Origin of the sequence: Streptomyces corchorusii (assembly GCF_001514055.1) — a bacterium.
Classification (GTDB): domain Bacteria; phylum Actinomycetota; class Actinomycetes; order Streptomycetales; family Streptomycetaceae; genus Streptomyces; species Streptomyces olivaceoviridis.
This window is the reverse complement of sequence record NZ_KQ948357.1, coordinates 208,677-266,347: the sequence shown is the minus strand read 5'-3', so window position 1 is coordinate 266,347 and position 57,671 is coordinate 208,677. Positions and strand designations below refer to the sequence as shown.

Below are 57,671 nucleotides of genomic sequence, written 5' to 3'. Positions count from 1 at the left end.
TGATCTGCACCTGCCGCGCTGCCGGTTCCAGAACGGGATCCGGCTGACGGACGCGCACATCGGCACGGATCTGCTGCTCAACCAGGCGGTCGCCTACCGGGACCGCAGCGGGCGGTCGATCGCGGCCGACGGCCTGACCGTCGGCCAGGACCTCCAGGCGGAGATGCTGGAGTCGCACGGCGAGTTCAGCCTGCGCGGCGCCCAGATCGGCGCCTCGCTCAGCCTGCGCGGCGCCAAGCTCGCCAACCCCTACGCCCGGTTCGCCCTGAACGCCCCCCAGCTGACGGTCGAGCGCACCCTGTACCTGACCCCGGCCGGCGTGGGCAACCCGCTGCTGAGCGGCACGACGCCCGCGCGCGGCACGCGCGTCCAGCGCTTCGAGGCCCGGGGCGGGGTGCGCCTGGACGACGGGCGGTTCGGGGACGCCGTCGACCTGGAGCGGGCCGGGTTCACCCTCACCGACGACCAGGAGCTGTCGCTGCGCCGGGTGCAGACGCCGGAGCTGCGTTTCCTCGGGGACAAGCCGGGGCGCGGCAAGGTGGTGCTGTCCGGGGCGCGGATCGTGAACCTGGTGGACCGGGCGAGCAGCTGGCCGGACGCGGGCAGTCTGCACATGGGCGGGTTCACCTACGAGAACCTGGTGCCGCAGGGCCCGTTCCCGCTGGCCCAGCGCCTGGACTGGGTGTCGGCGGCCACCGCCGAGTACGCCCCGGAGCCGTACGAGCGGCTGGCGGCGGTGCTGCGCGCGGCCGGGGAGGACGAGGACGCGCGCGAGGTGCTGCTCGCCAAGCAGCGCCGGCGGCGGGAGACGCTGCCGCTGGCCGGCCAGTTCTGGGGCTACCTCCAGGACTGGACGGTCGCCTACGGCTACCGTCCCGGCCGGGCCGCGGTGTGGATGGCGGTGCTGTGGGCGGCGGGCACGCTCGCCTTCGCGCGCGCGGACCACCCGCCGGTCAGCTCCGGCGGCCATCCGGTCTGGAGCCCGGCGCTGTTCACGCTGGACCTGCTGCTGCCGGTGATCGACCTGGGTCAGGCCGGCCAGTGGCAGCTGCGCGGCGGCTGGCAGTGGCTGGCGGCGGCGCTGATCCTGATCGGCTGGGTGCTGGCGACGACGGTGGCCGCGGGCGCGACCCGGCTGCTGCGGCGGAGCTGACGGCACCCTGCGGCACCGGCGGAACGCGGCGCGGGGCCGGCGCCGCCCCTCAGGATTGCCGGAACCCACCCTTCACGCACACACCTCGCACAAAACACACATTCACCCTTTACCGGACCTTGACTCTCGACCGTACAACTTTCCCTGACTTGCCCAGGCCCTCTGGCGCCGCCCCGACCTGCGGACTTTCAATGGTCGAACCATGGCTCTGCTGCCCTCGTTCATCCGCCCCACCCGGATGACCAAACGCTCCGCACGTCCGGCCGACCGCCCGCCGGCCGGGGACGAGGCCGTGCTCGACGCGCCCGACGACCGCCTCTCGCCCGCGCTGGTCGCGGCCGGCCGGGGCGAGTACACCGCCGCGGCCGGCCTGCTCGCCGCCACCCGCGCCGCGGCCGACTGGGAGAACCGGGACCGGTACGTACGGCGCCTGACCGCCTTCGCCCGCTCGCGCCCCGAGTGGTACGAGGAGTGGCGCGCCGCCACCCCGGACGACCCCGACGTGCTGCTGCTCGGGGCCCAGCTGGCGGTCGACCGCGTCTGGTCCTCGCCCGCCCGGGCCGAGCTGCTGCGCGAGGTGAGCCCGCTCATCACCGCCGCCGCCCGCGCCGACGTACGCGACCCGGTGCCGTGGCGGATCGCGCTCGACCACGCGCGCGGCTCGCGCACCGGGCACCGTTACTTCGAGGAGCTGTGGGAGGCGGCCGTCCGGCGCGCCCCGCACCACTACGGCTGCCACGTGGCCGCCCTGCGCTACCTGGCCGCCTTCTGCTGCGCCCGGTGGGGAGACACGCCCCACACCCCCCACGGCTCGCACCGCGCGTGCTTCGACTTCGCCGATCGGGCCGCGCAGGACGCCCCGGCCGACTCGCTCGTCCAGGCGCTGCCCGCCCGCGCGGCCTACGGCTGCCTGACCGACGACCGCGGCTCCGACGTGCCGCGCGCCCGGCTGGACGCGGCGGCCGACCGCGCCATCGAGTTGTCCGGACGCTTCCCGGCGGCCGACCCGTGGCCCGCCGAGGTCCGCAACAAACTGCTGTACGTCCTGCTGCGGCTGGACCGCCGGGAGGACGCCCGCACCCAGCTGCGCCTGATCGGCCCCTACGCCACCTCCTTCCCCTGGGACCGGATCTCCGACGACCCGCTCGCCCACTTCCTGCGGGTGCGCGAGCACCTTCAGACGGCGGCCCCGCGGCCCGCCCCGGCCGGGCTGCTGACGGCGTCCCGGGACCCTCTCGGCGAGCACGGCGGACACGCCCGCGCCGCCGACCACTAGGCTGGGGCGCCGTGACCACCGTCCGTCTTCCGCTCTTTCCGCTGAACTCGGTGCTGTTCCCGGGGCTCGTGCTGCCGCTGAACGTCTTCGAGGAGCGCTATCGCGCCATGATGCGCGCGCTGTCGAAGACCCCCGAGGAGGAGCCGCGCCGCTTCGCCGTCGTCGCCATCCGCGACGGCCACGAGGTCGCGCCGAGCGCCCCGGGCATGCCGAACCCCACGGCCCAGCCCGACCGGGGCCCGGCCGCCGGCTTCGGCCCCGACCCGCTCAAGGCCTTCCACGGGGTGGGCTGTGTGGCGGACGCGGCGACCGTCCGGGAGCGGTCCGACGGCACCTTCGAGGTCCTGGCGACGGGCACGACGCGTGTCCGCCTGCTGTCCGTGGACGCGTCCGGTCCGTTCCTGACCGCCGAGCTGGAGGAGCTGCCGGAGGAGCCCGGGGACGAGGCCGGCGCGCTGGCGGAGGGCGTCCTGCGCTCCTTCCGCCAGTACCAGAAGCGTCTTGCGGGCGCCCGCGAGCGCTCGCTGTCCACCGGTGCCGACCTGCCGGACGACCCGGGCGTGGTGTCGTACCTGGTGGCCGCCGCGATGGTGCACGACACGCCGACCAAGCAGCGTCTGCTCCAGGCCCCGGACACCGCCTCCCGGCTCCGGGACGAGCTGAAACTCCTTCGCGCGGAGACGTCCATCATCCGTAGTCTGCCGTCGTTGCCCGCGTTCGAGCTGACGCGGACGCCGACCAGTCTGAACTGAGGGAAGCACGACACCCTGATGGCGAAGAAGCCGAAGAAGCAGCAGCAGTCCGGGGGGACGCCCGCGACGGTGGCCCTGACGGCGGCGGGCGTGGACTTCACGGTCCACGCCTACGACCACGACCCGTCCCACCCCTCCTACGGCGAGGAGGCGGCGGAGGCGATGGGCGTCTCCCCCGAGCGCGTCTTCAAGACGCTGGTGGCCGACGTGGACGGCTCCCTGGTGGTCGGTGTGGTCCCGGTGGCCGGCTCGCTGGACCTGAAGGCCCTGGCGGCGGCGGTGGGCGGCAAGCGGGCGGCCATGGCCGACCCGGCCCTCGCCGAACGCACCACGGGCTACGTCCGCGGCGGCATCTCCCCGCTCGGCCAGCGCAAGAAGCTCCCGACGGTCATCGACGACTCGGCGGAGTCCCACGCGACGATCTGCGTGTCGGCGGGCCGCCGGGGCCTGGAGGTCGAGCTGGCGCCGGGGGACCTGGCGAAGCTGACGGAGGCGGTGCTGGCGCCGATCGGGCGCGGCTGACGCGGCGCCCCCCAGGTCACGGCACCTCGGGGTCCCGGGGCCCGAACAGCGCGGTCAGTCCGAGGTGCACCAGCAGCCCCGCCAACGGCCACGCCAGCAACGCCCCCTTCGCCGACAGCTTCAGCGGCGCCGAGAACGTCACCCCCTTGCCCACGGCCTGCGCGTGCGCGAGCACGTTCGACTCGGGCCCCAGCCACACCCCGAGCCGCCAGGCCAGCAGCGACCCGAGCAGCCCGCCGAGGCCGAGGGCCACCGCGAGCGGCACACCGCCGCGCCGCCGCAGCAGGAACACCACCACGGCGCTGACCAGCCCGAAGGCAAGTCCCAGCAGGGTGAACGTTCCGTCCACCCCGACCGCCTGCTCGCCCTCGCTGTCCTTGAGGTAGACGACCCAGTTCTTGTCGACCTCGTCACCGATCAGCGGCACGTGCGGCGCCAGCCACCACCACAGCAGCCCCAGCAGCACCCCGCCGAGCGCCACCGCCACCGTGATCACGGCGGCCTCCCGCAGTTCCGTCTTCATCCCGGGGCCGTCCTGTTCGTACGTGCCCGCGCCCGGCGCCCCGGCGGGCGGCGGCGCCTGCCAGACCTGGTGCGGGGAGTTCTCGTGCGGCGGAGGAGGCGGAGTCAGCGGTGCGGTCACCCGACCATCGTGCCAGGTCGTGCTGTGGGCCGCGTCACCGGACGGCGGCCCTGCGGTACGCCCAGGTCGCCACGGCCAGCGAGACCACCCCGACGCCCGCGCACACCCCCAGGTCAGCGAGGACGACGGCCCAGTCGGGGTCCGCCTGGAAGGTCCGCGCGTACGCCTCCACGCCGTAGGTCGACGGCAGCAGATCGCGGGCCAGCCGTACGACCTCCGGCATCCGGTCGGCCGGCAGCACGCCCAGCAGCAGCGCGGCCGACATGCCGAGCTGCCCGAGCAGCGTGGCCAGCTCCGGCCGGGGCGCGAGCAGCCCGCAGGCGGCGCCCAGCCCGGCCAGCGCGGCCCCGGCGAGCGGGATGACGGCCACCAGGATCCACAGATTGGACAGCGGCAGCCCGAAGAGCGCGCAGCCGAAGACGGCCGTCACCAGGGTCCCCGGCACGGTGAAGGAGGCGTACGCCGCCGCCGCGCCCAGCACCACGGCCGCCGGCGGCACCGGCAGCGTGGCGTAGTGGTCGAGCCCGCCGCTGGCCCGCAGCTGACCGAAGTACTGCGACAGCAGGTTCAGCGCCACGTACGCGACGACCAGCACGGAGGACCCGGCCACCACGGACTGGGCCTCATGGCCGCTGTCGACGACCCCGCGCATCATCACGGCGATGCCGATGGACTGGAAGGTCGCCACGAACAGCAGCGGGATGCGCGCCACCCGGGCCCGGGACAGCTGCGCCCGGTAGACGGCCACCAGCGACGGCCACAGCCGCGCGGACGGCCCGAGCTTGGCCGCGCCGGCCGCCGTGTCCGGCACGGCCCGGGCACCGCCCGGCAGAACCTCGGCGGGTACGACACTCACGACCGGCTGCTCCTCTTCCCTACGGCAGTCGCCACGGCGGGCCTTCCCACCCCGGCGGTCGCGCGGACCCGTACGCATTCCATGGCCGGTGCGCTCATGTCCTCACCAGCCCCTGCCGGGCCGCGCCGCCCAGCGCCAGGTAGACGTCCTCCAGGCTGGGCGTGGCGAGCGTGAAGTCGTCCAGGGCGGCGAAGGCGGCGCCGCCGGTCACCGTGGCGACGACGGCGCGGGCCTCCTCGGGCGCGAGCCGGAGCGTCCAGCGCCGGCCGGACTCCGCGGCCCGCTCGCGCAGCACGGCGACCTCGGGCACCTCCAGCGGCGCCCGCTCCCGCCACACCAGCTCCACCCGTACCTCCCCGGCGACCTGCTCCTTGAGTCCGGCGGGGGTGTCGCAGGCGATGACCCGGCCCTGGTCGAGCACGGCGACCCGGTCCAGGACCGTCTCGGCCTCGATGACGTTGTGGGTGACCAGCAGCACGGTCGTGCCGCGCTCGGCCCGCCGCCGGTCCACGGCCGCCCAGACCGCGCGCCGGGCCACCGGGTCCATGCCGGTGGTCGGCTCGTCCAGCACGAGCAGCGGCCGTTCCCCGACGAGGGCGGCGGCGAAGCAGGCGAGCCGCCGCTGCCCGCCGGACAGCTTCTTCAGCGCCCGTCCGGCGATCGGGGTCAGCCCCAGTTCCTCCAGGACGGCGTCCCGCTCGGCCCGCGCCCGCCGGACGTCCAGGCCGCGCAGGCGTCCGGTGGTCTCGGCGGCGAGGGAGACGGTCAGCTCGTCCAGTGCGGTGGACTCCTGGCCCAGGTAGGCGAGGAGCCGCGCGGCCCGCTCGGGATGGCGCACGATGTCGTGGCCGAGTATCTCGACGCTGCCCGTGTCCGGCCGCAGCAGCCCGCAGAGCTGCCGTACGAGGGTGGACTTGCCGGCGCCGTTCGGGCCGAGCAGCCCGAAGACCTCGCCGCGCCGCACGTCCAGTTCCACCCCGTCGGTGGCCCGCACCTCGGGGGCGCCCGGGGCGCCCCGCCGGCCCTTCACGGCCGGGTAGGTCTTGCCGAGCCCGCGCACGCGTACGACCTCGTCGTACCGAAGTGCCTGTCCCGCGCGCGTACTCACAAGGGACGAGCCTACGGGGTCGGGGGCCTTTACTCGCCTTTGGGGGCGGCTCCGGGCATTCAGTCGGCGGCGGGCGCGTGCTGTTCGGCCGCCGCCGGGACGTCGATCTCCCGCCAGAACCCCGCCCGAATGGCGTAACGGTCGTGCTCGTCGATCTGGTCGTCCTTGTGCGCGAGCAGTCCGAACCGCGCCGCGTACCGCAGCAGTTCCCCGTCGATCCGGTGCGGGATCCGCGGGTACATCTGCGACAGCCGCTGGAGGTGGCTCTGGTCGCCGAGCCGGGACATCCAGCGGCGGGCGAAGACCTGCCCGACCTCGTACGGGTCGCCGCCGACGGTGGTGATGTCCTCCTCCCGGTCGGCCCACCGCTGCTCGGCCGTGGTGAGCTGGGCCAGCGTCGGCATGGAGGCGACCTCGGGGGGCTCGGCGACCGCTCCCGGCCGGTCGACCCAGCCCTTGTCGGAGGACCAGCGCAGGGTCGCGGTCGCCGGGTGCTGCACGGGCTGGGCGCCGGGTGCGCGCAGCGCGGCCAGGTCCTTGGGGGTGGGGACGCCCTTGGAGGCGGTCACCCGCTCCTGGGCGCCGTTCTCGGCCGCGGCGGCGGCCGGCGGGTGGGCGGGCTGTTCGGCGGGCCGCTCGCTGGCCGTGCCGAGCGCGGACTCGGGCAGCGGCGCGGAGAGGATGGCGGCGATCTCGGGGCGGGGCGCGGGCGGCGGGGCGCAGACGCCGGTCAGCTCCTTGGCGCGGACAGCCTGGGTGATCCAGGCGCGGTCCAGCACGCGCCGCTCGTCGGCCTCGGCGACCAGGTCCTCGGACTGGTTGTAGTCGCCGTCGGCGGCCTGGACGGCCCACAGGTGGACGGCGACGCCGTGCTCCTTGGCGGCCATCATGCCCGGCAGCAGATCACCGTCGCCGGTGACGAGGACGACGTCGGAGCAGGCGCGGTTGCGGGCCAGCTCGGTCAGTTCCGCGTGCATGGCGGCGTCGACGCCCTTCTGGGCCCAGCGTCCGTCGCTGCGGGTGAGGGCGCCGAGGCGGACGGTGACCCGGGGCATCACGCGCAGCCGGCGGTGCTCCGGCTGGGGGACCCGGTCGGGGGCGCCGTCGAACCAGTAGATGCGCAGCAGGGGGCGCTCGGTGTCGGACTCCGCGCGTTCCCGCAGCGCCTGGATCAGCGCGGCGTGGTCGACGGTGATCCGGGACCGCGAGGGCTCGCCGGCGAGGAGGCTGGCGGCGGCTCCCAGCAGATACCCGGCGTCCACCAGGACGATGCAGCGGTCCACGCGACTCACCCTCTTCCCGGGAGGTTTTGCTTCGGACTTCCTTCGAGTCTGCCCGACCTCGCGGGGGTTAACGGCCCGAACTCGATCTTCGGCGTGGCGTTTGCGGTTCCGGTGCGCCCACCACCCCTGTCACAGACGGTAATTATCCGACATGCGCTTGATGTCAGCGTATGTGAATCTGGTCCCGGCCCTGGCCCCTAGATCCCCCACAGGAGGCAGATCACCATGGCCAAGAACAAGAACCGCAAGCAGTCCGGCCCGCAGAACCGCGCTCCGCAGTCCGAGCACGCGCAGCGTCCGCAGGCGGAGGAGCACGAGCCGCCCATGGCGCACACCCCGGGCAGCCCTTCGGAGGCCGCGCGCAAGAAGCAGAAGAGCTTCGGCCACAACTAAAGGGCAGTTGACGCCCGGGCACAGGTGAGGGGCGCACCCGTCAAGGGTGCGCCCCTTCGCGTCGGCGCCTTCCGCCGGGCCTCAGCCGGCCAGGCAGGACGGGCCGAGCAGCACCTTCAGGTCGCCGAACAGCGCCGGGTCGGGCTTGACCCGGTGCCGGTCCAGGCGGAGCACGGTGGTCTTGCGCGGGCCCTGGAGCTTGATCCGGACCTCGCTGTCGCCCCTGTGGTGGCTGAGGATCTCGCCGAGGCGGCTGACCATCGGCGGGGTCACCTTCACGGCCGGGATGGTGAGCACCACGGGCGCGTTGGTGCCCGCGTTGGACAGGTCCGGGACCATCAGCTCCATGGCGACGAGCCGGGGCACGTCCTCGCGCTTGTCGAGGCGGCCCTTGACGAACACCACGGCGTCCTCGACGAGTTGGGTGGACACCAGCTGGTAGGTGGCCGGGAAGAACATGCACTCGATGGAGCCCGCCAGGTCCTCGACGGTGGCGATGGCCCAGGCGTTGCCCTGCTTGGTCATCTTGCGCTGGAGGCCGGAGATGATGCCGCCGATGGTCACCACCGAGCCGTCCGCGTAGTCACCGCCGGTGAGCTGGGCGATGCCCGCGTCCGCCTTGTCGGAGAGCACGTGCTCCAGGCCGAAGAGCGGGTGGTCGGAGACGTACAGACCGAGCATCTCCCGCTCCTGGGCGAGCAGATAGGTCTTGTCCCACTCGTCGTCGGTGAACTCCACGTCGAGGCCGAAGCCGGGCTGGTCGCTGGTCTCCTCGCCCATCCCGCCGAAGAGGTCGAACTGGCCCTCGGCCTCCTTGCGCTTGACCGCGACCACGTTGTCGATCATCGGCTCGTACTGGGCCATGAGGCCCTTGCGGGTGTGGCCCATCGAGTCGAAGGCGCCGGCCTTGATCAGCGATTCGGTGGTGCGCTTGTTGCAGACCACCGCGTCGACCTTGTCGAGGTAGTCGGGGAAGGAGCCGTACTTCCCCTTCGCCTTGCGGCACTTGATGATCGACTCGACGACGTTGGTGCCGACGTTGCGGACGGCGGACAGGCCGAAGAGGATCACGTCGTCGCCCTGGGCGGCGAAGTTGGCCTCGGACTCGTTGACGTTCGGCGGGAGCACCCGGATGCCCATGCGGCGGCATTCGTTGAGGTAGACCGCGGACTTGTCCTTGTCGTCCTTGACCGAGGTGAGCAGGGCGGCCATGTACTCGGCGGGGTGGTTCGCCTTCAGGTACGCCGTCCAGTACGACACCAGGCCGTACGCGGCGGAGTGCGCCTTGTTGAACGCGTAGCCGGCGAAGGGGACCAGCACGTCCCAGAGCGCCTGGATGGCCTCGTCGCTGTAGCCGTTCTTGCGGGCGCCGGCCTGGAAGATGACGAAGTTCTTCTCCAGCTCCTCCGGCTTCTTCTTGCCCATCACGCGGCGGAGGATGTCGGCCTCGCCGAGCGAGTAGCCCGCGATGATCTGGGCGGCCTTCTGCACCTGCTCCTGGTAGACGATCAGGCCGTAGGTGACGTCCAGGACCTCCTTGAGCGGCGCCTCCAGCTCGGGGTGGATCGGCGTGATCTCCTGCTGCCCGTTCTTGCGCAGCGCGTAGTTCGTGTGGGAGTTCATGCCCATCGGGCCCGGCCGGTACAGGGCCGACACGGCGGAGATGTCTTCGAAGTTGTCCGGCTTCATCAGCCGCAGCAGGGACCGCATGGGGCCGCCGTCGAACTGGAAGACGCCGAGGGTGTCGCCGCGCTGGAGCAGTTCGAAGGTCGTGGGGTCGTCGAGCGGGAGGCTCAGGAGGTCGATGTCGATCCCCTTGTTGGCCTTCACCATCTTGACGGCGTCGTCCATGATCGTGAGGTTGCGCAGGCCCAGGAAGTCCATCTTCAGCAGGCCGAGCGACTCACAGCTCGGGTAGTCCCACTGGGTGATGGTCACGCCGTCGGTGTGCCTCACCCAGACCGGGACGTGCTCGGTGATGGTCTCGCTGGACATGATCACACCGGCGGCGTGCACGCCCATCTGCCGGACCAGGCCCTCCACACCGCGCGCGGTGTCGATGACCTTCTTCACGTCCGGCTCGTTCTCGTACATCCCCCGGACCTCGCCGGCCTCCGAGTAGCGGGGGTGGCTGGGGTCGGTGATGCCGGACAGCGGGATGCCCTTGCCGAGGACGTCGGCGGGCATGGCCTTGGTGATGCGGTCGCCCATCGCGTACGGGTAGCCCAGCACGCGCGCGGAGTCCTTGATCGCGTTCTTGGCCTTGATGGTGCCGTAGGTGCCGATCATGGCGACCTTGTCGGCGCCGTACTTCTCCGTCACGTACCGGATCACCTCGACGCGCCGGCGCTCGTCGAAGTCGATGTCGACATCGGGCATCGAGATGCGCTCGGGGTTGAGGAACCGCTCGAAGATCAGGCCGTGCGGGATCGGGTCGAGGTCGGTGATGCCGAGCGCGTAGGCGACGATCGAGCCGGCCGCGGAGCCTCGGCCGGGGCCGACCGCGATGCCCTGGCGCTTGGCCCACATGATGAAGTCGGCGACCACGAGGAAGTAGCCCGGGAACCCCATCTGGATGATGACGTCCATCTCGTACTCGGCCTGCTTCTGGCGGTCCTCGGGGACGCCGCCCGGGAAGCGGCGCTCCATGCCGCGGCGGACCTCCTCCTGGAACCAGGTGACCTCGGTGTAGCCCTCGGGGATGTCGAACTTGGGCATGAGGTCGCGCTTCTCGAACATGCCGGTGGTGTCCACCATCTCGGCGACGAGGAGCGTGTTGGCGCAGCCCTCCTGCCAGGCGTCCGAGGAGTCGATGGCGTACATCTCGTCCGTGGACTTCAGGTAGTAGCCGGTGCCGTCGAACTTGAAGCGGTCGGGGTCGGAGAGGTTCTTGCCGGTCTGGATGCACAGCAGGGCGTCGTGGGCGCCCGCCTCGTGCGCGTACGTGTAGTGCGAGTCGTTGGTGACCAGCGGCGGGATGCCGAGCTTCTTGCCGATCTCCAGCAGGCCGTCGCGGACCCGGCGCTCGATCTCGATGCCGTGGTCCATCAGCTCCAGGAAGTACCTGTCCTTGCCGAAGATGTCCTGGTAGTCGGCGGCGGCCTTGAGGGCCTCGTCGAAGTGGCCGAGGCGCAGCCGGGTCTGCACCTCGCCGGAGGGGCAGCCGGTGGAGGCGACGATGCCCTCGGACCACTGGGCGATGGTCTCCTTGTCCATCCGGGGCCACTTCTGGAGCCAGCCCTCGGCGTAGGCGTCGGAGGAGAGCCGGAAGAGGTTGTGCAGGCCGGTCTTGTTCACGGCCCACATCGTCTTGTGGGTGTAACCACCCGAACCGGAGATGTCGTCCCGCTTCTGGTGCGGCTGGCCCCAGAGGATCTTGCGCTTGTTCCGCCGGGACTCGGGGGCGACGTACGCCTCGATCCCGATGATCGGGGTGATCCCGGCCTTCTTCGCGGAGTGGAAGAAGTCGTACGCCCCGTGGAGGTTGCCGTGGTCGGACATGGCGATGTGCGTCATGCCCATCTCGTTGCACGCGTTGAACATGTCCTTCAGCCGCGCGGCACCGTCCAGCAGCGAGTACTGGGTGTGGACGTGCAGGTGCGTGAAGGGCGGCTTTGACACGGTGAGTCCTCCGGGGGAAACACTCGGCGACGGGCGGGCGGACAGTTCTGGGGTCAGCGTCGAAGTCTATGCCGCGGCACTGACAACGCGATGAAGACGTGGCGCGAAGGACCTCGATGGGGGGGCGCTGGCCGGACGGCGAGATGAAATCTTGGCGCGAAGCGCCTCGATGAGGGGTGGTGGTCGGGCGACGAGATGAAATCTTGGCGCGAAGCGCCTCGATCAGGGGTGGTGGTCGGGCGACGGGCGGGCACTCCCGCGTACCTTCGTGCGTTGGGTACGGCAGAAACGCTGTCGTACAGGTAACGCACCAGGAGGCACCCCGCGATGTCGGTCCCCCAGCTCGACGAGGAGCAGCGCGGCGAGGAGATCCTCGCCGTCTTCGACACCGCCTTCGGCCGGCTCCTGGCCGCCGACCCGGCCGCGTTCCGGGTGAAGTTCCGGAAGATGGCGGCCTCGGCCTTCGCGTTCTACCGGGGCACGGCGGCCCTCTTCTACCACGATCTGGATGCCGAGAAGCGCGGCGGCCCGTACCTGGACGAGCGCACCTCGCGCGTGTGGATCCACGGCGATCTGCACGCCGAGAACTTCGGCACGTACATGGACTCCAACGGCCGCCTGGTCTTCAACGTCAACGACTTCGACGAGGCCTACGTCGGCCCGTTCACCTGGGACCTGAAGCGCTTCTCGGCGTCGGTCGCGCTCATCGGGTACGCGAAGGCCCTCAGCGACGCGCAGATCACCGAGCTGGTGACGGTCTACGCCGCCGCCTACCGCGAGCGCGTCCACGCCCTGGCCACGGGCGCCAAGCGGGACGAGGTGCCGCCGTTCACGCTGGACACCGCGCAGGGTCCGCTGCTGGACGCGCTGCGTGACGCCCGCTCGCTGACCCGCTTCGGCCTGCTGGACTCGATGACCGAGATCCGCGACTTCGAGCGCCGTTTCGCACCGGGCGGCGGCTCCATCGAGCTGGACGCGGCCACCCGCTACAAGGTCCTGGCGGCCTTCGACGGCTATCTGGAGACGCTGCCGGACTCCTCGCTGGCGCGCCCGGACTCGTACCGGGTGAAGGACGTCGTGGGCCGCCGGGGCATCGGCATCGGCTCCGCGGGCCTGCCGTCCTACAACATCCTCCTGGAGGGCCACAGCGACGCCCTGGAGAACGATGTCGTGATCTACATCAAGCAGGCCCAGACCCCGGCCGTGTCCCGGCACATCACGGATCCGGCCATCGCGGAGTACTTCCTGCACGAGGGCCACCGCACGGTGATCTCCCAGCGCGCCCTCCAGGCGCACGCCGACCCGTGGCTCGGCTGGACCGAGCTGGACGGCGCCGGCCAGCTGGTCGCCGAGGTCTCGCCGTACGCCGTGGACCTGGACTGGGACGACATCGACGACCCGGAGGAGATCGCGGCCGTCGTCGCCGACCTGGGCCGGGCCACCGCGACCATGCACGCGGCGGCGGACGACACCTCCGGCGAGTCCCTGGTGCCGTTCTCCACCGAGCGGGCCATCGACGCGGCGCTCGCGGCCGACGAGGAGGGCTTCGCACCCCTGCTGGTGGACTTCGCGCACAGCTACGGCGCACGCGCGCGTGCCGACCACCAGATCTTCGTCGACCTGTTCCGCAACGGCCGGATTCCGGGGCTGTAACCTTCCCGGATTCACAGGCACCCTTTAGGGGTCCCTTACCCGTGTACGTGACAGACTCTCCTTTCGCTATGGACATATCCGGGATCCAGCTCAGAGCCGTGCGCGCGGCGCTGTTCACGGCCTTCGTCGTGACGCTCAGCACCGCGTCGCACGTGCTGCTGTCCCGTGCTCCGCTGCCGCTGGCGACCGTGGGCGCGGTCGCCGCCGGGGTGTTCGTCACCGCGTACGCGCTGGCGGGCCGTGAGCGCGGCTTCGGCCGGATCGCGGCCCTGCTGATCCCGCTGGAGCTGGCCGCCGACACGGTGTTCACCACGGGCCAGCACGCCTGCTACGGCCGGGCGGGCGGCCCGGTCGCCGGCCCGCTGCGCGCGGTCGGCCTGGACGTGCTGTGCGAGGGGCGGGTGGGCACCCCGCTGGCCCGGATGACCGGCGGTCCCGACCGCGCCGGGGCGCTGCTCGCCCACGCCAGCCCGGCCGCCGCCTGGCTGCTGCTCGCCGCGCACATCGGTGTGGGGCTGCTCGCCGCCGCCTGGCTGCGCCGGGGCGAGCGGGCGCTGACCCAGCTGCTGCGGGCGGTCGCCGCCACCACGTTCCGGCCGCTGCTGCTGGCGGTGGCCGCGGTCGCCGCACGGCCGCTGCCGGCCCGCCGGCTGCCCCGCCCGGCCCCGCGCCGCGCCGCCGCCCGCGACCGGCTCCTCACGCACTCCCTGGGACGGCGTGGACCGCCGTGCTCACCGGCGTTCGCCTGAGCACGACCAGTCCCCCACCCGTATTCCGCGTACGACGTGTGCGCGTCCCACATGGAGATCACCAATATGAGCAAGCGGAACAGCCAGGCGGCGAAGACGGCGGCCCGGGAGCGGCTGCGCCAGGAGCGCGAGCGGCAGGCCAAGCGCGACAAGGCCAGGCGGCAGCTCATCGTGGCCGCCTCGGTCGTGGCCGTCCTGGCCGCGGCCGGCGGCATAGGCTACGCCGTCGTGCAGAACAACAAGCCCGCCTACTGGGAGGCCGCGAAGGACGACAAGCTCGTCAAGCCGGCCAACACCACGGGCACGGACGGCACGACGATCGTCATCGGCAAGAGCAGCGCCAAGAAGACCCTCGTGATGTACGAGGACCCGCGCTGCCCGGTCTGCGCCGTTTTCGAGCAGACGGTCGGCCCGACCGTCAAGAAGGACCTCGACGCCGGCAAGTTCAAGATCCAGTACGTCGGTGCGACCTTCCTCGACAAGAACCTCACCGGCGAGGGCTCCAAGAACGCGCTCAGCGCCCTGGGTGCCGCGCTCAACGTCAGCCCCGAGGCCTTCCTGGAGTACAAGAGCGCGATGTACTCCAAGAAGTGGCACCCCGAGGAGACCACCGACAAGTTCAAGGACGACAGCTACCTGATCGAGATCGCTGACACGGTCCCCGCGCTGAAGGGCAACGCGGCGTTCCAGAAGGCCGTGAAGGACGGCACCTACGACAGGTGGGCGCTGGAGGAGTCCAAGATCTTCGACAAGGACGGCATCTCGGGCACCCCGACCCTGAAGATGGACGGCAAGACGCTGACGGGCTCCGACGGCAAGAACGCGCCCATGTCGGTCGCCGAGTTCAACACCGCGCTGGAGGCGGCCCTCAAGGGCTGAACCGACCATCAGTCAAAGAGCGGGCGAACTTTTCCGAGTTCGCCCGCTCTCGCGTGTACCGATCAGTAACCTGATCGTCCGTGACCAGTCGATACAGATCATCCGAGGCCTCCCAGGGCCTCGGTCCGTTTTCGCCCCGCCGCCGTACGGTCGTCAAGGCCGCGGCGGCGACCGCTGTCCTGGCCGGCCCGCTGGCCGCCGCGACGTCGGCCCGCGCCGCCACGGACGCCCCCGCCTTCCTGCACGGTGTCGCCTCCGGTGACCCGCTGCCCGACGGCGTGCTGCTGTGGACCCGGGTGACCCCGGCCCCGGAGGCGATACCGGGTTCGGGACTCGGCCCGGACACCGAGGTCAGCTGGGTCGTCGCCAGGGACAAGGCGTTCACCAGCATCGTCGCCAAGGGCTCCACCACCGCGACGGCCGCCTCCGACCACACCGTGAAGGCCGACATCCGCGGCCTGGAGCCGGCCACCGACTACTGGTTCCGCTTCTCGGCCGGCGGCACCGACTCCCCGGTGGCGCGCACCCGCACCGCGCCGGCGGCGGACGCGGACGTCTCCTCCTTGCGCTTCGGCGTGGTCTCCTGCGCCAACTGGGAGGCCGGCTACTTCTCCGCCTACCGCCACCTCGCGGCCCGGAACGACCTGGACGCCTGGCTGCACCTCGGCGACTACATCTACGAGTACGAGTCCGGCGAGTACGGGACCCGGGGCACGGTCGTCCGCCCGCATGCGCCTGCCCATGAGATCCTCACCCTCGCCGACTACCGGATCCGGCACGCCAGGTACAAGACCGACCCCGACCTCCAGGCCCTGCACCTGAAGGCACCGGTCGTCGCGATCTGGGACGACCACGAGTTCGCCGACAACGCCTGGTCCGGCGGCGCCGTCAACCACACCGAGGGCGCCGAGGGCAGCTGGACGGCCCGTCAGGCCGCCGCGAAACAGGCCTACTTCGAGTGGATGCCGGTCCGCCCTGCCGTCGCGGGCACCACCTACCGCCGGCTGCGCTTCGGCAAGCTCGCCGACCTCTCCCTGCTGGACCTGCGCTCCTTCCGCTCCCAGCAGGCGTCCACGGCCAGCGGCTCGGTGGACGACCCGGACCGCACGCTCACCGGGCGCGCCCAGCTCGACTGGCTGAAGGCCGGTCTGCAGGCCTCCGACACCAGGTGGCGGCTGGTCGGCAACTCGGTGATGATCTCGCCGTTCTCCTTCGGCTCCCTCTCCGCCGACCTGCTCAAGCCGCTCGCCAAGCTGCTCGGACTGCCGCAGGAGGGCATCGCCGCCAACACCGACCAGTGGGACGGCTACACCGACGACCGCCGCGAACTGCTGGCCCACCTGCGCTCCAACGCCATCGGCAACACCGTCTTCCTGACCGGTGACATCCACATGGCGTGGGCCAACGACGTCCCGGTGGACGCGGGCACCTACCCGCTGTCGGCGTCGGCGGCCACCGAGTTCGTGGTGACCTCGGTGACCTCCGACAACCTGGACGACATCGTGAAGGTGCCCGAGGGCACGGTCTCGGCGATCGCCGCGCCGGTCATCAAGGCCGCCAACCGGCACGTCCACTGGGTGGACACCGACCGGCACGGCTACGGCGTGCTCGACATCACCGCGGACCGCGCGCAGATGGACTACTACGCGCTGTCCGACCGCACCGACGCGAACGCCACCTCCAGCTGGGTGCGTTCCTACCGCACCCGCAGCGGCACGCAGAAGGTCGAGCGGACCTACGACCCGGTGTGACCGCCCGGACGTGAGCGCTCAGCCGAGCGATTCGAGGAAGCCGAGCGCCACCCGCCAGGTGGCCTCGGCGGCCTCCGCGTCGTAGTCCGGCAGCCCGGGGTCGGTGTAGAGGTGCCCGGCCCCCGCGTACCGGTAGACCTCCACATCGGCGCCCGCCCGGCCCATCTGCAAATACCAGGCGCTCAGCCAATCGTCCGTCTCGAACGGGTCCGGCTCGGCCACGTGCAGCTGCACCGGCAGCTCGTCCACGTGCGCGTTCGGCGCGATGTCCGAGGTGCCGTGCAGGAGCAGCAGCCCGCGCGCCTTGTCGTCGCCGAGGGCCAGGGTCTGGGCGACGGAGGCGCCGAGCGAGAACCCCGCGTACACCAGCCCCCGGTCCGAGTACGGCGCCGCAGCCAGCACGGCCCGCTTGAGCAGCTCCTCCTTGCCGGTCCGCTCCTTGAACTCCATGCCCTCCTCGACGGTGTCGAACGTACGCCCCTCGAAGAGGTCCGGCGTCCACACCTCGTGGCCCGCCGCGCGCAGCCGGTCCGCGGCCTCGCGCACCGCGGGCCTGAGCCCGTAGGTCGAGTGAAAGAGCATGATGTTCATGAGGCCATGGTGCCAGCCGGCTCCGGCAGTGCCGGTGCCGCCGTACCCAGGAACGCGCCGAACTCACATGTTCATGCCCTGCGCACTCCGGTTAGGAGCGGAGGCATGGAGAACGTACTCCGCCCACTGATCGTGCTCGGCGGCACGGTGCTGCTGACCCTGGCCATCGGCTGGGTCACCGACCGGCTGCTGTGCAAGGCCGACGAACGCGACCACGACACCCCCCTGTGGGGGCTGCTGCGCCGTGCCCGCATCCCCTACCAGCTCGTCCTGTGCACCGCTCTGCTGCGCGGGTCCTACGACCAGGCGAAGCTGCTGGAGCGCCACCAGGTCGGCATCGGCCGGACGCTGACACTGGTGCTGATCGGCTCGGCCGCCTGGCTGGTGATCCGGATCGCCGCGGCGATCGTCGAGACCACCTACACCCGCTACGCCCGCGTCAACCGCGATGCGGCCCGGGTGCGCCGGGTGCGCACGCAGGTGGAGCTGATCATGCGGGTGGTGTCCGCGATCGTCATCGTCGTGGCCGTCTCGTCGATGCTGCTGACGTTCCCGGCGATGCGCGCGGCGGGCGCCTCCCTGCTGGCTTCGGCGGGCATCATCGCCGCCATCGCCGGTGTCGCCGCCCAGTCGACGCTGTCGAACATGTTCGCCGGGCTCCAGATCGCCTTCGGCGACATGGTGCGCATAGGCGACACCGTCGTGGTCGACGGCGAGTGGGGCACGGTCGAGGAGATCACCCTGACATTTCTGACGGTACGGACCTGGGACGAGCGCCGGATCACCATGCCGGTGTCGTACTTCACCTCCAAACCCTTCGAGAACTGGTCCCGTGGCACTCCGCAGATGACCGGGATCGTCTACTGGCATCTCGACCACAGCGCGCCGATCGAGGCGATGCGCGAGAAACTGCGGGACATCCTGCGCGCGTGCCCGGCCTGGGACGGCCGCGCGTGCAACCTCCAGGTGACGGACACCACGCCGAACACCATCCAGGTACGCGCGCTGGTGACGGCGAAGGACGCCGACGACATCTGGTCGGTACGGGTCACGGTCCGCGAGCAGATGATCAGCTGGCTGTCGGCGGAGCACCCCTACGCGCTGCCCCGGGTGAACACCGCGGAGTCGGTGCTTCCACCGTCCCGTGTCCCGTCCCCCGACCGCGCGTCCCTGCGCAGGGCCTACGAGTTCCCGCGCACCGGCCGGGGCTGACCGGTCACCGGCAGGGGCCGGCCGGGACCGGCCGCGCCGCTCAACGGCCCCGTTCCGCGCCCCCGTTCACCTGGACGATCTGCGAGGTGACGTGCCCGGCGGCGGGCGAGGCCAGCCAGCGCAGGGTCTCGGCGACGTCCCCCGGTATGCCGGCGCGGCCGGTCGAGGTGTCCGCGATGAGCCTCTCCCGCCGGGCCTCGTCCATGGTGTCGCCGAAGAACTCGGTGTCCTCGACATACCCCGGGGCCACCACGTTCACGGTGATGCCGCGCGGACCCAGCTCCCGGGCCAGGTCGTGGGCGTACGGGTGCAGCCCGGCCTTGGCCGCCGCGTAGGCACCCGTGCCCGAGCCCCGGTAGGCGGCGATGGAGCTCAGGAACAGCACCCGTCCACCGGGCTCGGCGAGCCGGTCCTTCAGCGCCTCGGTGAGGAGCGCGGCGGTCAGGGTGTTCTGCCGGAAGTTGACGGTCCAGTTGTGGGCGACCCGGTCGAGGGGGTCGTCGCTGCCGGCCGGGGGCTCCAGGTATCCGGCTCCTCCGGCACTGTTCACGAGCACGTCCACGGTGCCCAGCTCGTCGGCGACGAACCGGGCGACACCGCGGACGTCACCCGGTTCGGCGAGGTCCGCCGCGTAGGTGAGCGCCCCGGGCACACCGGCCTTCTCCAGCACCTCCGCGCGCCGCCCGAGCAACAGCACCCGGTCCCCGTCCGCCGCGAACGCCCTCGCCGCCGCCAGTCCGATGCCCGTGCCGCCGCCACTGATCACGATGTTGCGAGTCATGATCCGAGAGTAGGAGCGTGGGGCGGACCGTGCCGGGAGTTATCCACAGGGTCGCCACATTCATATGACTGGCGGGGGCGGCTTCCACGGCTGGTGCCCGGCGCTCACCGCAGGCTCCGCACGTCGAGATGCCGGAGCACCCGGTCCACGATCTCCGGGTCCGCCCCCGGTTCGCTCCGCGCCGCCAGGACCTCGTGGCGCGCGGCGCTCAGCATCTCGTTCTGGATGCGCCGCACCCGCTTCAGCCGCCTGGCCCGCTGGTGGTGCGCCTCCCGCCGCTCCTCCTCGCCCATGTCCGGGCTGATCCGGATCCCGATGTCGAAGGCCCTCCGCAGCATCTGCTCGGAGAGCTCCTCGGGCAGCTCCTCCACCTGCTCGATCTCCCGCAGCCGCCGCTTCGCCGCCTTCGCCGCCCGCACCGCCAGCTCCTTCTCGAACTCCTTCTCCCGTTCGGAGTCCGCCCGCACCCCGAGCCGCTTCACCAGCCAGGGCAGCGTCAGCCCCTGCACCACCAGCGTGACGACGATCACCCCGAAGGCGATGAAGACGATCTCGTCCCGGTCGGGGAACGGCGCCCCGGCGTCCGTCTTGAGCGGCACGGCCAGCGCCAGCGCCACCGAGGCCACCCCGCGCATCCCGGACCACCACATCACGACGGTCTCCCGCCAGCTCACCGGGATCTCCTCGTCGTAGTCCCGGCGGGCGTGCAGCCGCTTGGTCAGCCAGGTCGCCGGCAGCAGCCACAGCAGCCGTACGACGACCACCACGCCCACGACGGCCGCCGCCCAGCCGAGCATCTCGCCCCACCGCCCCTGGGCCGTGCGGATGGCGTTGTGCAGCTCCAGTCCGATGAGTCCGAAGGCGACGCCGGTGACGAGCGTGTCGATGATGTCCCAGAAGGTGTGGCCGGCGAGCCGGGTCATCACGTCGTCGGCGTCGGTGGCGTACTCGGCGAGGAAGAGCGCCGTGGTCAGCACCGCGAGCACCCCGGAGCCGTGCAGCTTCTCGGCGAGCACATAGGAGGCGTACGGCACCAGCAGGGTCATGCCGATCTGGAGGGTCGGATCGCCGAGCAGGTCCATCAGCTTGTTCGCGCCCCAGCCCAGCGCCAGGCCCACGGCCACCGCGACGACGGCGGACAGCACCAGGTCCAGACCGGCCCGCCAGGGCGAGAACGCACCGCTCACGGCCGCGGCGATGGCCACGTGGTACAGCACGATGGCGGTGACGTCGTTGAAGAGGCCCTCGCCCTCCAGGATCGACACCAGGCGGCGCGGCAGCCCGAGCTGTCCGGCGACGCTGGTCGCGGCGACCGGGTCGGGCGGCGCGATCAGGGCACCCAGCGCGACGGCGGCGGCGATCGGCAGCCCCGGCACGATGGCGTTGGCGACGAACGCGACGCACACCGTCGTGACGAACACCAGGGCCACGGCCAGCAGGAGGATCGGCCGGAGGTTGGCCGCGAACTGCCGCCAGGAGGTCCGGCGGACGGCGGCGTAGAGCAGCGGTGGCAGCAGCCCGGGCAGGATCAGGTCCGGCGGGATGTCCACGTTGGGCACGAATTGGGCCACGGCCAGGACCCCGCCGAACAGGGTCATCAGCACCGGCGCCGGCACCCCGAACCGGTCCCCCACCGGGACGCTCACCAGGGCCCCGAGCAGAAGGACGAACAACAGAGCCAGCTGATCCACGGACGGCGCTCCGGGAGTCGACGATCACACGGCAGACCTCAAGCCTGCCACGACGCCCGCGACCCGGCGTACCGACGCCTTGGCGCCCGCGCACTCCGGCGCGGACTCGTGCGGCCGGCGGCGGCTCCCCCGGCTACAAGGTCCGGCGCATCGCCCGGTGCGGTATGCCCGCGTCCGGGAACTCGGGGCCGTACGCCTCGTAGCCGAGCCGCTCGTAGAAACCCAGGGCGTGGGTCTGCGCGTGCAGGTCCACCGCCGTGAGGCCACGCGCGCGGGCCGCGTCCTCGATGGCGCGCACCAAGGCCGCGCCGACGCCGAGCCCACGGGCCGCCCGGGAGACGGCGAGCCGGCCCAGCGAGCCCACCGCCGGGTCCCCGCCGGTCTTCGCGACCGCCGCCTCGCCGTGCAGCAGGCGCCCGGTGCCCAGCGGCACCCCGTCCTCGCGGACCGCGAGCACATGGACGGCCACGGCGTCGTAGGCGTCGTACTCGATGTCCTCGGCCACGCCCTGCTCGGCCACGAAGACCTCCTTGCGGACCGCGAAGCAGGCCTCGCGGTCGGCGGGGTCCTCGGCGACCCGGACGGTGTAGGCGGGGCTCACGCCCATGTCTCCTCCCGGACCTGGTCGAGGGCCTGCTGGAGGTCGTCGGGGTAGTCGCTCGCGAACTCCACCCAGGAGCCGTCGCCGGGGTGCTCGAAGCCGAGGCGTACGGCGTGCAGCCACTGGCGGGTCAGGCGCAGCCGCTTGGCGAGGGTGGGGTCGGCGCCGTAGGTGAGGTCGCCGACGCAGGGGTGGCGGTGGGCGGCCATGTGGACGCGGATCTGGTGGGTGCGGCCCGTCTCCAGCTTGACGTCCAGCAGGGAGGCGGCGCGGAAGGCCTCGATGAGGTCGTAGTGGGTCACCGAGGGCTTGCCGTCGGCCGTGACCGCCCACTTGTAGTCGTGGTTCGGGTGGCGGCCGATCGGGGCGTCGATGGTGCCGCTCGTCGGGTCCGGGTGGCCCTGGACCAGGGTGTGGTAGCGCTTGTCGACCGTGCGCTCCTTGAACTGGCGCTTGAGCGAGGTGTACGCGTACTCCGACTTGGCGACCACCATCAGGCCCGACGTGCCGACGTCCAGGCGGTGCACGATGCCCTGGCGCTCGGCGGCGCCGGAGGTGGAGATCCGGTACCCGGCGGCGGCGAGGCCGCCGATGACGGTCGGGCCGGACCAGCCCGGCGACGGGTGCGCGGCCACGCCGACCGGCTTGACGATCACGACCACGTCATCGTCGTCGTGCACGATCTCCATGCCCTCGACCGGCTCGGCGACCACCTGCACCGGCGCGGGCGCCTGCGGCATCTCGACCTCAAGCCAGGCGCCGCCGCGCACCCGCTCGGACTTGCCGACCACCGCGCCGTCGACCTGCACCTTGCCGGCCGCGGCCAGCTCGGCCGCCTTCGTGCGGGAGAAGCCGAACATGCGGGAGATGGCGGCGTCGACGCGCTCACCCTCCAGGCCGTCGGGCACGGGCAGGGTACGGATCTCGGGAATCGTGCTCACCCGTCGAGTATGCCGGACGGGCCGGACGGCTCCGCACGAGCCTGTGGAAAACCCGGACGGACCCCGGGATCAGTCCTTGTGGACCGTGCCGTCGGGGTCCAGGCCGCGGAAGGACAGCAGCACGATCAGGATGCCGCCGCACACGATGGCCGAGTCGGCGAGGTTGAACACCGCGAAGCCCTTGGGCGCGATGAAGTCCACCACCTCGCCCTCGAAGACGCCCGGCGCCCGGAAGATCCGGTCGGTGAGGTTGCCGAGCGCGCCGCCGAGCAGCAGGCCGAGCGCGACCGCCCACGGGAAGCTGTACAGCTTGCGGGCCAGGCGGATGATCACGACGATCACGGCCGCGGCGATCAGCGTGAAGATCACCGTGAAGGCCGCGCCGAACCCGAAGGCGGCACCCGGGTTGCGGATCGCGTGCAGCTCCAGCAGGTCACCGACGACCTGGATGGGCGCGTGCCCCTCCAGACGGGACACGACGAGCATCTTGCTGATCAGGTCGAGGGCGTACGCGAACACGGCCACCGCGAACAGCACGGCGATCCGGCGCCCCCGGCCGGCCCGCCCCGCCGTGGCTCCCTGCCCGCCCGCGCCGGACGCGCCGGCCTGCCCGGACGCACCGACCGCGCCGGTGCCGGCGGGTGCCCCGGCCGCCGCCGTGTGCTCGCCGCCGTCGTCCGGGGTGTCCGGCGTACCGATGATCCGCTCCGCCTCTGCCACGTGAGTCCCTCAACCTAGGTGCCTGACTGAGGACGAGACTACGGCACGCCCTGAGGGCCCCTCGCGCTCAGGAGCGGCGTTCCTGCTTCTGCTTGCACTCCACGCACAGCGTGGCCCTCGGGAACGCCTGCATCCGGGCCTTGCCGATGGCGTTGCCGCAGTTCTCGCACAGGCCGTAGGTACCCGCGTCGAGCCGTTCCAGGGCGCGCTCGGTCTGGACGAGCATCTCGCGCGCGTTGGCGGCCAGCGCCAGCTCGTGCTCGCGCGTGATGTTCTTGGTGCCGGTGTCGGCCTGGTCGTCGCCCGCGCCGTCCCCGGAGTCCCGCATCAGGCCGACCAGGGAGGCCTCGGACGAGCTGATCTCCTCCCGCAGCCGCTCCAGCTCGGACTGCAACTCCGCGCGGGCCTCGTCGACCTCTTCCGCGGTCCAGGGGTCCTCACCGGGGCGTACCGCCAGTTCGCCGGGCTCCACCGCGCCGAGCCGCGCCTTGGGAACGGCGGTCTGCTCCGCCGTGGCCGTGCCAGGAGTCTTCTTCGCAACCACCGTCGTGGCTCCCGTCTGCTTCGCGGCCCGCGCCGCGCCCGCGTCCTTGGTCGTGCTCTTGCCGGCCGTCTCCTTCACCGCGGCCGTCTCCTTCACCGCGGCCTTCCCGGGGGCGGCCTTCTTGACGATGGCCTTCCCGCCGACCGCTTCTTCGGCGGCCGTCTCCTTGGCGGCCGTTTGCTTCATCGCCGACTTCTCCGCCGCGGCCGTCCGCTGGGCGGCCGACCTCTTCGTGGCCGTCTTCTTCGCCGCGGACTTCTCCGCCACGGCGGTCCTCCTGGCCGCCGCGTCCTTCCCAGCCGCCTCCTTCACGGTCTCCTTCAGGGCCTCCTTCACGGCCTTCGCGGCCGGCTTCTTGCCGGTCGTCCTGCCGACGGCCGTCCGGTCGGCCGCCGTCGCCCTGACGGCCGGCCTCTTGGTGACCGCCTTGGCGCCCGCGTCCTCCTTCGCGGCCGTTCTGCCGGCAGTTTCCTTCACAGCCGCCTTCTTCGCAGCCGCCTTCTTCTCGGCAGTCTTCTTCTCAGCCGTCTTCTTCGCGACCTTCCCCGTAGCGGCCGATTTCCTGCCGACGACCGCCTTGGTGCCCACCGCTTTCGTGGCCACCGCCTTGGTGGCCACCGCCTTCGCGGCAGCCGTCTTCGTGGCAGCCGCCTTCGTGGCAGTCACCCTGCCGGGCGCCGCCTTCTCGGCCACCGCCTTCACGGCAGCCGTCTTCGTGGCGGCCGTCGTGCCCGGGGCCGTCTTCTTGGTGGCAGGCCTCGCGCCAGTCTTCCCGGTCGCCGGCTGCTGTACGGCGGTCTTCTTCGCCACCATGGCCGCGGCCCCTTCACATATTGTGATCTTGCTCGCGAATCGTGCTGGGACGATAAATCGACTTGAGTCCCGCGGCAACGGGGCACACCGCCCGATTCGCCCGCCCGCACCCCCCGAGCCACGGGCATGCATCCGTTGTGCCCAGCTCCCCGCCGGGTAATCCGCCGGGCCGGACCCGCGGCGACCCCGGCGCCCGCTCCCCTCGCCGTTCGGGTCATACGGCCCGGTCGGCGGGCCCCGCCGGCGCCGCGCGGAAAACCGGTCCGCCGCTGTCCGCGCGGCGCCGTACACTGGGCGGAGCGAGAAGCGTGGATGGGGACGAGTAGCGGCGTACGCAGCCCAGAGCGACCCGGGGACGGTGTGAGCCCGGGGGCGAGCGCGACGTGAAGATCACCCCGGAGCCGCCGGAAGAAAGCCGCAGCCGCAGGGCGGCGGCGAGTAGAACCGGCTTCGCGACCCCAATGAGGGGGCTCACCGACGCGTACGGCGTGGCGGAGGGCCAAGGAGGGTGGTACCGCGGGAGCGCGCCGCACACGGCGTAGACAGGAACGAAGGCTCTCGTCCCTCCGACGGAAGGCAGCAAGTCCGTTGGAGGATGCTCGCAGATGACAGCGCCGACGTACCGCCAGGTGCCCGCACAGGTCGACCTGCCCGCTCTTGAGCACGCCGTGCTCGACTTCTGGCGCGAGCAGAAGATCTTCGCCAAGAGCCTGGAGCAGTCCGAGGGCCGCCCGGAATGGGTGTTCTACGAGGGCCCGCCCACCGCGAACGGCATGCCCGGCGCCCACCACATCGAGGCCCGCGTCTTCAAGGACGTCTTCCCCCGCTTCCGCACCATGCGCGGCTACCACGTGGCCCGCAAGGCGGGCTGGGACTGCCACGGCCTGCCCGTCGAGCTGGCCGTCGAGAAGGAGCTGGGCTTCTCCGGCAAGCCGGACATCGAGGCGTACGGCATCGCCGAGTTCAACGCCAAGTGCCGCGAGTCCGTGACCCGGCACACCGACGCGTTCGCCGAGCTGACCACCCGCATGGGCTACTGGGTCGACCTGGACGACGCCTACCGGACCATGGACCCCGACTACGTGCAGTCGGTGTGGTGGTCGCTGAAGCAGATCTTCGACAAGGGACTCCTCACCCAGGACTACCGGGTCGCCCCCTGGTGCCCGCGCTGCGGCACCGGCCTGTCCGACCACGAGCTGGCGCAGGGGTACGAGACGGTCGTCGACCCGTCGGTGTACGTCCGTTTCCCGCTCACCTCCGGTCCGCTCGCCGGCCAGGCCGCCCTCCTGGTGTGGACGACGACCCCCTGGACCCTGGTGTCCAACACGGCGGTCGCCGCGCACCCGGAGGTGACCTACGTGGTCGCCACCGACGGCGAGGAGAAGCTCGTCGTCGCCGAGCCGCTGGTCGCCAAGGCGCTCGGCGAGGGCTGGGAGACCACGGGCCAGACCTTCACCGGCGCCGAGATGGAGCGCTGGACGTACCAACGTCCGTTCGAGCTGGTGGAGTTCCCGGCCCCGGCGCACTTCGTCGTGAACGCCGAGTACGTCACCACCGACGACGGTACGGGCCTGGTGCACCAGTCCCCGGCCTTCGGTGAGGACGACCTCAAGGTCTGCCGCTCCTACGGCCTGCCGGTCGTGAACCCGGTCCGCCCGGACGGCACCTTCGAGGAGGACGTCCCGCTGGTCGGCGGCGTCTTCTTCAAGAAGGCGGACGAACAGCTCACCGACGACCTGAACCAGCGCGGCCTGTTGTTCAAGCACCTGCCGTACGAGCACAGCTACCCGCACTGCTGGCGCTGCCACACCGCGCTGCTCTACTACGCGCAGCCCTCCTGGTACATCCGCACGACGGCCATCAAGGACCGGCTCATCCAGGAGAACGAGAAGACCAACTGGTTCCCGGAGACGGTCAAGCACGGCCGGTACGGCGACTGGCTGAACAACAACATCGACTGGGCGCTGTCCCGCAACCGCTACTGGGGCACCCCGCTGCCGATCTGGCGCTGCGAGGAGGACCACCTCACCTGCGTCGGCTCCCTCGCCGAGCTGAGCGAGCTGACCGGCACCGACCAGTCGGGCCTCGACCCGCACCGCCCGTACATCGACGAGGTCACCTTCGCCTGCCCGCACGAGGGCTGCGGCGCGACGGCCACGCGCGTGCCGGAGGTCATCGACGCCTGGTACGACTCGGGCTCGATGCCGTTCGCGCAGTGGGGCTACCCGTACAAGAACAAGGAGCTGTTCGAGAGCCGGTACCCGGCACAGTTCATCTCCGAGGCGATCGACCAGACCCGTGGCTGGTTCTACACGCTGATGGCCGTCGGCACGCTCGTCTTCGACAAGTCGTCGTACGAGAACGTCGTCTGCCTGGGCCACATCCTGGCCGAGGACGGCCGCAAGATGTCCAAGCACCTGGGCAACATCCTCCAGCCGATCCCGCTCATGGACCAGCACGGCGCCGACGCGGTGCGCTGGTTCATGGCCGCCGGCGGTTCCCCGTGGGCCGCGCGCCGGGTGGGCCACGGCACCATCCAGGAGGTCGTCCGCAAGACGCTGCTGACCTACTGGAACACCGTCGCCTTCCAGGCCCTGTACGCCCGTACGTCGAACTGGGCGCCGTCCGCGGCGGACCCGGCGCCGGCCGAGCGGCCGGTGCTGGACCGCTGGCTGCTGTCCGAGCTGCACGCGCTCACCGACCAGGTGACGCAGGCACTGGAGGCGTACGACACCCAGCGCGCCGGCAAGCTGCTGTCCGCGTTCGTCGACGACCTGTCGAACTGGTACGTCCGCCGTTCCCGCCGCCGCTTCTGGCAGGGCGACAAGGCCGCGCTGCGCACGCTGCACGAGGTGCTGGAGACGGTCACCAAGCTGATGGCGCCGATCACCCCGTTCATCACCGAGCGGGTGTGGCAGGACCTGGTCGTTCCGGTCACCCCGGGCGCGCCGGAGTCCGTGCACCTGGCCACCTGGCCGCAGGCGGACCTGTCGGCGATCGACCCGGAGCTGTCGAAGCAGATGGTCCTGGTCCGCCGGCTGGTGGAGCTGGGCCGTGCCACGCGCGCGGAATCCGGTGTCAAGACGCGTCAGCCGCTGTCGCGGGCGCTGATCGCGGCGACCGGGTTCGAGGCCCTGGACCGGGAGCTGCACGCGCAGATCACGGAGGAGCTGAACGTCGAGGGCCTGGCGTCGCTCAGCGAGGTCGGCGGCAGCCTGGTCGACACGACCGCGAAGGCCAACTTCCGGGCGCTCGGCAAGCGGTTCGGCAAGCGGGTGCAGGACGTGGCGAAGGCGATCGCCGCCGCCGACGCCGCCGCGCTGTCCCTCGCCCTGCGCGAGGGCACGGCCTCCGTGGAGGTCGACGGTGAGACGGTCGCCCTCGCTCCGGACGAGGTGATCATCACGGAGACCCCGCGCGAGGGCTGGTCGGTGGCCTCCGACTCCGGCGCCACGGTGGCGCTGGACCTGGAGATCACCGAGGAGCTGCGGCAGGCGGGCCTGGCCCGTGACGCGATCCGGCTGATCCAGGAGGCCCGCAAGAACAGCGGACTGGATGTCGCCGACCGGATCGCGCTGCGCTGGACCTCCACGGACCCGGCCGTGGTCGCGGCCCTCATCGAGCACGCGGGGCTGATCGCCGACGAGGTCCTGTCGACCGACTTCGGCCAGGGTGAGGCCGACGACAGCTTCGGTGAGCCGTTCACCGACGAGGGGCTGTCCCTCACGTTCCGGCTGCGCAAGGCGTAAGCGCCGAGCGGTTCGAAGAAGGGCCCGGTCTCCCCAGGGAGGCCGGGCCCTTCGCTCATGGTTCCGTCCGCGTGCAACGCGCGTAAAAAGGGCGGGCCCCCAGGACCGAAGTCCGGGGGGCCCGCCCTATCAGACGCTGCCGACGCCGTTGTCGTACTGGTGCCCGGTGCTCAGTTGTCGTCCTCGTCGATCAGGAACCCACGCATCGGCGAGGGAGCCTGACCCATCGGGGACGGGCCCTGCGGGCGGACCGGGGCCATGGGCTGGGTCATGGCCGGGGTCATCTGCTGCTGACCGCCGTAGGACGGGGCGGACGGCGAGGGGTTGCCGCCCATCGCCTGGTTGCCGCCGTAGGACGGTGCGCTCGCGCCGGCCGGGGCCATGGAGGGCGCCGGGGACGGCGGCAGGGACGCGGCGGCCGGAGTGCGCGGCGGGGCCAGCGAGTCGTCGGCCTGGGTCTCCAGCTGACGCAGCTGCGACTCCAGGTACGACTTCAGGCGCGTGCGGTACTCGCGCTCGAAGCCGCGCAGGTCCTCGACCTTGCGCTCCAGCGTGGCGCGGGCGGACTCCAGGGAGCCCATGGCGACGCGGTGCTTCTCCTGCGCGTCCCGCTCCAGGGCGTCGGCCTTGGCACGGGCGTCACGCTCCAGACCCTCGGCGCGGCTGCGGGCCTCGCCGACGATCTTGTTGGCCTCGGAGCGGGCCTCGGCGATCGCCTGGTCGGCGGTCTGCTGGGCCAGCGAGAGGACACGGGCGGCGCTGTCGCCACCGGGGCCCTGACCGGGGCCGCCCATCGGACCGCCCATGGGGCCACCCATGGGACCGCCCATCGGGCCGCCCATCTGCTGCTGCATGGGCGGCTGTCCGCCCATCGGGCCCTGACCCATCGGACCCTGGCCCATCGGGCCGGGACCCTGCGGGCCGCCCTGACCGCCGGGGCCGGCGGGCAGCTGCGGGGCACCGCTCGGCAGCTGGGGCGGACCACCCATGGGGCCACCCATCTGCTGCTGCGGCGGGCCCGATATCCCGGCGGGCACCGGAGCGCCGGGACCTCGCATGCCCTGCTGCTGCTGGTGCTGCTGCTGGTCCTGCTCCGGGGGCTTGCGCGCGTTCTGCTGGTTCTGCGCGGCGGCACGGGTGGCCGCGGCCAGCTTGGCGCGCAGGTCCTCGTTCTCGCGGAGCAGACGCGTCAGTTCGGCTTCGACCTCGTCGAGGAAGGCATCGACCTCGTCCTCGTCATAGCCTTCTCGGAGGCGGACGGTCGTGAACTGCTTGTTCCGCACGTCCTCGGGGGTCAACGGCATCTCTTCACCTCAACGTAGTCATCGGCAGTCGGCAAGACCGGATCGTCCCCCATCCTCATCTCACGAAGTTCCGCACGACGGCGATGAGAATGTAGACGATGATCATCAGTACGAAGAAGGACAGGTCGAGCGCCACGCCCCCGAGACGCAGCGGCGGGATGAACCGCCGCAGAAGCTTCAGCGGTGGATCGGTGACAGTGTAGGTGGCCTCCAGTACGACCACCATCGCCTTGCCGGGTTGCCACGAGCGGGCGAACTGGAAGACGTAGTCCATGACCAGCCGGAAGATGAGCACGACGAGGAACACCATCAGCGCGATGTAGATCACCTGCGCGAACACGCTCATGGCCTGTGGTTCCCTCTCCCCTGTTCCGTGCTCTTCCGTGCTTCGATCCGGTCATACGTCTCAGCTCTGGTTGAAGAACCCGCCCTCTGCGATGCGGGCCTTGTCCTCCGCCGTGACATCGACGTTAGCAGGAGACAACAGGAACACCTTCTGCGTCACCCGCTCGATGCTGCCGTGAAGACCAAACACCAAACCGGCCGCAAAGTCGACAAGTCGCTTGGCGTCTGTGTCATCCATCTCAGTCAGATTCATGATCACCGGGGTGCCCTCACGGAAGTGTTCCCCGATGGTACGGGCCTCGTTGTAGGTCCGCGGGTGAAGCGTGGTGATCCGGTAAGGCTCTCGTTCCGACACGACCTTGGGCATGATCACCGGCGCGTTCTTCTCCAGGGACTGACGTTCTTGTGTGATGGATGCCACGGGCGCGATCCGCGCCGGACGTCCGGATTCCGCGGCGAGCGAAGTCGAACGGGCCACCGGTTCGCGAGGCGCGGGCGGTTGTGCGATTCGCACCTCTTCGTCCCTTTGGGACTGGTGTGCACCGTGCGACTGGTGCGACGGCTCGTGCCGTCGGTGGTCCCGCTCGGGCTCCGGGTCCAACTCGGGCTCGAAGTCGTCGTCGGGGTCGAATCCGCGGCCGTCGTACCCATCGTCCTCCACGAGGCCGAGGTAGACCGCCATCTTGCGCATCGCGCCGGCCATGCTCTGAGTCCTCCGCTCTGTGGTGGATCGACTGACGACTGCCAAGTGCCCGCGATCCACGTGGTCGTTGTGCCCGCATTGGCGCGCACTGACCATATTTTCTGCTGTGGTCCGACTTCCTGGCGACGTTACCCGAGCCTGGGGCGGACTCCGAGTACCGCGGTGCCGACGCGCACATGTGTCGCCCCGGCGGCCACGGCCTGTTCGAGGTCCGCGCTCATCCCTGCCGACACCATGGTTGCAGCCGGATGAGCCCGGCGCAGGTCAGTCGACAAAACCACCAGGCGCTCGAACGCCGCCTGTTCGCGTCCCGCGTACTCCCCGGTGAGCGGAGCGACGGTCATCAGTCCGTCGAGCCGCAGTCCGGGTGCCTCGGCGACGAGGTCGGCCAACTCTTCGATTCCCTCCGGGCCCACGCCACCGCGGTCGCCCCGGCCGCTCGCTCCCGCGTCGAGCGCGACCTGGATCAGACAGCCCACCTCGCGCTCCGCCCGCACCGCCTCCTTCGACAGCGCGGCGACGAGCCGCGAACGGTCGACCGACTGCACGACATCGGCGTAACCGACCACGGAACGCACCTTGTTGGTCTGCAACTGACCCACAAAGTGCCACTTCAGGGGCAGATCCGCACAGGCGGCGGCCTTCGGGGCCGCGTCCTGGTCGCGGTTCTCGGCGACGTGGCGCACACCGAGTTCCGACAGGATCCGCACATCGCTCGCCGGGTAGGTCTTGGTGACCACGATCAGGGTCACCTCCTCCCGGGCGCGCCCGGCCGCCGCACACGCGGCGGCGATGCGCTCCTCCACCTTCGCCAGATTCGCGGCGAGTTCGGTCTTACGGTCCGTCATGCCCCATCAGTCCAGCCAGACATAGCCCGCGAGCCGCCCGGTGGTGCGGTCGCGGCGGTACGAGAAGTGGTCGCCCGACTCCAGCGTGCACACCGGCGCCTGCGCCCGGTCGCACACCCCGAGCCGGTCGAGCTGCGCGTGCACGCCGGCGCTCACATCGAGCGCCGGCGTGCCCCAGCTCGTCTCGGCGTGCGCCGCCGGCTCGACGGCGGCCACCTCGGCGCGCATCGCCTCCGGCACCTCGTAGCACCGGCCGCACACGGACGGGCCGCTGCGGGCGACGATCCGGCGGGTCTCGGCACCGAGTTCGACCATGGCGCGCACGGCGGCGGGGACGACCCCCTTGACCATGCCGGGCCGGCCGGCGTGGGCCGCCGCGACGATACCGGCGACGGGGTCGGCCAGCAGCACCGGCACGCAGTCGGCGGTGAGGACGGCGAGGGCGAGCCCGCGCCGGGCGGTGACGATCGCGTCGACCTCCGGCACCGGGTTCTCCGTGCCCCACGGCTCGTCCACCACGGCGACGTCGGCGCCGTGCACCTGGTTCATCCAGACGACCCGGCCGGGGTCCAGGCCGAGCGACTTGGCCGCCAGCTCCCGGTTGCCCCGTACCGCCTCGGGTGTGTCGCCGACCGCGCCGCCGAGGTTCAGCTCCTCATACGGAGCGGCGCTCACCCCGCCCCACCGGTCGGTGAAGGCGAAGTGCGCGCCGCTCACGCTCTCGCGCTGTCCTATCACTTGAGGAAGTCCGGGACGTCCAGCTCCTCGGCCGCGCTGTCCGAGTAGGTCCGGGGCGCCGGCGGCACCGGCGGGGCGACCGGGATCTCGGCCACCGGCTCGGGCGCCGGCTCCGGCTCCTCCTTCGGCTTGACGCTGCCCAGCGAGCCGAAGGACGGACGGCTCGGCTCGCTCGGCCGGGACGGAGCGGGCTCCTCGCGGCGGGCGGGGGCCGGTCCGGAGGCCGTGCCGAGGACGTTGTCGCGGCGGGCGGGCGGCTGACCGCCGTCGAAGCCGGCCGCGATCACGGTGACCCGGACCTCGTCGCCGAGGGCGTCGTCGATGACCGCGCCGAAGATGATGTTGGCCTCGGGGTGGGCGGCCTCGCTGACCAGCTGGGCGGCCTCGTTGATCTCGAACAGGCCGAGGTCCGAGCCGCCGGAGATGGAGAGCAGCACGCCGCGGGCGCCGTCGATGGACGCCTCCAGCAGCGGCGAGGAGATCGCCATCTCGGCCGCGGCCACCGCACGGTCGTCGCCGCGGGCCGAGCCGATGCCCATGAGGGCCGAACCGGCCTCGGACATGACCGACTTGACGTCGGCGAAGTCGAGGTTGATCAGGCCGGGGGTGGTGATGAGGTCGGTGATGCCCTGAACACCGGAGAGCAGGACCTGGTCGGCGGACTTGAAGGCGTCCAGGACCGAGACCTGGCGGTCCGAGATGGACAGCAGCCGGTCGTTCGGGATGACGATGAGGGTGTCGACCTCTTCGCGGAGTTCGGCGATGCCGTCCTCGGCCTGGTTCGCGCGACGCCGTCCCTCGAAGGTGAACGGGCGGGTGACCACGCCGATGGTGAGGGCGCCGAGCGAGCGCGCGATGTTGGCCACGACGGGCGCGCCGCCGGTGCCGGTGCCGCCGCCTTCACCGGCCGTCACGAAGACCATGTCGGCCCCCTTGAGGACCTCCTCGATCTCCTCGCGGTGGTCCTCGGCGGCCTTGCGGCCGACGGCCGGGTTGGCTCCGGCGCCGAGTCCGCGGGTGAGTTCGCGGCCGACGTCGAGCTTGACGTCGGCGTCGCTCATCAACAGCGCCTGTGCGTCGGTGTTGATGGCGATGAACTCGACGCCCTTGAGACCGACCTCGATCATCCGGTTGATGGCATTGACACCACCGCCGCCGACACCGATGACCTTGATGACTGCGAGGTAGTTCTGCGGTGCTGCCACGTCGAAGGCCTCTCGCCTCGAATTACGTTGTCGCCGCCGTGCGGTGCCCCGCGCCGGGACGACGGATGCCGAATGGGACGGTCCGTAACGCCGACCCGAACCCTAACCCTGAAGTTTAGGGTTACCAGTGTGTCTGTTCCCTGGAGTCTTCTGAACAGGACACTAAGTCGACAAGTGGCGCCCGTTCAACGAACACGCCGAACCTCCCGTTTTTCTTTTCACCCTATGTGATCAGCCGTAGCGGTGCCCAACCAGGGTGCTGGCCTGCGCGGATGTGCGTCAACTACCCGATGACGCAGGGGCGGTGGGGACGCTGACATCGAAGTGCCGCGCGCCGGGAGATGCTTTCATGAGAGCCGTGAGGGCCCGTGCCTTGGCGCGGCCCTGTTCGCCGCTGCCCCACTCGACGGTGCGGCCGCCGGCCAACTCCAGCGTGATGTCGTCGTAGGTGCGCACGTGGACGCTCCGGGCGGTCTTCGCCACGGCGGCCGGCAGGTCCCCCGCGACCCGGACCGCCTCGCGTACCAGCCGGTCGGTGCCGAAGCGCCGGAAGCTGGCGGCGCCCGGACCCGTCCGGGACGCGGACAGGCGCAGCATCGGAACGCCGTTCGGCGCCTGCGCGACCGTGGCGAAGCGCACCCCGTCGTCGTCGACTTCGACGAAGTTCGCGCCCTTTCGGATCAGCAGCACCGGAGTGCGCTCGATCACTTTCAGGCTGATTCCGTGCGGCCAGGAACGCGCCACATCAACGGTGTCAATTCGGGGCAATTTCCGACGAAGTCGGGCTTCGATGGCATCCATGTCGGCGGAAATCATCGGTTTTCCGACAGGCACGGCCGCCGCCCGGCGCACCTCGGCCGGCGTCAGCACGCGCGTGCCCGACACCGAGACGTGCTCGACGCGCAGCCACGACGAGCCGTACAGGACCCAGACGGAACCGGCGCCCAGGAGCACGAGGAGGGCGGCCAGGGCGGCGATCGCGCGAAGGCGCCGCCGGCCCGGCCCGCGGGCGGGCGGCGGGCCGGACGACTCCTGCTGGCGTTCACCGCGCTCGGCGGTGGAGGGTCCGGCCACGCTGCTCACTGCCCTTTCGTCATACGGTCCTATCGGCGCGAGGCGATCGCCTCGTACACCATGCCGACGAGCAGGTCGTCGGCGTCCCGGCGGCCGAACTCGCTCGCCGCGCGGGACATCTCGTACAGCCGGTGCGGGTCGGCGAGCACGGGCAGCACGTTCTGCTGCACCCACTCGGGGGTCAGGTCCGCGTCGTCGACGAGGAGTCCGCCGCCGGCCTTGACCACCGGCTGGGCGTTGAGCCGCTGTTCGCCGTTGCCGATGGGCAGCGGGACGTACGCGGCCGGGAGCCCGACGGCGGAGAGTTCGGCGACGGTCATCGCACCCGCGCGGCAGAGCATCATGTCGGCCGCCGCGTACGCGAGGTCCATCCGGTCCAGGTAACTTACCGGGATGTAGGGGGGCATTCCCGGCATCTGGTGCACCTGCGGCAGTTCGTTCTTCGGGCCGACCGCGTGCAGGATCTGGATGCCGGCCTGCTGGAGCCACGGGGCGACCGCCTGGGTCACCTCGTTCAGCCGCCGGGCGCCCTGCGAGCCGCCGGAGACGAGCAGCGTGGGCAGGTTGGGGTCGAGGCCGAAGCGGTGGCGGGCCTCGGGACGGACGGCGGCGCGGTCCAGCGTGGCGATGGAGCGGCGCAGCGGGATGCCGATGTAGCGGGCGTCACGCAGCTTGCTGTCCGGGGTGGAGACGGCGACCCGGGCCGCGTACCGCGAGCCGATCTTGTTGGCCAGGCCCGGACGGGCGTTGGCCTCGTGGATCACGATGGGCACGCCGAGGCGCTTGGCGGCCAGATAGCCGGGCAGGGCGACATAGCCGCCGAAGCCGACCACGCAGTCCGCCTTGGTGCGCTCCAGGATCTGCTCGGCCGCCTTGATCGTGCCGCGCAGCCGGCCCGGGACGGTGATCAGCTCGGGGGTGGGCTTGCGCGGCAGCGGCACCGCCGGGATCAGCGCCAGCTCGTAGCCGCGCTCCGGGACGAGCCGGGTCTCCAGGCCGCGCTCCGTGCCCAGGGCCGTGATCCCCACGGTCGGGTCCTGCCTGCGCAGGGCGTCCGCGAGGGCGAGCGCGGGCTCGATGTGGCCGGCGGTCCCTCCACCGGCGAGTACGACATGCACCGAAATTCACCGCTCTCCGGACGAACGCGCCGCCGAGGCACGCCGTCGCATCGTGTTCCATCTCCGAGGAGCCCCGGTCGGCCTTTTGACGGGCCCTGGGTCTCCCGCCCGCTTTCTACCAAAGCGAGGTTGCCGCATCGCAAGCGCTGCCCGCGCAGCGGGCTCGTCGCGCGCGAAGGCGATCAGCAGCCCGATGGCGAACATGGTCGGCAGCAGGGCGGACCCTCCGTAGGAGAACAGCGGGAGGGGGACACCGGCGATCGGCAGCAGACCGAGCACCGCACCGATGTTGATCACCGCCTGGGCGGTGATCCAGGTGGTCACGCCTCCCGCGGCATACCTCACGAAGGGGTCCTCCGTGCGTCCGGCCACGCGGATACCCGCATAGCCTAGAGCCGCGAACAGGGCGAGCACCGACAGCGTCCCCGCCAGGCCCAGTTCCTCACCGGTGACGGCGAAGATGAAGTCGGTGTGCGCTTCCGGGAGTTGGCCCCATTTTTCCACACTCGCGCCGAGTCCGGAGCCGAAGAGCCCGCCGGAGGCCAGGGCGTAGATGCCGTGCACGGCCTGCCAGCAGTCGGCGACCCCGGCCTTGGGCTCGGTGGCGCCGATGCAGGCGAGGCGGGCCATCCGGTTGGGGCTCGTCTTGATGAGCGTCACACCGATCAGGCCGGCGACGGACAGCACGCCCGCGAACAGCCGAGTCGGCGCGCCCGCCAGCCAGAGCAGGCCGAAGAGGATCGCCGTGAGGATGATCGCGGTGCCCATGTCGCCGCCGAGCATGATCAGCCCGAGCAGCAGGAACGCGACCGGGACCAGCGGCACCAGCATGTGCTTCCACTGGGTCAGCAGCTTCCTCTCCTGCTTGCGGGCGATCAGGTCCGCCCCCCACAGCACCAGGGCGAGCTTGCCGAACTCGCTGGGCTGGATCTGGAAAGAGCCGCCGAGGGAGATCCAGTTCTGGTTGCCGTTGACCGCCATCCCTATCCCGGGCACCTGCACCAGGGCCATCAGGAAGACGGCGCCGGCGAGGATCGGGTAGGCCAGCGCCCGGTGCAGCCTCACCGGCATGCGGGAGGCGGCGAACAGCAGTGCGCCGCCGATCAGCGCGGCGAGGAACTGCTTGCGGAAGAAGTACGACCCGGGCAGCGACAGCTGGAGCGCGGTGATCTGGGAGGCCGAGTAGACCATCACCAGGCCCAGCACGGTGATCAGCACACTGCCGCCGACGATCAGGTAGTAGGCGGTCAGCGGCCGGTCCCAGGCCCTGCGCGCGCGGGTGTAGAGCCGTTGTACGGGGTTCTCGCGCGGGTGCCGGGGAACGGCGGCGCGCGGGCGCCGGGACGCCCGCTGCACGGGTGGCCGGCCGGTACGGCTACTGGGCATCGGCGCCTCCGTTGAACGTCGACCGTCCCACGCGTCCCTCCCAAGATCCGCCCGGCAGGCGGCCGGGGTCAGGCGCCGAGTTCGCGGACCGCCGCCGCGAACGCGTCACCGCGCTGGTTGTAGTTGGTGAACATGTCCATGGAGGCACAGGCCGGGGCCAGCAGCACCGTGTCGCCGGGCTGCGCCAGCCGCTTCGCTTCCGTCACCGCCTGGAGCATCGCCCCAGTGTCGGTCCGGTCGAGGTCGACCACGGGTACTTCCGGCGCGTGTCGCGCGAGGGCGTCCCGGATCAGGGCCCGGTCGGCACCGATCAGGACGGCACCGCGAAGCCGCTTCGCCGACCTGGCGACCAGCTCGTCGAAGGTCGCGCCCTTCGCCAGACCGCCCGCGATCCACACGATCGGTTCATAGGACGCCAACGATGCTTCCGCGGCGTGGGTATTGGTCGCCTTGGAGTCGTCCACGTACGCGACCCCGTCGATGTCGGCGACGTGCGCGATGCGGTGGGCGTCCGGGCGGAAGGCCCGCAGACCGTCCCGTACGGCGCTCGCGGGCACCCCGAAGGCGCGGGCGAGGGCGGCGGCGGCGAGGGCGTTGGCGATGTTGTGCGGCGCGGGCGGGTCGACGTCGGAGACCTCGGCCAGCTCCTGCGCGTTCTTCTGCCGGTTCTCCACGAAGGCCCGGTCGACCAGGATGCCGTCCACGACGCCGAGTTGGGAGGGGCCGGGCGTGCCGAGCGTGAACCCGACGGCGCGGCAGCCCTCTTCGACGTCGGCCTCGCGCACGAGGTCCTCGGTGGCCTTGTCGGCGACGTTGTAGACGCAGGCGACCTGGTTGCCCTCGTAGACGCGGCCCTTGTCGCGCGCGTACGCCTCCATGGAGCCGTGCCAGTCCAGGTGGTCCGGCGCGAGGTTGAGGACCACCGCGGAGTGCGCCCGCAGGGAGGGCGCCCAGTGGAGCTGGTAGCTGGACAGCTCCACGGCGAGGACGTCGTACGGTTCCTCGCCGAGGACCGCGTCCAGCAGGGAGACGCCGATGTTGCCCACGGCGGCCGTGCGCAGGCCCGCCGCCTTCAGGATGGAGGCGAGCATCTGGACGGTCGTGGTCTTGCCGTTGGTGCCCGTCACCGCCAGCCAGGGGGCCGCGTCCGGGCCGCGCAGCCGCCAGGCCAGCTCCACGTCGCCCCAGACCGGCACACCGGCCTTCCCGGCGGCGAGGAACAGCGGCTTGTCCGGCTTCCAGCCGGGCGCGGTGACGATCAGCTCGGTGCCTTCCGGCAGGGTCTCGCCGTCGCCGAGGCGCACGGTGATGCCGAGCGCCTCCAGCTCCGCGGCCTGTTCCCGCGCGCGTGCGTCGTCGCCGTCGTTGACGACGGTGACGATCGCCCCGCGCGCGTGCAGCACTTTCGCCGCCGGGACGCCGGAGACGCCGAGCCCGGCGACGGTGACGTGCTTGCCCTGGAAGTCGGAAGGCCCAGAAGGCACCGAGGAGGTCACTTGTCCGCTGCCCATCCCGCGTAGAAGAGGCCCAGTCCGACGATCACACAGATGCCCTGGATGATCCAGAATCGGACCACCACCAGGACCTCGGACCAGCCCTTGAGTTCGAAGTGGTGCTGGAGCGGTGCCATCCGGAAGACGCGCTTGCCGGTGAGCCGGAAGGAGCCGACCTGGATGACGACCGACATGGTGATGAGGACGAACAGGCCGCCCATGATGGCCACCAGCAGCTCCGTGCGGGAGAGGATGGCCAGGCCGGTGAGGACACCGCCGAGGGCGAGCGAGCCGGTGTCGCCCATGAAGATCTTCGCCGGCGAGGTGTTCCACCACAGGAAGCCGAGGCAGGCGCCCATCAGCGCGGAGGCGACGACCGCGAGGTCGAGCGGGTCGCGCACCTCGTAGCAGGCACCGGGGTTGGTCAGGGTGCCCGCGTTGGCGCAGGACTCCTGGAACTGCCAGACGCCGATGAAGGTGTAGGCGCCGAAGACGAGCACGGAGGCACCGGTGGCCAGGCCGTCCAGACCGTCGGTGAGGTTCACGCCGTTCGACATCGCGAGGATCATGAACAGCGCCCAGACGACGAACAGCACCGGGCCGATGGACCAGCCGAAGTCGGTGATGAACGACAGCTTGGTGGAGGCCGGGGTGTTGCCGCGGGCGTCGGAGAACTGGAGCGACAGCACGGCGAAGGCGATGCCGACGATCAGCTGGCCGGCCATCTTGGCCTTGGCCCGCAGGCCCAGCGAGCGCCGCTTGACGATCTTGATGTAGTCGTCGAGGAAGCCGACCAGGCCCATGCCGAACATCAGGCCGAGGACCAGCAGCCCGGAGTAGGTGGGCGGGTAACCGGTGATGAGCTTGCTCAGGAAGTACGCGGCGATCGTCGCCAGGATGAAGGCGATACCGCCCATGGTCGGCGTACCGCGCTTGCTGGCGTGCTCGCGCGGGCCGTCGTCACGGATGTACTGGCCGTAGCCCTTGCGGGCGAGGAGCTTGATCAGCAGCGGAGTGCCGACCAGCGTCAGGAAGAGGCCAATGACTCCTGAGAACAGGATCTGCTTCATCATCGGGCGGCAACCTCACCCTCGGCACCGGTCTCGACGAGCGCCTGGGCGACGCTCTCCAGACCCACCGAACGGGACGCCTTCACGAGCACGACGTCCCCCGGGCGCAACTCGCTGCGCAACAGGTCGATCGCCGCCTGTGCGTCGGACACGTGCACCGACTCCTCACCCCACGAACCCTCGTTATATGCGCCCAATTGCAGCCAGGAGGCCTCAATCCCCCCGACGGCGACGAGCTTGCTGACGTTGAGCCGGACGGCGAGCCGTCCGACGGCGTCGTGCTCGGCGAGCGCCTCGTCCCCCAGCTCGGCCATCTTGCCGAGCACCGCCCACGTGCGGCGCCCCTTGCCCATGGCCGCGAGCGCCCTGAGGGCGGCCCGCATGGACTCGGGGTTGGCGTTGTAGGCGTCGTTGACGATGGTCACGCCGTCCGGGCGCTCGGTGACCTCCATGCGCCAGCGGGAGAGGGAGCCCGCCTCCGAGAGCGCGGTGGCGATCTCTTCCGCGGACATGCCCAGCTCATGGGCGACGGCGGCCGCGGCGAGCGCGTTCGACACGTGGTGCTCACCGTACAGGCGCATCGTCAGATCACTTGCACCGGAGGGTGTGTGAAGCCTGAAGGAGGGCTGTCCGCTGTCCGTGAGTCGTACGTTCTCGGCCCGTACGTCCGCTTCGGCCGACTCTCCGAAAAGGACCACCTTCGCCTTGGTACGGGAGGCCATGGCCCGCACCAGCGGGTCGTCGGCGTTGAGGATCGCCACGCCGCCCTCCTCCGCCGGGGGGAGGGCCTCCACGAGTTCGCCCTTGGCCTGGGCGATCTGCTCACGTCCGCCGAACTCGCCGATGTGGGCGCTGCCGACGTTGAGCACCAGGCCGATCCTCGGCGGGGTGAGACCGGTGAGGTAGCGGATGTGCCCGATGCCCCGGGCGCCCATCTCCAGCACGAGGAACCGTGTCTCCTCGGTGGCGGACAGGGCGGTCAGCGGCAGCCCGATCTCGTTGTTGAGCGAGCCGGGCGTGAACACCGTCGGTGCCTTGCGCCGCAGCACCTGGGCGATGAGGTCCTTGGTGCTGGTCTTGCCGGCCGAGCCGGTCAGGGCGACGAGGGTCGCGCCGAGCCGGTGTACGACGTGCCGGGCGAGGGCGCCGAGGGCCGTCTGGACGTCCTCGACGACGATCGCGGGAACGCCGACCGGGCGGGAGGCCAGCACGGCGACCGCGCCGGCCTCGGTCACCGCCCGGGCGTAGTCGTGGCCGTCCACGCGCTCGCCGACGAAGGCGGCGAACAGGCTGCCGGGCACCACCTCGCGGGAGTCCCGGACGACCGGTCCCGTGACCTGCACGGACGGATCCGGTATGTCGTGCGTCTGCCCGCCGACGACAGCTGCGATCTCGGCGAGGGAGAGGGCGATCACAAGTTCATCCCCTGGGTCTTCTGGATTTTCATCCCTGGGTCTTCTGGATAGCTTCGCGAAGCACCTGGCGGTCGTCGAAGGGACGGACCACGCCGGCGATGTCCTGGCCCTGCTCGTGGCCCTTGCCCGCGACCAGCACGGTGTCGCCGGCCTGGGCGCGGCCCACGGCGGCGGCCACGGCGGCGGCCCGGTCCTCGAAGAGGAGGACCTCGCCACGCTCGTGCGCGGGCACGGAGGCCGCGCCCTGGAGCATGGTCGCGAGGATCGCGAGGGGATCCTCGGAGCGGGGGTTGTCGGAGGTCAGTACGGCCGTGTCGGCGAGCCGGGCCACGGCGGCGCCCATCGGGGCGCGCTTGGTCTGGTCGCGGTCGCCGCCGCAGCCGAGGACGACGTGCAGCCGCCCCTTGGTGACCTTGCGCAGCGCCTTGAGCACCGACTCGACGGCGTCGGTCTTGTGGGCGTAGTCGACCACCGCCAGGTAGGGCTGCCCGGCGTCGACGCGCTCCAGGCGGCCCGGGACGCCCGGGACGGCGGCGATGCCGTCGGCGGCGGTCTGCGGGTCCAGGCCGGCCGCGGCGAGGGCGACGATGGCGGCGAGGGTGTTCGCCACGTTGAAGGGGCCCGGCAGCGGCGACTTGGCGTGCACGCGCTCGCCGTTCGGACCCAGCACGGTGAACGTCGAGTCCATGGGGCCGACCTGGACGTCCTGGGCGCGCCAGTCGGCGTCCGGGTGGCCCTCGGCGGAGAAGGTGACGACCGGCACGGTCGCCTCCTTCGCGAGCCGGCGGCCGTACTCGTCGTCCGCGTTGACCACGCCGAACGCGCTGCGTTCCGGCGTGAACAGCCGTGCCTTGGCCCGGAAGTAGTCCTCCATGTCGGAGTGGAACTCCATGTGTTCCGGGCTGAGGTTGGTGAAGACGGCGACGTCGAAGACGCAGCCGTCGACCCGGCCGAGGACCAGGGCGTGGCTGGAGACCTCCATGGCGACCGCCTCGACGCCCCCTTCGCGCATGACGGCGAACAGGGCCTGGAGGTCGGTGGCTTCGGGCGTGGTGCGCTCGGACTTGATGCGCTCGTCGCCGATGCGGATCTCGACGGTGCCGATGAGGCCGGTCGACCGGACGGTCTTCAGGCCGCCTTCCACCAGGTAGGCGGTGGTGGTCTTGCCGGAGGTGCCGGTGATGCCGATCTGGAGCAGGTCGCGGCCCGGGTGGCGGTAGATCGTGGCCGCGAGCTCTCCCATCCGCCCGCGCGGGTCCTCGACCACCAGGACGGGCAGCCCGGACGCGGCGGCGCGCTCGGCGCCCGTGGGATCGGTGAGCACGGCGACGGCGCCCAGGCTCGCGGCCTGGGTGACGAAGTCGGCGCCGTGCAGCCGGGCGCCCGGGAGGGCGGCGTACAGGTCACCGGGGCGGACCGCGCGCGAGTCGTGGGTGATCCCCGTGACCTCGGCGACGGCTTCCGGCGCGGTGACACCCAGCTGGCCGGCGAGCTCCGCGAGGGGTGTGGCGGGGAGCGTCGTCGGCCGGGGCAGTCCCGGATAGGTCACGGGTTGGCCCTTCTGGGTGATGGGGGACTGATCAGCGTGTGGCACGGCGGTGAGCGTACCGGGCGCACCCGCTCCGGAGCGAAGTGAGGGCCTGTGGCCGCCTTGGTTCCCGGGGTCCGGGGTGATCGTTGTCACGAGCTGGTTCCTGGTGTTTCCGAGGTGCTGATCAGGGCTTGTAGTCGACGGGCAGGTTGGCGGCCTTCGCGCCGGTCGGCGGGACCTGGAGGGTCTTCAGGGCGAACTCCATCACCTGCTTGTAGATGGGGGCGCAGATCTGGCCGCCGAAGTAGCTGCCCGAGGTGGCGTTCTGGATGGCGCAGTAGACGGTGATCCGCGGGTTGTCGGCGGGGGCGAAGCCGGCGAAGGACGACGTGTAGCCGCGGTAGCGGCCGGTGACCGGATCCACACGGTTGGCCGTGCCGGTCTTGCCCGCGACCCGGTACCCGGGGATGCGGGCCTTGATGCCGGTGCCCTGCCCGTCGTCGACGACGGACTCCAGCATCTGCGCGAGGCTCTTGGCGGTCTTCTCGCTGACGACCCGTGTCTGCTCGGGCTTCGGAGCGGGGGTGAAGCTGCCGTCGGCGCCCTTGGTGCCGCGCACCAGGGTCGGCTGGACGCGGACGCCGCCGTTGGCGATGGTCGAGTAGACGGAGGCGGCCTGCATCGCGTTGATGGAGAAGCCCTGGCCGAAAGGGATCGTGTACTGCTGAGAGGTGGACCACTTCTGCGGCGGCGCGAGGATGCCGGCGGTCTCGCCGGGGAAGCCGAGGCCGGTGGGGCTGCCGATGCCGAACTTGCGCAGGTAGGAGTAGAGGACCTTGTTGGCTTCGGGCTGGGTCTTGCCGAGTTCGCCGGTGGCCAGGATGGTGCCGATGTTGCTGGACTTGGCGAGCACGCCGTTGAGGGTCAGGTGCCAGGTGGCGTGGTCGATGTCGTCCTGGAAGAGCCGGTCGCCGCGGTGCAGCCGGTTGGGTACGACGACATGGGTGAGCGGGGTCGCGACGTTCCGCTCCAGCACGGCCGCCATCGACATCACCTTCGCCGTGGAACCGGGCTCGTAGGCGTCCTGGACGGCCGCGTTGCCCATGGCGTCGCCGTCGGCCTTCGACAGGTCGTTGGGGTCGAAGCCGGGCGAGTTGGCCATGGCGAGGATCTGGCCGGTGCGGGTGTCCTGGACGATGACGTAGCCCCGGTCCGCCTTGGACTTCCTCACCTGTTCGCTGATCGCGTCCTGCGCGGCCCACTGGATGTCGCGGTCGATGGTCAGCTCGACGTCGGAGCCGGGCACGGCGGGGGTCTCCGTGGACCCGGCCGTCGGCACCTGGCGTCCGCCGGCCTGGGCGTAGCGGACCTTGCCGTCCTTCCCGGACAGCTGCTTGTCCAGCTCCTGCTCGATGCCGCCGCCGCCCTGGCCGTCGGCGTTGACCCAGCCCAGTATCCCGGCGGCCAGGTCGCCGTTGGGGTACACGCGCTGGCTGCTGGGGTCCGCGAAGACACCGGCCAGCACGTTGACGGTGGTGTGGTCCGTCTCCGACTTGTTCGTGAGCGCGGTCTTCAGGTCCTTGATCTGCTTCCAGACCTGCGGGGTCTGCCGGGCGGCGAGCCGGGTGTAGCGGGAGTTCTTGTTCGCGGGGCGCAGTTTCCGCACGAGCGCGGCTTGGTCCTGGCCGAGGATCGGGGCGAGCAGCGCGGCGGCCTTCTCCGGGCCGTCGGAGATCTTCAGCTGCGCGCGGCCGAACATCGTCGGGTCGGCCGTGATGTCGTACGCGTCCTCGCTGACGGCGAGGGCGACGCCGTTGCGGTCGGTGATCTCGCCGCGCTCGGCGGCCAGCGTGTGCACCACGTACCGGTTCTGCTCGGCCCGCGCCGTGTAGGAGCTCGCGTCGACGGCCTGGACCTGGAGCAGCCGCACCACGAAGGCGAGCAGCACCAGGGTCAGGGCGAGGCTGACCAGGCGCAGCCGGGGCCGGGGGCTGCCGAGCCGGAGGGGGCGCGACACCGGGGGCCGGGCCCCGCCGGAGCGGCGGACCGGCCGGGCGCCAGGCCCGGGCTGCCGCCGGACGGCACCCCGCGGCCGGGGAGGCTTGGCGGGCCCGGGCACACGGCGGCGCGGCGGTTCCCTGTCGGACACTTCCGTCACCTGCCGGGGGTCGGGGTAGGGGTGGGCTGGGGGATCGCGAACGGCGTCATCGCACCTGCCGGGGCCGGCGTCCGGGCCGCTCGCCGCCGGACGGCCTGACAGCGCCGCCGCGCGCGCGGGAGCGGCCGCGCCTGACACCCGGACGAGCCGCCGCCACCGGAGCGCGACGCGTTCCGGGCCGGCCGGCACCGGGTGGCGCACGGCGGCCGGCGCGGGGAGCGGTGTCCGCCCGGCGCCGGCGGGCCGGAGTACGCGGGCCCGGCTACGCGGTGGCGCGGCGGTTCCCTGTCGGACACTTCCGTCACCTGCCGGGGGTCGGGGCGGGGATGGGCTGGAGGGTGGCGGGCGGCGCGGGGGGCGCGGCTGCCGGGTCGCCCGGGGACCGGGGCGGCGCGGTGGGGGCCGGGGCGACGGGCGGGGCCGTGGAGAGGGGGGCGCCGGCCGGGGTGAGGGGGCCGGTGCCGGCCGGGGCCATGAGGGCGGCGGGCTCGGGGGCGGCGACGCCGGGGACGCCCTTGACGGTGCCGTCGGGGCCGAGGAAGGCCGGGTCGCCGCCGGGGACCATGCCGAGTTCGCGGGCGCGGCGCTGCAAGGCGTCCGGGGACGAGTAGGCGTCGATGTCCCGCTGGAGGGCCTGCTCCTCGTCGGTGAGGTTCTTCGTCCGCTTCTCCAGGTCGGCGAGTTCGAACGACCCCTCGCTGAGCGCGGAGTTCAGCACCAGCAGGCCGATGAGGCCGCCGCCGAGGAGCAGGACGACGAGCAGGACGAACGGGGTGCGGGCCGCCTGGGCGCGGCCGGCCGGGAGGAGCCGGGCCAGCCGGGCGGCCCTCCCCTTCAGCTCGGGTTTCCTGCTCACTGCTCCCCCGGTGCGTGCGGGACACCGCTCCCCCGCTGCGCGGGGGAACCCTTCCGACCCGTCTCGCTCACTCGACGTCCTCCCGGATGCGCTCGGCACCCCGCAGTCTGGCCGGTGCGGCCCGGCGGTTCTCGGCGATCTCTTCCTCGGTGGGAAGTTCGGCACCACGGGTGAGCAGCTTGAGCCGCGGCTGGTACCGCTCGGGCACGACGGGCAGCCCGGGCGGCGCGGTGGTGGCGGCCCCGGCCGCGAACACCTGCTTGACGAGCCGGTCTTCGAGCGAGTGGTACGACAGCACGGCGACGCGCCCGCCGACGTCCAGGGCCTTCACGGCGGCCGGGATGGCCCGCTCCAGGACCGACAGTTCGCCGTTGACCTCGATGCGCAGCGCCTGGAAGGTCCGCTTGGCCGGGTTGCCGCCGGTGCGCTTGGCGGCCTGCGGCAGCGCGTCCCGGATGAGTTCCACGAGCCGCGCGCTGGTGCCGAACGGCTCCTTCTCGCGCTCCCGGACGATCGCGGCGACGATCCGCTTGGCCTGCTTCTCCTCGCCGTACGCCCGCAGGATCCGCACGAGTTCGCCGGCCGGGTAGGTGTTGAGGACCTCGGCGGCGCTGATCCCGGTCGTCTGGTCCATGCGCATGTCCAGGGGCGCGTCCTGCGCGTAGGCGAAGCCGCGGCCGGCCTCGTCCAGCTGCATGGAGGAGACGCCGAGGTCGAACAGCACGCCCTGCACGCGCGCGATGCCGAGCCGGTCCAGCACCTCGGGCAGCTCGTCGTACACGGCGTGCACGAGGGTGGCGCGGTCCCCGTAGGGGGCCAGCCGCTCGCCGGACAGCCGCAGCGCCTCCTTGTCCCGGTCGAGGCCGATCAGCCGCGCCTCGGGGAACCGGCCGAGCAGCGCCTCGCTGTGCCCGCCGAGGCCGAGGGTGCAGTCGACGACCACCGCGCCCGGCCGCTCCAGGGCGGGCGCCAGCAGATCCAGGCACCGCTGGAGCATCACCGGGACGTGTCGACTCTGGCTCAAGGGGGCCTCTCAGGATCCGGCGCAGGATACGCACCGCCGCGGGTCCCCGCCAGCTCGTGAAGGGGCGGCCTGCCGGCGCCGGAAGCGTCAGCCGACCGGGAGCGGGAGGAGGCCGAGCCGTACGTACGCGCCGCGCGCGTGGGGAGACGGTCCGGGCGCATGCCGGGGTCTCCGGGGGTTTCACCAGCAGGAAGAGCCACGCCTCCCGCTTCGCGCCACTTTAGTCCACCCTGTCTCGCGGTCAATCAACCGGCCTGCGCGTCGCGCACCGCGCGCGGACCGGTGCGGTCATTCGAACGGATTCATCCGTCCGGTCGGGTATGCCCTCCATGTGGGTTGGCTCACAACACGCCACGATGACGATTTTCACCCCCTCTCACAGCACGCCGGAACCTCGTGTGACCAGTAACGTCGTCAGTATGACGACTTCCGCAGCAGTGCCCACTGGATCCGAAGGCGCCATAACAGCCGGCGACACCGTGACCGACCGCCTCGTGGAGGCCAACCGGCGGTACGCCGAGGCGTTCACGGACCCCGGTATGGACGCCAGCCCCGTTCTCCACGTCGCCGTCGTCGCGTGCATGGACGCCCGCCTCGACCTGCACCAGGCCCTCGGCCTCCAGCTCGGCGACTGCCACACGATCCGCAACGCGGGCGGTGTGGTCACCGACGACGTCATCCGGTCGCTGACCATCAGCCAGCGCAAGCTCGGCACCCGCAGCATCGTGCTCATCCACCACACCGGCTGCGGCCTGGAGGCCCTCACCGAGGACTTCCGCACCGAACTGGAGATGGAGATCGGGCAGCGCCCGTCCTGGGCGGTGGAGTCCTTCCGCGACGTGGACCAGGACGTGCGCCAGTCCATGCAGCGGGTGCGCACCTCGCCGTTCCTGCTGCACACCGACGACGTCCGCGGCTTCGTCTTCGACGTGCGCACCGGACTGCTGCGCGAGGTCGACCCGGCCTGACCCGGGGCGCCGGCCCACCGCCCCGGTACGCGCCCCGCCGTCCCGTATCGAAAATGCGGTCGAAATGTCGTAAGACCGGCATCGTGCGGGCAGTTGTCCACAGGCGAGTGACACGAATCGGTAACGGCAGCAAGAATGCGGGGGTGTGACGTCACGCGGAACTCTTCCCGCGTGGTGTCCGTGTTTCGGGGTGGGCCGGTTTCGCACGAGAGCGTCGGCCCGGAATGAACGGGCCGAGGAGGGCCGGGTGACGACCTATGACGATCGAGCGAACCTCAATGATCTGACCGCCACGGTGGAGCGGGTGCGCGGTTCGGTGGAGGGCGTGATCGAGGGCAAGCCCGAGGTCGTACGACTCGCGCTGACCGTGCTGCTCGCGGAGGGCCACCTGCTGATCGAGGACGTCCCCGGGGTGGGCAAGACCATGCTCGCCAAGGCGCTGGCGCGGTCCATCGACTGCTCGGTGCGGCGCATCCAGTTCACACCGGACCTGCTGCCCTCGGACATCACGGGCGTGTCCATCTGGGACCAGCAGCGCCGCGACTTCGAGTTCAAGCCCGGCGCCATCTTCGCGCAGATCGTGATCGGCGACGAGATCAACCGCGCCTCGCCCAAGACCCAGTCCGCGCTGCTGGAGTCGATGGAGGAGCGGCAGGTCACCATCGACGGGCAGACGTACGAACTGCCCAGCCCCTTCATGGTGGTGGCCACCCAGAACCCGGTCGAGATGGAGGGCACCTACCCGCTGCCCGAGGCCCAGCGCGACCGCTTCATGGCCCGCGTCTCCGTCGGCTACCCGAGCGTGGAGGCCGAGCTCCGGATGCTCGACGTCCACGGCGGGGTCAGCCCGCTGGAGGACCTCCAGCCGGTGGCGCACGCGCACGAGATCGTGAAACTGGTCGAGGCGGTGCGCGGGGTGCACGTCGCCGAGCCGGTCCGGCGCTACGCGGTCGAACTGGTCGCCGCCACCCGTACCCACCCCGACCTCAGACTCGGTGCCTCCCCGCGCGCGACGCTGCACCTGCTGCGCGCGGCCAAGGCGTCCGCGGCCCTCGCCGGCCGGGAGTACGCGCTGCCGGACGACGTCCAGGCGCTCGCCGTCGCCGTCCTCGCCCACCGTCTGCTGCCCACCGCGCAGGCCCAGCTGAACCGCCGCACGGCCGAGCAGGTGGTGCTGGAGATCCTCCAGCACACCCCGGTGCCCACCGCCCAGGCCCCGGCCCCGCAGAACGGCTTCGGCGGTCTGGGCCGCAACGTCCCGGCCTATCCCCAGCAGCCCCCGCGGAGTCTGTGATGAGTTCCTGGGGGGCCGGGCCGGCGGAGGCCGACCGCGGGGAGGCGGGCGGCGTCCGTACGGCCCTGGCGGGGCTCACCACCCGGGGCCGCTCCTTCCTCGCGGCCGGGATCGCCGCCGCGATCTGCTCGTTCGTGCTGGGCCTGAGCGAGCTGCTGCGGGTCGGCCTGCTGCTCGCCGTGCTGCCCCTGATCTGCGCGGCCGTGCTGTACCGCACGCGCTACCGGGTGGCCGCGAGCCGCCGCCTCGCCCCCGCGCGCGTCCCCGCGGGCAGCGAGGCGCGGGTGCACCTGCGCATGGACAACGTCTCCCGGCTGCCCACCGGCCTGCTGATGCTCCAGGACCGGGTGCCGTACGTCCTCGGGCCCCGGCCCCGCTTCGTGCTGGACCGGGTCGAGCCGGGCGGTCGCCGCGAGGTGTCCTACCGGGTCCGCTCCGACCTGCGGGGCCGCTATCCGCTCGGCCCCCTCCAGCTGCGGCTCACCGACCCCTTCGGCATGTGCGAGCTGACCCGCTCCTTCTCGACGCACGACACCCTGACGGTCATCCCGCGCGTGGAGCCGCTCTCCCCGGTCCGCTTCGGCGGCGAGGCCAAGGGGTACGGCGACGGACGCCAGCGCTCGCTGGCCCTCGCCGGCGAGGACGACGTCATCCCGCGCGGCTACCGCTACGGCGACGACCTACGCCGGGTGCACTGGCGGTCCACCGCCCGCTACGGCGAGCTGATGGTGCGCCGCGAGGAGCAGCCCCGGCGCTCCCGGTGCACCGTGCTCCTGGACACCCGCGGCGGCGCCTACGAGGGCGCGGGCCCGGACTCGGCCTTCGAGTGGGCCGTCTCCGGTGCCGCCTCCGTGCTGGTGCACATGCTGGAGCGCGGCTTCTCGGTACGGCTGCTGACCGACAGCGGCAGCGCGGTGCCCGGCGAGGGCGCCGACGGGTTCGCGGGCACCGGCCAGGAGACCGCGGACGCCGCCGGGCTGATGATGGACACCCTGGCGGTGATCGACCACTCCGACGGCACCGGGCTGTCCCGTGCGTACGACGTGCTGCGCGGCGGCAACGAGGGGCTGCTGATCGCCTTCCTCGGCGACCTGGACGAGGAGCAGGCCGCGACGGTCGCCAAGATGAGCCGGCGCAGCGGCGGCGCCGTCGCCTTCGTGCTGGACCCCGACACCTGGACCCGGGAGGCGACCGACGTGCCCCGGCCGGGCGGCCGGCACGAGGAGCGGCTGCGGATGCTGCGCGAGGCGGGCTGGACGGCGCTGAGCGTGCCGCGCGGGGCCTCGCCGGACGAACTGTGGCGGCAGGCGGACCGGGAACGCTCCGGGCTGACCGCCGTGACCGGGGAGGCGCGCGGATGAGCGGGCGGGCACGACTGGCACTGTGCGCGGCGGCGGCCACCCTGATGGCGTCCTGCGCGCTGCTGCCGCTGGTCACCGAGCCGACCTGGCTGCTGCAACTGGTCCCGCTGGTGGCCATCCAGACCGGGGTGGGAGCGGCGGCCCGGCGGGTGCCGCTGGGCCGGACGCTGACGGTGGCGGCGCAGGCGCTGGTCACCCTGATGCTGCTGACCCTGGTCTTCGCCCGGGGGCACGCGCTCATCGGGCTGATCCCCGGCCCGGACACCTTCCGGTACTTCGCCGACCTGCTCCAGCAGGGCACGGACGACGTCAGCCGGTACGCGACACCGGCACCGCTCACCGACGGCATCAAGCTGATGCTGATCGGCGGCGCGCTGCTGATCGGCCTGCTGGTGGACACGCTCGCGGTGACCTTCCGCAGCGCGGCCCCGGCCGGTCTGCCGCTGCTCGCGCTGTACTCGGTGGCCGCGGGCCTGTCCGGCGGCGGCGCGGACTGGCTGTGGTTCCTGGTGGCGGCGGCCGGCTATCTGATGCTGCTGCTCGCGGAGGGCCGGGACCGGCTCGCCCAGTGGGGCCGGGTCTTCGGCGGCGCGCCGCGCACCCCGGGCGGCCCGGAGGGCGCCGTGGCGCCGGTGCGCACCGGACGCCGGATCGGCGCGGTCGCGCTCGGCGTGGCCCTGGTGGCGCCGCTCGCCCTGCCCACGATCAACGGCGGCCTGCTGGACGCCGCGGGCACCGGCGTGGGGGTGGGAGGCGGCAACGGGGGCACGATCTCGGCGGTCAACCCGCTGGTGTCCCTGCGCGACAACCTGAACACGAACGACGACCGCCAGGTGCTGACGCTGCGGACGGACTCGAACGACATCTCCGACCTGTACCTGCGCATCGTCTCCCTGGACGACTTCGACGGCACCACCTGGAAGCCGGCGCAGCGGCACATCGTCGGCGTGCCGGACAAGCTCCCCACCCCCATTGGCCTGGGCTCGGACATCGAGCGCGGCAAGGTGAAGACGACCGTCACGGCGGCGGACTGGTACGCGCAGGACTGGCTGCCGATGCCCTACCCGCCGAGCGATGTGAAGGTCAGCGGCCGGTGGCGGTACGAGCCCGTCGGGATGACCCTCGTCGGCGACCGCGGCCAGACCACGCGCGGCCAGACCTACCAGGTGACCAGCCTGGACGTGCGGCCGACGGCGCAGCAGCTCGCCGCCGCGCCGCAGCCGCCGGCCGCCCTGAGGCGCGAGTACACCAAGGTGCCGTCCGCGCTGCCGAAGGTGGTGGCCCGCACCGCGCAGGAGATCACGGCGGGCGCGAGCAGTCACTACGAGGAAGCCGTGAGGCTCCAGGACTGGTTCGCGGTCAACGGGGGCTTCCAGTACGACACCTCGGTGGAGGTGGGCCGCGGCCCCGGCGCCATAGCCAATTTCCTGAAGAAGAAGCAGGGCTTCTGCGTCCACTTCTCCTTCGCGATGGCCGCGATGGCCCGCACCCTCGGCATCCCGGCCCGGGTCGCGGTGGGCTTCGCGCCCGGCACCCCGCAGGCCGACGGCACGGTCGCGGTGAACCAGAAGGACGCGCACGCGTGGCCCGAGCTGTACTTCGAGGGGGTGGGCTGGACCCGCTTCGAGCCGACCCCCACCCGGGGCACCACGCCGTCGTACACCCAGTCGGACACGCCCGGCAGCTCGCTGCCGGAGGAGGCGCTGCCGTCCAAGGGCGCGTCCTCGGCGCCCTCGGCGGCGGCCTCGCCGAGCGAGAGCTGCGCCGGTGAGCTGCGCAGGCTCCAGGCCTGCGGCAGCCCGTCCGCGGCGGCGGTCCCGCACCACGAGGACGGCGGCGCCGGCTGGTGGTGGTGGCCGCTGACCGGGCTGGGCGCGCTGCTGGTCCTGGCGGTTCCGCTGTCGCCGCTGCTGTGGCGGGAGCGGTTGCGCGGGCGCCGGCTGGGCGGGCACGCCCGGACGGCGGGGGGCTCGGCGGCGCACACCCTGGCGGCGTGGCAGGAGCTGACCGACAGCGCCTGGGACCACGGCATCGCGCCGGACGAGTCGCTGACCGCGCGCAAGGCCGCCGACCGGATCGTCCGGCTCGGCCATCTCGATCCGGCGACCGGGGCCGCCGTGCACCGGGTGGCGGACGCCGTGGAGCAGGTGCTGTACGCGCCCGCCCCGCGCCCGGCGGCGGGGACGGCGCAGGACGTGCGCCGGGTGATCGAGGGGCTGCGGTCCACGGTGAGCACCGGGACGCGGCTGCGGGCGCGGTTCCTGCCCCGCTCCTCGGTCCGGGTGCTGTGGGCGGTGTCGGCCCGCTGGTCGGCCCTGCGCACCCGGATCGCGGCGGCCCGCCCGACCCTGCGCCGGCCGTCCGGGCAGCGGGGCTGAACGCGGGCGGCGCGGGCTTTCCGGGCAGCGGGGCTGAACGCGGGCAGCGCGGGCTTTCCGGGCAGCATGGACGACGCGGGGGGGCAGGGGCGGCGCGAGCGGTGCGGGGCTGTACGCACGCGGGGCCGATGCTCCCAGCGCGGCCGACCGGGCGCGGCGCGGGCGGAATGGCTCGGCGGCGGCGCGCCTCTCCCTGAGACACGCGTCCCAGTGCGGCTGAGCGGCAGCGTGCCGAGCACCGTGAGGCAGGGCTGAGCACGTGTGAGGGGCGGCCACCGGCTGGTGGCCGCCCCTCACGTATGTCTGCGTGTCCGGCGCCGTGGGAGGCGCGGCGCGGTCAGTGACCCTGTTCGTCCCGGCGGCGCTGCCAGCGCTGCTCGATCCGGTCCATCATGGAGCGCTTCGGCCGCACCTGGCGGCGCGCGGCGCCCTGGGGCTGCTCACCCGGCTTCGGTGCCTTGCGCCAGCCGGTGACGGCGAGCACGGCACAGCCCAGCATGACGAGGAAACCCACCACGCTGACCCAGATCAGCTGCGCGACCATTCCGGCCATGAGGAGCGCGATACCCGCGAGGAAGCCTGCGACCGCCTGGTAGACCCGCCGCCGGGTGTACGTCCGCAGTCCGTTTCCCTCAAGCGCCGACGCGAACTTGGGGTCTTCGGCGTACAGCGCTCGCTCCATCTGCTCAAGCATTCGCTGCTCGTGCTCAGAGAGCGGCACGGAGTCCTCCTCATCGTGCAGTCGCCGGGGGCGACCGGGGGGGTCCCTTCAGGATAGGCAGGGAATCGCCCCCGTGAAACCCGCCCCTCTACGCCAATTGGCCAACCGGAGCCCGTCATGGCCGTCCGACTCGCTGAGGCTTCCATTCCCCGGCGGCCGACCCGTCATGCCGGACGGTGTACCTCGATCATACGGCGCAAACCCCTCGATCGGGGGGCTTGTGGCGTACTCCATCCGCGCCCGAGGCGCTGATCAGCGGCTCGTCCCGCCTGTGCGCCCCGGCCCCGGTGATGCGCTCCCGTGCCGGTCGCGATCTCAGGCCTCGCGGGCGCCGGTGGTCTCACCGAGCACATGGAGCTGGGTGGCGACGGAGTGGAACGCGGGCAGCTCGGCCGCCGCGGCCTCCAGCTTCAACAGCGCGTCGAGGGCGCCGGGCTCGGTGTCCACCAGGACGCCGGGCACCAAGTCGGCGAAGACGCGTACACCGTGCACCGCGCCGACCCGCAGACCGGCGCCCTCGACCAGCGCGGTGAGCTGCTCGGCGGTGAAGCGACGGGGCACGGGGTCGCCGGTGCCCCAGCGGCCGTCGGGGTCCTGGAGCGCCTGCCGGGCCTCGGTGAAGTGCCCGGCCAGGGCGCGGGCGAGCACGGCACCGCCGAGGCCGGCCGCGAGCAGGCTGAGGACGCCCTCGGGGCGCAGCGCGGCGACCGCGTTGCGGATGCCCTCGGCCGGGTCGTCCACGTACTCCAGGACGCCGTGGCACAGGACGGCGTCGTAGCCGCCGCGCTCGACCACGTCGAACAGACCGTGCACGTCGCCCTGGACGCCCTTGACCCGGTCGGCGACACCGGCCTCGGCGGCGCGGCGCTCCAGCGCGAACAGCGCGTTGGGGCTGGGGTCGACCACGGTGACGCGGTGGCCGAGGCGGGCGAGGGGCACGGCGAACCTGCCGCTGCCGCCTCCGGTGTCCAGGACGTCCAGCGCATCCCGGCCCGCGCCCTTGACCCGGCGGTCCAGGGCGTCCTGGAGGACCTCCCAGACCACGGCCGTACGGAGGGAGGCGCGAGGACGGGAGGGGTCGGAGCGCGGCGACGTCGCCTGGGGGTGGTGGTGGGAGACGGGCGGGCGCATCGGGTCCGACACGGCAGTTGACTCCTCGGCGGGGCGGGACTTCAGGCGATGTCCACCCTATTGCCTCCACGCCGTGCCTGGTCACCGCGACGGCGCCGCCCCGTGCGCCTCCCCGGCGGGGCGCCCCGCGGTCAGCCCGCGTCCGGCAGATCACCTCCCGGACCGGCCCTCCCGCTCGGACCGTCCCCGCCGGTGCCGGTGCCGTCGGCGGCGGTGTCGCCGGCGGGGTCCTGGCGGGGCTGGGGCAGGACCGGCTGGAGGACCAGCATCCGCTCCACGATGCGGAGGAACATCTCCACGTCGCGTATCAGGTCGTCGGCGTCCCGCTGTCCGGCCGCTCCCTGGATGCCCGCCTCGGCGCGGGCGCGGCGGGCGGCGCCGGAGGCGAACAGCGCGCTCCACTCGGTCAGCTCCGGGGCGATCTCGGGCAGCACCTCCCAGGCGCTGCGGATCCGGGCCCGGCGGCGCGGGGAGGTCTCGGGCCGGCCCCGGGCGGCGAGCACGGCGGCGGCGGTCCGCAGGGCGGCGAGGTGGGCCGTCGCATAGCGTTCGTTCGGGGTGTCCAGGACGGTGGCCTCCTCCAGTCCGGCACGGGCCTGGGCGAGCAGGTCGAGGGCGGCGGGCGGGGCCGTGGCCCGGCGGAGCACGGGGTGCACGTCGCTCGCCGGGCCGGTCAGTGAGGGGGCAGGGCCGGTGGCGCGGCGCCGGCGTGCGGCGGCTGCGGACGAGTGGGCCATGACGAACCTCCTGTCGTCTGGGTGACGGCACGAATGCCGTATGTGCCCATCGTGCGGTATGCCACTGACAATCCGTTCTGACCTGGGCTTTTGCCTCGATCGTAGGTTCGGGCGTATTTTTGCACTGACCAGTCAGTTCAATTACGGCCTACGCCGTCAGGGGGGCTTGTGGACGACGCACACGGAACGGCCGGCGCGGACGGCCCGGCCGGCGCCGGCGTCAGGGCCGAGGCGCTCGGGATCAAAGGGCCGCGGGGGTGGGCCTTCCGCGGCGTCGCCCTGGACGCGGAGCCCGGCTCGCTGATCGCGATCGAGGGACCGTCCGGCTCCGGCCGCACGTGTCTGCTGCTCGCACTCACGGGACGGATGAAGCCCACCGAAGGAGTAGCCACCGTCGCCGGGTTCGAACTCCCCCGCCGGATGGCGGCCCTGCGCCGGGTCAGCGCGGTGGCGAACGTGACCGGCGTGACCGACCTGGAGCCGGCCCTCACCGTCGGGGAGCACCTGCGCGAACGGGCCCTGTTGCAGCGCAGGTTCGGCGACTCCCTGCGCCGACTGCTGCACCCCCGCGCCCAGCGGGCCCACGAGGCGCGGCTGCGGGTCGACGCGGCCCTGGCCGCCGCCGGACTCGACCTGGAGACGCTCCCCAAGGGCTCGCGCACGGCCGTACGCGACCTCGAACGGCCGCAGGAGCTGCGCCTGTCGCTCGCGCTGGCCCTGCTCGGCCGGCCCCGGCTGCTCGGGGTGGACGACGTCGACATGAAGCTCTCGGACGCCGAACGCGCCGAGGTCTGGGACCTGTTGCGGTCGCTCACGCGCGCGGGCACGACGGTCGTGGCCGTGTGCCGCACCGCTCCCGAGGACTGCGTCAACGTCCCGACCGGGCCGACGGACTCCGGACCGACGGACTCCGAACCGACGGACTCCGGACCGACGGACTCCGAACCGACGGACTCCAAGCCAAGGAACTCCGAGCCGGCGGACTCCAAGTCAAGGAACTCCGCACCGAAGGAATCCGCACCGAAGGAATCCGAGCCGAAGAAGGAGGACGCCGGTGATGCGCTCACCGAGGCTGGCCGCGCTTGAGCTGAGGCGCTTCGGGCGCGGGAAGCTTCCTCGGGCCGCCCTCGTCGCGCTGCTCGTGCTGCCGCTGCTCTACGGCGCCCTGTACCTGTGGTCGTTCTGGGACCCGTACGGCCGTCTGGACCGCATCCCGGTGGCCCTGGTGAACGACGACAAGGGCACCACGGCGGGCGGCAGGAAGATCACCGCCGGTGACGACATCGTCGACGGGCTGCGCGACAGCCGGACGTTCGAATGGCACGAGGTGAGCGACGAGGAGGCCCGCGCGGGCGTCGAGGACGGCACCTACTACCTGTCGCTCACCATGCCGGCCGACTTCAGCAGCCGGATCGCGTCCAGTTCCGGCGACTCCCCGGAGACCGGCGCCCTCCAGGTGCGCACCAACGACGCGAACAACTACATCGTCGGCCAGATCTCCCGCACGGTCTTCAACGAGGTGCGCTCGGCCGCGTCCACCAAGGCCTCCCGGAGCTTCCTGGACAAGATCTTCGTGTCCTTCTCCGACATCCACGACAAGACCGTCACGGCCGCGCAGGGCGCCGACAAGCTGAGCAGCGGGATCGGAAAGGCGGAGAGGGGCTCCAAGGACCTCGCGGACGGGCTGAAGGACGCCAAGGGCGGCAGCGGCAAGCTGGCCAAGGGCCTGAAGAAGCTCGACACCGGCTCAGGCGACCTCCAGGAGGGCTCGCGGCAGGTCGCCGACGGCACCCAGGCGCTCGCCGACAAGGTCGACGGCGTCTACGCCCAGGCGGGCCCGTTCCTGAAGGACAACGAGAAGACCATCGGGGACACCGCCCGGCTGGTCTCCGACTCGGCCAAGGCGGTCAAGGACAACCTGGACGTGCTGGTGAAGCTCGCGCCGGGCGCCGCGAAGACCGCGCACGCCTCCTCCGCCGTCCTGGACGAGATCTACCGGGCGCGCTGCGAGAACGCGACGCTCCCCGACCCGGCCTGCCCCGAGCTGAAGCGGGCCAGGACGGCCGCCGCCGAGGTGGCCACCGTCGCCGACGACCTCAACACGCTGATCGCCGACCAGGACGGCGACCTGAAGACGATGCGGGACAACCTGAGCGCGCTCCAGAAGCAGGCCGACGCCCTCGCCGAGCGCGCACCGCACCTGTCCGAGGACGTCGAGGACGCCGTCAAGAAGATCGACAAGCTGAACACCGGCGCGCACCAGGTCGCTGCCGGTGCCGAGAAGCTGCACACCGGACTGGGCACCGCCCACACCGGCGCGGTCGCCCTGGACAAGGGCATCGGCACGGCGAAGTCGGGCGCCGAGACCCTCAACGGCGGCCTGTACAAGCTGTCCGACGGCTCCGGCAAGCTCGCCGGCGGACTGCACTCGGGCGCGAAGAAGATCCCGGACTACGACAAGCAGGACCGCGACCGGCGCACCGGCGTGATGGCCGACCCGGTCCAGCTCGCCTCGCACGACCTGCACAAGG

The 57,671-nt window shown here is 72.0% G+C and carries 48 protein-coding genes (2 of these 48 cut by a window edge); 17 read left to right on the top strand and 31 right to left on the bottom strand.

The annotated features are described in order from the left end of the window. The 4 genes from AQJ11_RS19695 to ybaK form a co-directional block, all read left to right on the top strand. A protein-coding gene (locus tag AQJ11_RS19695) for a hypothetical protein (RefSeq protein ID WP_059263887.1) crosses the window boundary here: on the top strand, nt 1-1,153 show its 3' portion. Its footprint begins 425 nt before the window's first position; 1,153 of the gene's 1,578 nt are visible here — the last part of the coding sequence; the start codon falls outside the window, past its left edge; the stop codon is at nt 1,151-1,153. A 202-nt stretch (nt 1,154-1,355) separates the two neighbouring features. Continuing rightward, nucleotides 1,356-2,429 carry a hypothetical protein gene (locus AQJ11_RS19690; protein ID WP_059263886.1) on the top strand — a complete coding sequence of 358 codons (1,074 nt, stop codon included), beginning with the start codon at nt 1,356-1,358 and terminating at the stop codon, nt 2,427-2,429. A gap of 11 nt (nt 2,430-2,440) precedes the next feature. Continuing rightward, on the top strand, nt 2,441-3,181 hold the full coding sequence (locus AQJ11_RS19685; RefSeq protein ID WP_059263885.1) for an LON peptidase substrate-binding domain-containing protein: 741 nt from the start codon (nt 2,441-2,443) through the stop codon (nt 3,179-3,181). Nucleotides 3,182-3,199: 18 nt separating this feature from the next. Next, nucleotides 3,200-3,703, top strand: a complete 504-nt coding sequence (ybaK, locus tag AQJ11_RS19680) for a Cys-tRNA(Pro) deacylase (protein ID WP_014672140.1) — start codon at nt 3,200-3,202, stop codon at nt 3,701-3,703. A 16-nt stretch (nt 3,704-3,719) separates the two neighbouring features. On the opposite strand, the gene AQJ11_RS19675 is transcribed toward ybaK, so the two are convergent. The 4 genes from AQJ11_RS19675 to AQJ11_RS19660 all read right to left on the bottom strand — a co-directional run bounded on the left by AQJ11_RS19675 (nt 3,720) and on the right by AQJ11_RS19660 (nt 7,593). Continuing rightward, nucleotides 3,720-4,346: a hypothetical protein gene (locus AQJ11_RS19675; protein WP_058080203.1), complete on the bottom strand. Its 627-nt coding sequence runs from the start codon at nt 4,344-4,346 to the stop codon at nt 3,720-3,722. A gap of 34 nt (nt 4,347-4,380) precedes the next feature. Further along, a complete protein-coding gene (locus tag AQJ11_RS19670; protein WP_059263884.1) occupies nt 4,381-5,202 on the bottom strand; it encodes an ABC transporter permease in 822 nt (273 codons plus the stop codon). Nucleotides 5,203-5,296: 94 nt separating this feature from the next. Beyond that, entirely contained in the window at nt 5,297-6,310 is a 1,014-nt protein-coding gene (locus AQJ11_RS19665) for an ABC transporter ATP-binding protein (RefSeq protein WP_059263883.1), read from the bottom strand. A gap of 59 nt (nt 6,311-6,369) precedes the next feature. Then, nucleotides 6,370-7,593, bottom strand: coding sequence for an NYN domain-containing protein (locus AQJ11_RS19660; protein WP_058080205.1), 1,224 nt, complete (start codon nt 7,591-7,593; stop codon nt 6,370-6,372). 225 nt (nt 7,594-7,818) lie between these two features. Between AQJ11_RS19660 and AQJ11_RS49860 the strand changes: the two genes are divergently transcribed. Next, the gene (locus AQJ11_RS49860; protein ID WP_014672145.1) at nt 7,819-7,986 is read left to right on the top strand and encodes a hypothetical protein; all 168 of its coding nucleotides are present in this window, start codon (nt 7,819-7,821) and stop codon (nt 7,984-7,986) included. Nucleotides 7,987-8,067: 81 nt separating this feature from the next. On the opposite strand, the gene dnaE is transcribed toward AQJ11_RS49860, so the two are convergent. Beyond that, a complete protein-coding gene (gene dnaE, locus AQJ11_RS19655; RefSeq protein ID WP_058080206.1) occupies nt 8,068-11,607 on the bottom strand; it encodes a DNA polymerase III subunit alpha in 3,540 nt (1,179 codons plus the stop codon). Nucleotides 11,608-11,934: 327 nt separating this feature from the next. On the opposite strand from dnaE, the gene AQJ11_RS19650 reads away from it, so the two are divergent. The 4 genes from AQJ11_RS19650 to AQJ11_RS19635 all read left to right on the top strand — a co-directional run bounded on the left by AQJ11_RS19650 (nt 11,935) and on the right by AQJ11_RS19635 (nt 16,639). After that, nucleotides 11,935-13,260 carry a DUF2252 domain-containing protein gene (locus AQJ11_RS19650; RefSeq protein ID WP_058080207.1) on the top strand — a complete coding sequence of 442 codons (1,326 nt, stop codon included), beginning with the start codon at nt 11,935-11,937 and terminating at the stop codon, nt 13,258-13,260. Between the two features lie 68 nt (nt 13,261-13,328). Continuing rightward, nucleotides 13,329-14,009 (top strand): hypothetical protein, encoded by a 681-nt coding sequence (locus AQJ11_RS19645; protein ID WP_058080208.1) that lies wholly within the window; start codon nt 13,329-13,331, stop codon nt 14,007-14,009. A 66-nt stretch (nt 14,010-14,075) separates the two neighbouring features. Then, a complete protein-coding gene (locus AQJ11_RS19640; protein ID WP_014672149.1) occupies nt 14,076-14,888 on the top strand; it encodes a thioredoxin domain-containing protein in 813 nt (270 codons plus the stop codon). A gap of 80 nt (nt 14,889-14,968) precedes the next feature. Further along, nucleotides 14,969-16,639 carry an alkaline phosphatase D family protein gene (locus AQJ11_RS19635; RefSeq protein WP_059263882.1) on the top strand — a complete coding sequence of 557 codons (1,671 nt, stop codon included), beginning with the start codon at nt 14,969-14,971 and terminating at the stop codon, nt 16,637-16,639. Between the two features lie 18 nt (nt 16,640-16,657). Here the strand turns inward: AQJ11_RS19635 and AQJ11_RS19630 are convergent, their stop codons facing one another. Further along, nucleotides 16,658-17,230 (bottom strand): dienelactone hydrolase family protein, encoded by a 573-nt coding sequence (locus tag AQJ11_RS19630; protein WP_014672151.1) that lies wholly within the window; start codon nt 17,228-17,230, stop codon nt 16,658-16,660. Between the two features lie 105 nt (nt 17,231-17,335). Here AQJ11_RS19630 and AQJ11_RS19625 point away from each other — a divergent pair, with 105 nt between their 5' ends. Then, a complete protein-coding gene (locus AQJ11_RS19625; RefSeq protein ID WP_059263881.1) occupies nt 17,336-18,442 on the top strand; it encodes a mechanosensitive ion channel family protein in 1,107 nt (368 codons plus the stop codon). A 40-nt stretch (nt 18,443-18,482) separates the two neighbouring features. Here the strand turns inward: AQJ11_RS19625 and AQJ11_RS19620 are convergent, their stop codons facing one another. From AQJ11_RS19620 to AQJ11_RS19595, 6 genes are all read right to left on the bottom strand, one after another. Then, the gene (locus tag AQJ11_RS19620) at nt 18,483-19,223 is read right to left on the bottom strand and encodes an SDR family NAD(P)-dependent oxidoreductase (protein ID WP_014672153.1); all 741 of its coding nucleotides are present in this window, start codon (nt 19,221-19,223) and stop codon (nt 18,483-18,485) included. A gap of 104 nt (nt 19,224-19,327) precedes the next feature. Further along, entirely contained in the window at nt 19,328-20,914 is a 1,587-nt protein-coding gene (locus AQJ11_RS19615) for a Na+/H+ antiporter (RefSeq protein WP_059263880.1), read from the bottom strand. A gap of 133 nt (nt 20,915-21,047) precedes the next feature. Then, nucleotides 21,048-21,521 (bottom strand): GNAT family N-acetyltransferase, encoded by a 474-nt coding sequence (locus tag AQJ11_RS19610; RefSeq protein ID WP_041665114.1) that lies wholly within the window; start codon nt 21,519-21,521, stop codon nt 21,048-21,050. Continuing rightward, nucleotides 21,512-22,456 (bottom strand): RluA family pseudouridine synthase, encoded by a 945-nt coding sequence (locus AQJ11_RS19605; protein ID WP_014672156.1) that lies wholly within the window; start codon nt 22,454-22,456, stop codon nt 21,512-21,514. The genes AQJ11_RS19610 and AQJ11_RS19605 overlap by 10 nt, the downstream gene beginning before the upstream one ends. A 69-nt stretch (nt 22,457-22,525) precedes the next feature. Next, the gene (gene lspA, locus AQJ11_RS19600) at nt 22,526-23,176 is read right to left on the bottom strand and encodes a signal peptidase II (RefSeq protein WP_014672157.1); all 651 of its coding nucleotides are present in this window, start codon (nt 23,174-23,176) and stop codon (nt 22,526-22,528) included. Between the two features lie 67 nt (nt 23,177-23,243). After that, nucleotides 23,244-24,422 carry a TraR/DksA family transcriptional regulator gene (locus AQJ11_RS19595; RefSeq protein ID WP_059264033.1) on the bottom strand — a complete coding sequence of 393 codons (1,179 nt, stop codon included), beginning with the start codon at nt 24,420-24,422 and terminating at the stop codon, nt 23,244-23,246. A gap of 716 nt (nt 24,423-25,138) precedes the next feature. Here AQJ11_RS19595 and ileS point away from each other — a divergent pair. After that, nucleotides 25,139-28,282: an isoleucine--tRNA ligase gene (gene ileS, locus AQJ11_RS19590; protein WP_059263879.1), complete on the top strand. Its 3,144-nt coding sequence runs from the start codon at nt 25,139-25,141 to the stop codon at nt 28,280-28,282. 170 nt (nt 28,283-28,452) lie between these two features. Here ileS and AQJ11_RS19585 read toward each other — a convergent pair whose 3' ends face one another. The 16 genes from AQJ11_RS19585 to rsmH all read right to left on the bottom strand — a co-directional run bounded on the left by AQJ11_RS19585 (nt 28,453) and on the right by rsmH (nt 46,550). Beyond that, nucleotides 28,453-29,586, bottom strand: coding sequence for a DivIVA domain-containing protein (locus tag AQJ11_RS19585; protein ID WP_158506438.1), 1,134 nt, complete (start codon nt 29,584-29,586; stop codon nt 28,453-28,455). Nucleotides 29,587-29,641: 55 nt separating this feature from the next. Then, the gene (locus tag AQJ11_RS19580; protein ID WP_014672162.1) at nt 29,642-29,932 is read right to left on the bottom strand and encodes a YggT family protein; all 291 of its coding nucleotides are present in this window, start codon (nt 29,930-29,932) and stop codon (nt 29,642-29,644) included. A 60-nt stretch (nt 29,933-29,992) separates the two neighbouring features. After that, the gene (locus tag AQJ11_RS19575) at nt 29,993-30,634 is read right to left on the bottom strand and encodes a cell division protein SepF (protein ID WP_014672163.1); all 642 of its coding nucleotides are present in this window, start codon (nt 30,632-30,634) and stop codon (nt 29,993-29,995) included. Nucleotides 30,635-30,762: 128 nt separating this feature from the next. Then, complete coding sequence (locus AQJ11_RS19570; protein ID WP_058080214.1) at nt 30,763-31,482, bottom strand: YggS family pyridoxal phosphate-dependent enzyme; 720 nt, start codon at nt 31,480-31,482, stop codon at nt 30,763-30,765. Nucleotides 31,483-31,488: 6 nt separating this feature from the next. After that, nucleotides 31,489-32,220 (bottom strand): peptidoglycan editing factor PgeF, encoded by a 732-nt coding sequence (gene pgeF / locus AQJ11_RS19565; protein WP_059263878.1) that lies wholly within the window; start codon nt 32,218-32,220, stop codon nt 31,489-31,491. Then, complete coding sequence (ftsZ, locus tag AQJ11_RS19560) at nt 32,217-33,425, bottom strand: cell division protein FtsZ (RefSeq protein WP_014672166.1); 1,209 nt, start codon at nt 33,423-33,425, stop codon at nt 32,217-32,219. The genes pgeF and ftsZ overlap by 4 nt, the downstream gene beginning before the upstream one ends. A 279-nt stretch (nt 33,426-33,704) precedes the next feature. Beyond that, entirely contained in the window at nt 33,705-34,499 is a 795-nt protein-coding gene (locus tag AQJ11_RS19555; RefSeq protein ID WP_059264032.1) for a cell division protein FtsQ/DivIB, read from the bottom strand. A 29-nt stretch (nt 34,500-34,528) separates the two neighbouring features. Further along, complete coding sequence (gene murG, locus AQJ11_RS19550) at nt 34,529-35,617, bottom strand: undecaprenyldiphospho-muramoylpentapeptide beta-N-acetylglucosaminyltransferase (protein ID WP_014672168.1); 1,089 nt, start codon at nt 35,615-35,617, stop codon at nt 34,529-34,531. Between the two features lie 6 nt (nt 35,618-35,623). Beyond that, the gene (gene ftsW / locus AQJ11_RS19545; protein ID WP_014672169.1) at nt 35,624-37,003 is read right to left on the bottom strand and encodes a putative lipid II flippase FtsW; all 1,380 of its coding nucleotides are present in this window, start codon (nt 37,001-37,003) and stop codon (nt 35,624-35,626) included. Nucleotides 37,004-37,071: 68 nt separating this feature from the next. Then, the gene (gene murD, locus AQJ11_RS19540) at nt 37,072-38,514 is read right to left on the bottom strand and encodes a UDP-N-acetylmuramoyl-L-alanine--D-glutamate ligase (RefSeq protein ID WP_203348890.1); all 1,443 of its coding nucleotides are present in this window, start codon (nt 38,512-38,514) and stop codon (nt 37,072-37,074) included. Continuing rightward, complete coding sequence (gene mraY, locus AQJ11_RS19535; RefSeq protein ID WP_030347870.1) at nt 38,496-39,566, bottom strand: phospho-N-acetylmuramoyl-pentapeptide-transferase; 1,071 nt, start codon at nt 39,564-39,566, stop codon at nt 38,496-38,498. The genes murD and mraY overlap by 19 nt, the downstream gene beginning before the upstream one ends. Then, nucleotides 39,566-40,981 carry a UDP-N-acetylmuramoyl-tripeptide--D-alanyl-D-alanine ligase gene (locus AQJ11_RS19530; RefSeq protein WP_014672172.1) on the bottom strand — a complete coding sequence of 472 codons (1,416 nt, stop codon included), beginning with the start codon at nt 40,979-40,981 and terminating at the stop codon, nt 39,566-39,568. Before AQJ11_RS19530 ends, mraY begins: the two co-directional genes overlap by 1 nt. 28 nt (nt 40,982-41,009) lie before the next feature. After that, nucleotides 41,010-42,665: a UDP-N-acetylmuramoyl-L-alanyl-D-glutamate--2,6-diaminopimelate ligase gene (locus tag AQJ11_RS19525; RefSeq protein ID WP_167360866.1), complete on the bottom strand. Its 1,656-nt coding sequence runs from the start codon at nt 42,663-42,665 to the stop codon at nt 41,010-41,012. 31 nt (nt 42,666-42,696) lie between these two features. Continuing rightward, the gene (locus AQJ11_RS19520; RefSeq protein WP_279616950.1) at nt 42,697-44,661 is read right to left on the bottom strand and encodes a peptidoglycan D,D-transpeptidase FtsI family protein; all 1,965 of its coding nucleotides are present in this window, start codon (nt 44,659-44,661) and stop codon (nt 42,697-42,699) included. A gap of 310 nt (nt 44,662-44,971) precedes the next feature. Continuing rightward, the gene (gene ftsL / locus AQJ11_RS19515; RefSeq protein ID WP_059263877.1) at nt 44,972-45,526 is read right to left on the bottom strand and encodes a cell division protein FtsL; all 555 of its coding nucleotides are present in this window, start codon (nt 45,524-45,526) and stop codon (nt 44,972-44,974) included. A gap of 67 nt (nt 45,527-45,593) precedes the next feature. After that, nucleotides 45,594-46,550: a 16S rRNA (cytosine(1402)-N(4))-methyltransferase RsmH gene (rsmH, locus tag AQJ11_RS19510; RefSeq protein WP_078611727.1), complete on the bottom strand. Its 957-nt coding sequence runs from the start codon at nt 46,548-46,550 to the stop codon at nt 45,594-45,596. Nucleotides 46,551-46,906: 356 nt separating this feature from the next. Here rsmH and AQJ11_RS19505 point away from each other — a divergent pair, with 356 nt between their 5' ends. The 4 genes from AQJ11_RS19505 (at nt 46,907) to AQJ11_RS19490 (ending at nt 52,551) form a co-directional block, all read left to right on the top strand. Next, nucleotides 46,907-47,518, top strand: a complete 612-nt coding sequence (locus tag AQJ11_RS19505; RefSeq protein ID WP_398780424.1) for a beta-class carbonic anhydrase — start codon at nt 46,907-46,909, stop codon at nt 47,516-47,518. A 247-nt stretch (nt 47,519-47,765) separates the two neighbouring features. Then, nucleotides 47,766-48,812 carry an AAA family ATPase gene (locus AQJ11_RS19500; protein ID WP_014672178.1) on the top strand — a complete coding sequence of 349 codons (1,047 nt, stop codon included), beginning with the start codon at nt 47,766-47,768 and terminating at the stop codon, nt 48,810-48,812. Then, nucleotides 48,812-50,173: a DUF58 domain-containing protein gene (locus tag AQJ11_RS19495; protein WP_058080220.1), complete on the top strand. Its 1,362-nt coding sequence runs from the start codon at nt 48,812-48,814 to the stop codon at nt 50,171-50,173. Before AQJ11_RS19500 ends, AQJ11_RS19495 begins: the two co-directional genes overlap by 1 nt. Further along, nucleotides 50,170-52,551 carry a transglutaminase TgpA family protein gene (locus tag AQJ11_RS19490; RefSeq protein ID WP_059263876.1) on the top strand — a complete coding sequence of 794 codons (2,382 nt, stop codon included), beginning with the start codon at nt 50,170-50,172 and terminating at the stop codon, nt 52,549-52,551. Before AQJ11_RS19495 ends, AQJ11_RS19490 begins: the two co-directional genes overlap by 4 nt. Before the next feature lie 337 nt (nt 52,552-52,888). Here the strand turns inward: AQJ11_RS19490 and AQJ11_RS19485 are convergent, their stop codons facing one another. From AQJ11_RS19485 to AQJ11_RS19475, 3 genes are all read right to left on the bottom strand, one after another. Beyond that, nucleotides 52,889-53,272 carry a DUF3040 domain-containing protein gene (locus tag AQJ11_RS19485; RefSeq protein WP_059263875.1) on the bottom strand — a complete coding sequence of 128 codons (384 nt, stop codon included), beginning with the start codon at nt 53,270-53,272 and terminating at the stop codon, nt 52,889-52,891. Between the two features lie 315 nt (nt 53,273-53,587). Continuing rightward, on the bottom strand, nt 53,588-54,415 hold the full coding sequence (locus AQJ11_RS19480; RefSeq protein WP_058080222.1) for a class I SAM-dependent methyltransferase: 828 nt from the start codon (nt 54,413-54,415) through the stop codon (nt 53,588-53,590). Between the two features lie 119 nt (nt 54,416-54,534). After that, nucleotides 54,535-55,140, bottom strand: coding sequence for an SAV_6107 family HEPN domain-containing protein (locus AQJ11_RS19475; protein WP_059263874.1), 606 nt, complete (start codon nt 55,138-55,140; stop codon nt 54,535-54,537). A gap of 168 nt (nt 55,141-55,308) precedes the next feature. Between AQJ11_RS19475 and AQJ11_RS19470 the strand changes: the two genes are divergently transcribed. Both AQJ11_RS19470 and AQJ11_RS19465 read left to right on the top strand, forming a co-directional pair. After that, on the top strand, nt 55,309-56,226 hold the full coding sequence (locus tag AQJ11_RS19470; protein ID WP_059263873.1) for an ATP-binding cassette domain-containing protein: 918 nt from the start codon (nt 55,309-55,311) through the stop codon (nt 56,224-56,226). Continuing rightward, nucleotides 56,198-57,671: the 5' portion of a YhgE/Pip family protein gene (locus tag AQJ11_RS19465; RefSeq protein ID WP_059263872.1), read on the top strand. 611 nt of this gene lie beyond the right edge of the window; the window shows 1,474 of its 2,085 coding nt (coding positions 1-1,474); the start codon lies at nt 56,198-56,200; the stop codon falls past the right edge of the window. Before AQJ11_RS19470 ends, AQJ11_RS19465 begins: the two co-directional genes overlap by 29 nt.

Coding starts and splice junctions, on each gene's coding strand:
- AQJ11_RS19570 (WP_058080214.1), bottom strand. CDS start 31,482: ATGACGGACCGTAAGACCGAACTCGCCGCGAATCTGGCGAAGGTGGAG.
- AQJ11_RS19645 (WP_058080208.1), top strand. CDS start 13,329: ATGGACATATCCGGGATCCAGCTCAGAGCCGTGCGCGCGGCGCTGTTC.
- AQJ11_RS19620 (WP_014672153.1), bottom strand. CDS start 19,223: ATGACTCGCAACATCGTGATCAGTGGCGGCGGCACGGGCATCGGACTG.
- ileS (WP_059263879.1), top strand. CDS start 25,139: ATGACAGCGCCGACGTACCGCCAGGTGCCCGCACAGGTCGACCTGCCC.
- AQJ11_RS19690 (WP_059263886.1), top strand. CDS start 1,356: ATGGCTCTGCTGCCCTCGTTCATCCGCCCCACCCGGATGACCAAACGC.
- AQJ11_RS19490 (WP_059263876.1), top strand. CDS start 50,170: ATGAGCGGGCGGGCACGACTGGCACTGTGCGCGGCGGCGGCCACCCTG.
- AQJ11_RS19505 (WP_398780424.1), top strand. CDS start 46,907: ATGACGATTTTCACCCCCTCTCACAGCACGCCGGAACCTCGTGTGACC.
- AQJ11_RS19495 (WP_058080220.1), top strand. CDS start 48,812: ATGAGTTCCTGGGGGGCCGGGCCGGCGGAGGCCGACCGCGGGGAGGCG.
- AQJ11_RS19475 (WP_059263874.1), bottom strand. CDS start 55,140: ATGGCCCACTCGTCCGCAGCCGCCGCACGCCGGCGCCGCGCCACCGGC.
- AQJ11_RS19575 (WP_014672163.1), bottom strand. CDS start 30,634: ATGGCCGGCGCGATGCGCAAGATGGCGGTCTACCTCGGCCTCGTGGAG.
- murD (WP_203348890.1), bottom strand. CDS start 38,514: ATGGGCAGCGGACAAGTGACCTCCTCGGTGCCTTCTGGGCCTTCCGAC.
- AQJ11_RS19610 (WP_041665114.1), bottom strand. CDS start 21,521: ATGGGCGTGAGCCCCGCCTACACCGTCCGGGTCGCCGAGGACCCCGCC.
- mraY (WP_030347870.1), bottom strand. CDS start 39,566: ATGAAGCAGATCCTGTTCTCAGGAGTCATTGGCCTCTTCCTGACGCTG.
- AQJ11_RS49860 (WP_014672145.1), top strand. CDS start 7,819: ATGGCCAAGAACAAGAACCGCAAGCAGTCCGGCCCGCAGAACCGCGCT.
- AQJ11_RS19650 (WP_058080207.1), top strand. CDS start 11,935: ATGTCGGTCCCCCAGCTCGACGAGGAGCAGCGCGGCGAGGAGATCCTC.
- AQJ11_RS19630 (WP_014672151.1), bottom strand. CDS start 17,230: ATGAACATCATGCTCTTTCACTCGACCTACGGGCTCAGGCCCGCGGTG.
- ybaK (WP_014672140.1), top strand. CDS start 3,200: ATGGCGAAGAAGCCGAAGAAGCAGCAGCAGTCCGGGGGGACGCCCGCG.
- AQJ11_RS19585 (WP_158506438.1), bottom strand. CDS start 29,586: ATGCCGTTGACCCCCGAGGACGTGCGGAACAAGCAGTTCACGACCGTC.
- AQJ11_RS19640 (WP_014672149.1), top strand. CDS start 14,076: ATGAGCAAGCGGAACAGCCAGGCGGCGAAGACGGCGGCCCGGGAGCGG.
- AQJ11_RS19625 (WP_059263881.1), top strand. CDS start 17,336: ATGGAGAACGTACTCCGCCCACTGATCGTGCTCGGCGGCACGGTGCTG.
- ftsW (WP_014672169.1), bottom strand. CDS start 37,003: ATGCCCAGTAGCCGTACCGGCCGGCCACCCGTGCAGCGGGCGTCCCGG.
- AQJ11_RS19580 (WP_014672162.1), bottom strand. CDS start 29,932: ATGAGCGTGTTCGCGCAGGTGATCTACATCGCGCTGATGGTGTTCCTC.